Consider the following 55,663-nt stretch of genomic DNA (forward strand, 5'->3'; position numbering starts at 1 on the left):
TGCGGCGGGGTGCCGGGGCGGTCGTCGAGCAGAGCCTCGACCACGGCGGCGCCGTCGGTGACCGTCACGGAGACGTCGGACACCCGGCCGTGGTGGTCGAGCACGACGCTGCGGGTACCGGTGAACCGGAACCCGAGGGCGAACTCCCCTGCGGTCAGCTCGGCCGTCACACCGTGGTCGAGCGCGACCCGGTAGCGGTGCGGGCCGTCCTGCTCGTCCTCGTGGTCGAACCCGAGCGCGCGGGCGGCCCGGTCGACGTCGGGGGTGTCGAGCGGCGAGGGCATCACCTGGAACACCCCGCGGTCGCCCATCCACGGCGACGGGATGTGGCTCGTCGCGAAGGCCTGGATCGCCGGACGGAGTCGTCCCTGGTCGTCGAGCCGGTCGTGCTCCTGGTAGGCGTACGGCCAGCGGTTGCTCGAGGCGTCCGTCATCGGCAGCCCGAACACGCCGCCGTGCGGGACGCCGACGAGCGGGGCGTTGTTGCCGCGGGAGAACCGGGACGACGCCTGGGTGCCGCGGGTCGTCCGGACGTGGCCGAGCGCGGTCGTCGGGGTCGGGCGCGCGGGACCGATCCGGACGGCGTCGAGCCAGCCGCGCAGTGCCGGACGCTCGCCGTCGGTGGCCGCAGCCGACGTGTCGGAGCCGAGCCGGGCCTCCAGGCGGTCGACGACCAGCCCCGCGAACGGCGTGAGGTCGACCGCTCGGCGGTTCCACTGGTCCACCCACTGCTTGCGTGCTGTGTCCTGCGCGCCCGGGGTGACCACGTCGCCGTACTGGTCGCGGGCCCCCGCGTGCTCACGCAGCCGCGAGCCGTCGGTGAAGACGACGTCGACGGCGAAGGCCGTGGCGTCCCAGAAGTGCGGCAGGTCTGCTTCCGTCGGCTCCGTCGCCCCGTCGGGAAGGGTCCGCTCGGGGAACCAGACCCAGGACAGCTCGTCGCCGGGGGCGATGGTGCGTCCGGTGAGGCCGGGGACGATCGCCTCGGCCACCGACGCGCCCGCTGGTCGTTCGACGAGCCAGCCCGCGGCAGAACCGAAGCCGACACCGTTCCGAGCGGCCACGGCCGTCGTCGGACCACCGCTCCGTTGCAGTTCTCGCACCGTGCGAGCCTATTTGCTCCAGGAACTGGACGAAAACCCCGGCGTGTCAGTCCCTGTTCTGCCCGGGGGCGCTGCCGGACTTGCCGGGGCCGGCACCGGGGCCCTTGTCCGACGAGGTGTCGACCGCGCCGGTGCCGTCCTGGGGCGCCTGCACCGGGTTCGAGGCGGGGGTGCTCGGCTCCGGGCCGACGGGCGGGTCCTGCGTGGGCTGCTCCGGCTCGGTCGGTTCGCTCGGCTGCTCGCTGGGCTCCTCGGCCGGCTGCGACGGCTGCTGCTCCTGGGACGGCTGCTGCTCCGCCGGCTCGCTCGGCTGCTGTTCCTGCCCCGGGTCCTCGGTCGGTTGCTGCTCCGTCGGAGCCGTCGAGGTGGTGTCCGTCGGAGCCGGCGTGCTGTCACCGTCACCGTTCAGGGCGAACACGGCCACACCGATGCCGATGAGCACCAGGACGATCACGATGATCGCGGCGATGAGGGGCCCGCGCTTCTTCTTCGCCGGCTGGTCCTCCGGCTGGTCGCCCCGGACCGGGCGGGGCGCGACCGGCGGCGGGGTCGGCCCGCTCGGGCCCGATGCACCGCGGCCGTTCGCCTGGGCGCCGAGGACGGTCGTCGAGACGTCGTCAGCGGCGTTCGGACGGTGGGTGTCGAGGACGCGCGTGGCGTCGTCGCCCGGCTGCGCGCCGCCGTTCGGTAGTTCGCTCGCCGGCATCGCCCGCGTCCGGTCGTCGGCGTTCGCCGCTGCGGCGGCGCCGACTGCGGCACCAGCCGCGCCGGCGGCCGCGGCCGTCACCGCACCGGGCGCACCGGGCAGGAGCTGCGTGGCGTTGGTGGGCTCGTCGCGGCCCAGGGCACGCAGGCGCTCGGCTGCCTCGGCAGCGGTCGGGCGCTCAGCCGGGTCCTGCGCCGTCATCACGTGCAGGAGGGTCCGCCAGGCCGTCGGCAGCTGTCGGTCGATCTCGGGTGAGCGGGTGAGCCGGGCGGTGGCGGACTCGACGGCGCTGCCCGGGAACGGCTGGCGGCCGGTCAGGCACTCGAGCAGCACGAGTCCGAGCGAGTAGACGTCGGCCTTGCCGGTGATCTCCTGCGCCAGGACCTGCTCCGGTGCCAGGTACGCGGCCGTGCCCATCACGGTGCCCGTCCCCGTCACGCGCGAGGCGTCGCGCAGCAGGGCGATCCCGAAGTCGGCGAGCTTGACGTGCCGGCCGTCGCTCTCGAGCAGCACGTTCGCGGGCTTCACGTCACGGTGGACGATCCCCTGCGCGTGCACGGCGGCCAGGCCGTCGGCGACCTGCGCACCCAGGCGGGCGGCGGTCGCGGGGTCGAGCGGCCCCTCGCGCAGACGCGTCGCCAGGTCGCTGCCCGGCACGAGTTCCATGACGAGGTACGAGTCGCCGTCGACGTCGTCGAGGGCGGCGTCGTAGAGCGTGACGAGCTCGGGGGCACGGAGTGTCGCGAGGGTCTGGATCTCCGCCTCGGCGCGGGCGCGCTCACCGCGGTCGACGGGGCCGATGCGGAACACCTTGACCGCGACCTCGCGACCGAGTTGCTCGTCGACCGCCCGGTACACGGACGCCATGCCACCGTGTCCGAGCGTGCCCGTGACGCGGTACCTGCCGCCGAAGACCCGTTCTTCCATGCCCGGCAACCTACCGGTCGCGGCTGACGGCGCTCTGCCGGAGCGCGCCGGGGCGGGCCCGGGCGGCCGTCGAGTGAGCAGAAGATGTCGGGTCGCTCGCGGCCACCCGACTTCTTCTGCTCAGTGGATGACGCGGTCGACGTCCGGCGCGGGCTCGGCACCGTGGTGGATCGCCGTCAGGTACAACCGGTGCGCCGTGATCACGAGCGCGAGCCACGCCAGCCCGAGCGCCCACGCCGCCAGCACGTCGGTGAGCCAGTGGTGCCCGAGGAACACGCGCGACGCACCGACCGACAGCACGAAGAAGGTGCCCACGACGATCGTCAGCACCCGGGTGACGACGCGCGACTGCCGCAGGAGCAGCAGGTACACGATGGTGCCCACGATCACCGTGGAGTTGAGCGTGTGCCCCGACGGGAACGACGGCGACGTCTCGTACGGCGGCACCGCGTCGGACAGCGGCGGACGCGCCCGACCGATCAGGTCCTTGCCCGCGATCGTCATGAGCAGCGAACCACCGCTCGCGGCGACGAGGAGCACCAATGGCGTCCACGCACGCCGCTGGATCGTGAAGCCGACCAGGAACCCGAGCGCGACGATCGGCATCCCGATCGTGCCCGCGATGTCGGTCCACCAGGTGACGACCGTGTCGGCCGTTGGTGATCGGAGCGTGAGGGCCCAGTCGAGGACGGGCCGGTCGAGCACCGCGACGTCGTCGGCTTCACGGACGGCGTCGTAGACCTCGGAGGCGATCCACGTGGCGAGGACGGCGACACCGAGACCCACGGCGAGGGTCAGCAGCAGCACGGGCATGGCACCGAAGCGCTTGCCGAGTGCGGTCCACGCACCGGCGACACCGCGGCCGACCCGGGAGCGCCAGCGGGTCAGGTCGACTTCGCCGACGGTGCGGTCGGCGGCGTCCCCGCGTTCGGTGTGCATCCGTCCACCCTGCCCGAAGCCGCCGGGAGCCGTCCCGGCAGCGTCAGTCCTTCGCCTCCGAGTACGCCCCCACCACCGCGACCGACAGCGGGAACGTCACCGGGAAGTCCTGGAACAGCAGCCGTCCGGCGTCGACGGCGGCCTCCCGGATCTGCTGTGCCACCCAGTCCGCGTGCTCCGCCGGGGCGTGCACCACGATCTCGTCGTGCACGAAGAACACCAGGTGCGGCCCGTCCGTCACGTCACCGGGGAACCGCGCGAGGAGCCGCGATCGCAGGGACCCCATCCACGCGAGCGCCCACTCCGCCGCGGTCCCCTGCACCACGAAGTTCCGGGTGAACCGCCCCCAGCTCCGGGCGCGGGACTCGACGGCACGCTGCATGGCCGGGGTCCCCTCGACCGTGTAGGCCTGGTTCCGGGCCTCGAACCACGAGTCCTCGGGCACCGGTGACGTCCGCCCGAGCAGCGTCGTCACCGGTTCGCCGCGCTCCCCCGCACGGGCCGCGCGCTCCACCATGTCGAGCGCCTGCGGGAACGCCCGGACCAGGCGCGGCACGAGCCGACCGCCCTCGCCCTGGGTCGCCCCGTACATCGCGCCGAGCATCGCCACCTTGGCCTGCTGCCGGGTCTCGACCGCGCCCGAGGCCACCACGCCGTCGTACAGGTCGCGTCCGTCGCCGGCCGCGGCCATCGCCCGGTCGCCGGACATCGCGGCGAGCACCCGGGGCTCCAGCTGTGCGGCATCGGCCACGACGAGCTTCCACCCGGGGTCGGCGATGACAGCTCCGCGGATGCCCTTCGGCAGCTGCATCGCTCCCCCGCCGTCGGCCGCCCAACGACCGGTGACGACACCGCCGACGACGTACTTCGGGTGGAATCGTCCGTCGCGGATCCAGTCGTCGAGCCACGTCCAGCCGTTGGCGGTGAGCAGTCGCGCCAGGCGCTTGTACTCGAGCAGCGGCTCGATGACGGGGTGCTCGATCTCCTGCAGCTCCCACTTCCGGGTACTGGTGACCATCAGGCCGACGCGGCGGAGCGACTTCAGGACGTCGGCGGGCGAGTCCGGGTTGAGACCGGGATCGTCGAGGCGTTCCCGCACGACGGCGGCGATCTCCTCGAGCCGTCGCGGCCGCACGCCGTAGGGCACGCGCGGCCCGAGGGCGTCCTCGAGCAGGCGCTCGTGCACGTCGGCCCGCCACGGCAGCCCGGCGTGCAGCATCTCGGCCGCCACGAGCGCACCGGCTGACTCCGCGGTGAGCAGCAGGCGCAGGGCGCCGGGCGCGCTCGACCCCGCAACGGCGGCGAGCTGCGCGCGGAACTCTGCCACCGGGTCGACCTCGTCGTCGGGCACGGCGGCGGTGAACAACGCGTCGTCGAAGAGCTGGGCCTGCGTCGGGCGGACCACGCGGGCTTCGGCGACCGGGGCGTCCAGGCCGTCGGCCGGCGCAGCGGCGAGCACGGATCCCCGAGCAGCGAGCGCGGCCCGCAGCACCCGACGACCGAGGCGCAGGTCGACGCAGCGACCGACCCGACCCCCGGCGGCGAGCACGGCCGGGTACCAGCGCGCGGTGTCGTCCCACACCCAGCGCACGCCCGGTGCGTCGTGGACCGCGACGAAGGCCGGGAGGCCCGGCTCGTCCAGGCGGACCGGCTCACCCCCGGCGGTCCCCGCGTCGGTCAGGGGCGTCGCGAGGACGCCGCCGTCGACGCGGCGGAGGACGAGGTGCACGACACGATCATGCCGTGCCCCACCGACCCCGGCGGACCAGGGCCGGAACGGGCGTCACTCGCCGGGTCGGACCGCCGCGGTGTCGGCGACGTCGATGCGGACGTCGCCGTCCTCGGCACGGGAGACCTCGACCCGCGGATCGGCGTCGTGCTCGTCGGATCCGGACATGCGACGGAACGTGTCCTGTCGGCGTTCCTCGAACGTCATGTCGACGCCGTCGTCGAGGTGGTCGTGGTCGGGCTTCGTCATGCCGTGCACGGTACGCGGCCGCGGCTGCGGGCGGTCACGCGACCGGCGCCGTTCCGGTCCGCTCGGTCCAGTGCCCACCGCTCGCCCACCGGTCGAGCACGGCCGCACGCAACCGCCCGGACGGCGCCGCGGAGCGAGCGGTCGCCAACGGCACCCCGAAGACGAACTTCGCGACGCTGGCGTCCCCCTCGGTCGCATCGTCCTCCCCCGGCGGGACGAGCCTGAAGCGCCGGGCGAACCGCACGAGGTTGGCATCGGGACCGAGCGCGGCGGGCAGCCCCGGGTCGAGCATCCAGGAGCGGCACTGCCACCGGTCCGCAGCGAGGTGCCCCGCGAAGCCGCGCAGGACCTCGGGTGCGTCGGCGAACGAGCGGTCGCAGGCCACCGGGTCGAGCGGCCCCGTCTCCGGCACGTGCACACCCCAGGCCGACGTGCCGTCCGCCAGGTGGTCGCCGAGTTCGAACTGGAGGCGCCCCACGGCCACCACGCGCCCGGTCACCACGGCGACGAGCCACTCCACCCCGGTGCCGTGCAGCCCGTAGCGCGCGAGCTTGCGGTCGACGTCGGCGACGGATGCCTCGGCGAGCGCGCGCGGGAGCCCACGCCCCGCGAGGGCATCGACGGTGTCCGGCACCGCGGCGCGGAGCGCTGCCACCAGCAGTGCGTCCCGCTCCGCGGGTCCGGCGTCGGCGACGGTGGCGGCCACTGCGGCCGCCACCGTCGCGGAGTCGTCCGGTGACCCCACGGCGGCGGCGAGGACCGCGACGGACGCGGGACGGGCCTCCAGGCCGGGGGTCGCGGTGGTCACTTCAGACCGGACGAGGCGAGCCCGTCCATCACCCGACGCTGCAGCACGACGAACATGATGAGCACCGGCGCCATCGCCATCAGGCTCGCGGCCATCAGCACCGGGTAGTCGATCGTGCGGTCGCTCGACAGCGTCGCGAGGCCGGCGGCGAGCGGCATGTCCTCGGCGCGGGTGGAGACCACGAGCGGCCAGAGCAGCTCGTTCCACGACCACAGCACGGTCGTGATCGCGAGCACGCTGATCGACGGACGGGCCAGGGGCAGCATGATCCGCCAGAACGTCTGGAACGGGTTCGCGCCGTCCATCCGCGCGGCCTCTTCGAGCTCGGGCGGCATGTTCAGGAACGCGGTCCGCATCAGGAACGTGCCGAAGGCGCTGAACAGCCCGGGTGCGACGATCCCCATCAGGGTGTCGAGCCAGCCGAGGCCCTGCACGATCTGGTACTGCGAGATCAGGTAGACCTGCGAGGGCACGAGCAGGATCGAGAGCACGATCGCGAGCAGCGCCGCCCGGCCGCGGAACCGCATCCGGGCGAAGGCGTACCCGGCGAGCGTGCACAGGACGATCTGCGCGATCGTGCGGATGATCGTGACGGACACCGACGTGCCGAGCTGGCTGAGGAACGGCAGGCGTTCGAAGACCTGCGCGTAGTTCTGCCACTGCAGCTCCCCCGGCCAGAAGACCGGCGTGACGGACTGCACCTGCGCGTTCGTCGACAGCGACATGATGATCTGCCACAGGAACGGGAACGCCATCGCGAAGCCGCCGATGCCCAGCACGACGTGGATCCACCAGTGGCTGCCGCCTCGACGGCCGGGCCGGCGTGCTGCCCGGGGTGGTGTGACGGTGGCGGTCATCCCTGCACCCACTTCCGTTGGACGCGGAACTGCACGAGCGTGACGATGCCGATGAGCAGGAAGATCACCATCGCGATCGCAGCCGCGAAGCCCTTGTCGTTGTCGATGAACCCGGCGTTGTAGAAGTAGAAGACGAGCGACATCGTCTTCGGGATCACCGGGTTGGTGCTGCCGAGGATCGCGTACAGCAGGTCGAACAGCTGGAAGCTCGAGATCGTCGTCACGATCACCACGAAGAAGATGCTCGGACTGAGCAACGGCACGGTCACCGAGCGGAACTGCCGCCACCGGCTCGCGCCGTCGAGTTCGGCGGCCTCGTAGAGCTCCGGCGGGATGTCCTTGAGCCCGGCGCCGAGGATGATCATCGAGAAGCCGAGGGACGACCAGAGGCCGACCAGGCTCACCGCGACCAGCGCGAAGCCGGGCGTCGAGATCCAGTACGGGCCGTCGATGCCGACGTTCCCGAGGAACCAGTTCACGATGCCGTAGTCGCCGTTGTACATGATGCGCCAGACCAGCGCGATCGCCGCGGGCATGGCGACGTACGGCAGGAAGAAGAGCACCCGGTAGAACTGCGCGAACCGCAGCCCCGGGGTGTTCAGCAGACTGGCCAGCCACACCGCGATCGGGATCCCGGCCAGGACGACGGCCGTGTAGATCACCGTGTTGAGCAGCGACTGGTACAGCTGCGGGTCACCGACGAGCCGGACGTAGTTCGCGACGCCGGTGAAGGTCGCACCGCCGAAGACGCCCCAGCTGGTGAACGAGTACCAGAACGTCTGGATGATCGGCCAGATGTAGAAGGTGCCGACGCCGACGAGCATCGGGAGCACGAAGAGCCACGGCCACCAGCCGTCGGTCCGTCGTGGCGCTCGGCCGCCGCCGCCTCGCGGAGCCGGGGCACCCCGCCCGGGCGAACGTGTCGTCCGGGCGGGGGCGGCTGCGGCCGGGGGCCGCTCGGTGTTGATCGTCACGCGCGGGTCCTACTCTTCCTTGGCGAGGGCGGCGTCCATCTTCTGTGCGAGGTCCTCGGCCACCTGGTCGACGGGCTTCGACCCGTCGAACGCGCTCGGCAGCAGGGTGGTCTCGAGGGTGTTCCAGGCCGCGGTGTTCTTCGACACCGGCAGCGGCTTCGCGTAGTCCACCGCGTCGAGGAACACCTGCAGGTCGGCGTCGGGCATCGTCTTCGTGAAGGCGCCCTGCGTGCCCTCGTACGCCGGGATGACCGCGCCCATGTCGCCCTGCTGCTGCTGGGCCGTCTTGCCCGCGAGGTAGACCTGCAGCGCCTGGGCGGCGGCCTTGTCCTTGCTGGCCTCGGACACGACGTTCGAGACGCCGTGGATGACGGTCGCCTGCTCCTTGCCCTTCGGCAGCGGGTAGGCGACGACGTCCTTCTCGAGCTCGGTGCCGGTCAGCGCGGAGCGGAACCAGCTGCCGCCCTGGTACATCGCGAGCTTGCCCGAGGTGAACCACTGGTCGGCCGTGGTGTCGGTGAGCTGCTTGATCGAGGGCGATGCCCCCGAGTCGATCAGGTCGGTCCAGAACCGCAGGCCGTCCTCGGACGCCTTCGTGGCGTACTCGGACTCGGTGCCGTCAGCGTTCAGGACCGATCCCCCGGCCTGCAGGATCGTGTTGTAGTAGGTCGTCTGGCCGTCCATGCCGCCGGCCGCTCCGTAGGCGCCCTTCGACTCGAGCTTCTCGGACAGCTCGGCGCCGGTCTGCTGGAAGTCGTCCCAGGTCCAGTCCTTGGACGGCAGGTCCATGCCGGCCTGCTCGAACAGCGACTTGTTGAGCCAGACCCCGATGGTGTCGAAGTCCTTCGGCACGCCGTACTGGGTGTCGTCGTACGTGTACAGGTCGTTGAGGGCGCTCGAGTACTTCGACGCGTCGATGTCCCCGGACTCGACCTCGCCGGTGATCGGCGCGAGCTTGCCGTTGGCCGCGTACAGCTGGAAGTTCGGGCCGTTCATCCAGAACAGGTCGGGCAGTGTGTTGCTCGACCCCTGGGTCTGCAGCTTCGTCCAGTAGTTGGCGAACGGCGTGACGTCGACGCTCACCTTGATGTCCGGGTACTCCTCGTTGAAGCCCTTCAGGTTGGCCTTGATCGCCTTCACCTGGTTCTCGTCCCAGACGGCGTAGGTCAGGGACGCCTTGGTGTCCTTCGGCGCGGCTTCGTAGGCGCCGCCGGAGCCGGATGCTCCGGACGACGAGGAGCAGCCGGCCAGGAGTGCGGCCGCGCCGAGGGCGGCGACGGCGCCGAGGAGGACGCGGCGCACGCCGGTTCCTCGGGTGGGGATGTGTGCGGTCATCGGGGTGTCCTTTCGCACGGCCGTCAGGAGCCGACGGTCTGGGCGGGATGCGGGGTGGAGGGGGTGGAGTGCAGGGCGTTCGACGTGAAGTGCGCGATGGTCTCGGCCGGCAGGGGCGGGACGTCGATGGGGACGGACCCGTTGCGGAGCGAGCGCGTGGCCAGCGCGCCCGCGGCGACGGCGGCGCGGGCCGCGATCGGGGACAGCTCCGACGGTTCGCCGAGGGCGACGGACCGCAGGAACTCGGTCATGGTGAGCAGGTCGGCATCGGCGTGGCCGTCCTCGACGCCGTCGATCGGGTACTCGCGGTCCCCCGCGGTGTCCCAGCCCCGGCGGTGCGTCCAGACCTTCACGACGCCACCACCGGTGTCACCGATGTTCTCGAGGCGCCCCTCGGTGCCGATGACGGTGTAGTTCCGCCAGTAGTCCGGCGTGAAGTGGCACTGCTCGTAGCTGGCCTGCACGCCGTTGTCGAGCGTCATCATCACCATCGAGACGTCCTCGACGTCGACGACGGGGTTCAGCCCGGTCTGGGCGAGCGGCGGCCAGTTGTCGTGGGAGAACCAGTCCCCCATCAGTTCACCGCTGCGGTCGCGGCGGTCGGTGACGTCGCCGTAGACCGACAGCGAGCCCATCCCGACGACCCGGGCGGTGTCGCCCCCGCCGAGCGCGTGGATGACGTCGAGGTCGTGGCTCGCCTTCTGCAGCAGGAGCGAGTTCACCTTGCTGCGGTCGGCGTGCCAGTCCTTGAAGTAGTAGTCACCGCCGTTGCCGACGAAGTGCCGGCACCAGACGGCCTTGACCTGGCCGATCTCGCCACGGCCGATGATCTCGCGCATCAGGCGGACGACGGCGGCGTGCCGGAAGTTGTGTCCGACGTACAGCGGGGTGCCGGTCCGGGCCGCGGTGTTCAGCACCGCGTCGGCGTCCTCGACCGTGATGGCGAGCGGCTTCTCGAGGTAGACGGCGATGCCCGCGCGGAGCAGGTCGATCGCGATCTCGGCGTGGGTCCAGTCCGGCGTGGTGACGATGGCGGCGTCGACGTGACCGGTGAGGTCCAGGTGGTGTTCGACCACCAGGGCATCCGGGTACTCGTCGAGTCCGCGCTGGCGGCCCGCCGCCGTGACGTCCGCGACGGCCATGACCCGGGCCTGCAGCGACGCGTCGGCGGCGGTGGCCTCGGCCACGTGGCGCGCGATGGCGGACCGCTGGCCCATCCCGATCACCGCGACGCGGAGTCCTGCGTTGTCGACGCCCATGCTCATCGCTCCCTTGCGTGAATGTGACGTCCATGATGCCGAATCGCTCATGAATGCACAATAGGCGCTCACGGATCGCTCACGCATCCGCGCAGGGAAGGGTTTTACACGATCGAAACGTCCGGCCCACCCGGGGCCGGACGCACGGAGGGCTCAGTCGGCGACGACGAGCTCCACGCCGGCGCTGGCCAGGTCGGCGGCGAACGAGGCCGGCACGGGCTGGTCGGTGACCAGGACGTCGATGCGGTCGAGTGGGCAGATCCGGGCGAATGTGGAGCGTTCGATCTTGGTGGAGTCGGCGACCACGACGACCCGTCGACCGACCGAGGCGAAGTGCCTGCTGACCTCGGCCTCGCCCTCGTGCATGGTCGTCGCGCCGTACTGCCCGGTGAGTCCGTCGACGCCGAGCACCACCAGGTCGAGGGCGAACTCGTCGAGGGTGTCCCGGACGAGCGGCCCGACCAGCTCGTAGGACTGGCGTCGGGCCACGCCGCCGGTGACCACGATCTTCACGTTGGCACGGACGGACAGCTCGTACCCGACGTTCAGGGCGTTCGTCACGATCGTGATGCCGAACTCGCCGTCAGCGCGGATGAACCGTTCGCTCTTGCCGAGTTCGCGCGCGACCTCGGTCGTGGTCGTCCCGCCGTTGAGCCCGACGGTCTCGCCGGGCTGCACGAGCCGGGCGGCGGCACGGGCGATCGCGGTCTTGGCCTCGGCCTGCCGGGCGATCTTGTACTGCAGCGGCAGCTCGTAGCCGGCACCGAGTGCGGCTGCTCCCCCGTGCGTGCGGGTGACGAGTCGCTGGTCGGCCAGCATCGCGAGGTCGCGGCGGGCAGTCGCGGCGGAGATCCCCAGCAGCTCCCCGATCTCGGCGATCGACACGTTGCCGCGTTCGCTCACCAGTTCGAGCAGGGCGTTCAGCCGCTGTTGGGGGGTCATGACGGTCATCCTACGGCGTCGCCGCCGTCCCTCGGTGATCGGAAATGACGTTTTGCCCTTCCCTTGCGCACGATCGCTCGCTACGCTTCCTGATCATCGATCACCCGGATCGATCCGGACCCGGAAGGCTCCCATGACCGACACCTTCGTGAGCGCTGAACTGGCCTCGCAGCCGGAGACCTGGCGTGCAGCCGCCGCGCTCCTGCCGACCTTCGCCGACGCGCTCCCCCAGCCGGGCGAACGCGTGGCCGTGATCGGCTGCGGGACGAGCTGGTTCATCGCCATGAGCTACGCCGTCGCCCGTGAGCAGGCGGGCCTCGGCGTGACCGACGCCTTCGCCGGGTCCGAGTACCCCGCGTCACGCGAGTACGACCGCGTGCTCATGATCAGCCGCTCGGGCACGACGACCGAGATCGTCGACCTGCTGCAGGCCTTGCCGTCCCAGCGGACCGTGCTGGTCACCGCCGTCGCCGACAGCCCGGCCGCGGCCGTCGCCGACCAGGTGGTCGCACTGCCCTTCGCCGACGAGCGTTCGGTCGTCCAGACCCGCTTCGCCACCACGACGCTCGCACTGCTGCGAGCGTCCATCGGCGACGACGTCGACGCGCTCGCAGCCCAGGCCGAGACCGCACTGACGGTGCCGATCGACGACCTGCTCGACGCCGAGCAGGTCTCGTTCGTCGGTCGTGGGCCCGCCGTGGGTCTGACGTTCGAAGCCGCGCTCAAGACGCGCGAGGCCGCGCAGTTCTGGGCCGAGTCCTATCCGGCGATGGACTACCGGCACGGCCCGATCGCGATCGCGCAGCCCGGCCGACTCGTCTGGTCGCTCGGCGCGGCACCCGAGGGCCTGGCCGCCGAGGTCGCCGCCACCGGTGCCCGGTTCGTCCAGCACGACCTCGACCCGCTCGCCGGACTCGTCGTCGTGCACCGGTTCGCCGTCGCCCTGGCCGAGGGACGCGGGCTCGACCCGGACAACCCCCGGTCGCTCACCCGGTCGGTCATCCTCACCTGATGGGTGGCGCAGGCGCGGTGCTCGGGGTCGACGTCGGCGGCACGGGCATCAAGACCCGTCTGACGACCGCCGACGGACTCGTCCTCGACGAGACCCGGGTACCGACGCCGCGTGACGACCCGGACGCCGAGCGCCTCGCCCTGGCCGTCGCCGGACTGGCTGCCCAGGCCATGCGACGGGCGCCGCTCGGAGCGATCGGGCTGGTGACCCCCGGCGTCGTCGACGAGACCCGCGGCACCGTCGACCTGTCCGTCAACCTGGGATGGCGTGACGTCCCGGTGCGTGACCTCGTCCGCGCCGAGCTCCTGCGACAGGCGATCGACGTCCCGCTCGCCTTCGGCCACGACGTCCGCGCCGGTGCCCTGGCCGAGGTCCGGGCCGGCGACCCGGCACTGTCTCGGGGGTCGGTCTCGTTCGTGCCGGTCGGCACCGGGCTCGCGAGCGCCCTGGTGGTCGACGGTGTCGTCGTGTCCGGTGGTGGCTGGGCGGGGGAGATCGGGCAGGTCCGGATCCAGACCGGCCCGCACGCGGGTCACCGCGTCGAGGAGATCGCGTCCGCCGGGGGAGTCGCACGTCGTGCCGCTGCTCCGTCCGCACACGCCGCCATGCTCCTGGTCCGCCAGGGCGACGCAGCCGCCCGTGCGGTCTGGGACGACTGCGTCGCGGTCCTGGCCGATACGCTCGCCTGGACCACCGCGGTCGCCGGGAACCACACGATCATCGTCGGCGGGGGACTCGCCGAGTCCGGACCGCTGCTGCTCGACCCGCTGCGCGCTGCCGTCGCGGAGCGTCTGCGGGGCGTCCGTGTCCCCGTCATCGTCCCCGCCCGGCACGGCGACGCAGCCGGCGCCATCGGTGCGGGGATCCTCGCACGCGAGCTGCTCGAGACCGAGACCGGGGTCCTGCTGTGACCACCCTCGTCCGGGCCCGTCGCATCGTCACGGCCCAGTCGGACCTGCACGACGGCTGGCTCGTCATCGGCGATGACGACACCGTGCTGGCGACCGGCACCGGGTCCCCGATGCGCGCGGACACCGCCGTCACCGTCGACGGTGCGATCGTGCCCGGGTTCGTCGACCTGCACGCCCACGGCGCACTCGGGCACGACTTCGCCGGGTGCTCCGCCGAGGACGCCCGTGCCGCCGCTGGGCACCACCGGTCACGGGGCACGACCACCCTGGTCGGGTCCGTCGCCACGGGTGAGCGCGCGGACACCGTGGCAGCCCTCACCCGGCTCCGACCGCTCGTCGCGGACGGCACGCTCGCCGGACTCCACCTGGAGGGGCCGTGGCTCGCGCCCGCCCGTCGCGGGGCGCACCGCGTCGACCTGCTGCACGCCCCGGACCCCGCCGAGGTCGACGCCTACTGCGACGCCGCGGGTGGCGCACTGCGGATCGTCACGCTCGCGCCGGAGCTGCCCGGTGCCCTCGACGCCGTTGCCCGCTTCGTCGGAGCCGGGGTCGTCGTCGCCCTCGGCCACACCGACGCCACCGCCGAGCAGACCCGCCGCGCGGTCGACGCCGGCGCCTCGCTCGTCACCCACCTGTTCAACGGGATGGCACCGCTGCACCACCGCGCACCCGGGCCGGTCGGGGTCGCGCTCACCGACGACCGGGTGCTGCTCGAGTGCATCGTCGACGGCCACCACCTCGACCCGGTCACCGTCGACGTCGTCCAGCGCAGCGCACCGGGCCGGATGGTCCTGGTCTCCGACGCCATGGCCGCGACCGGTTGCCCCGACGGGGCGTACACGGTGGCCGGATCGGCCGTGACCGTCCGCGACGGGCTCGCCGTGCTCGCTGACGGTTCGTCGCTGGCGGGCAGCACGATCACGGTCGCCGACGCCGTCCGTCGCCTGCTCGACGCGGGGACCGACCTGCCCGAGGTCGTCGCTGCTTCTGCGGCGCGTGCGGCATGCCTGCTCGGGGCACCGGCACCCCTGAGCGTGGGCGCCCCCGCCGATCTGCTCGTGCTCGACCCGGAGCACGGCAGCGTCCGAGCCCTGCCGACGGCGGTGGTCGCGTGATCCTCGTCGTCACCCCGAACCCCGCCGTCGACGTGACCTACCGGGTCGCCGAACAGCGCATCGGCGAGACCCAGCGCGTGCTCGGGGTCGAGCGACGCCCCGGCGGCAAGGGCCTGAACGTCGGCCGGGTCCTCGCCGCCACCGGTGTCCCGACCCATGCCGTGCTGCCCCTCGGCGGCGACGGCGGGCACTGGATCGCCGACGCCCTCGACGGCCTCGGGCTCGTCCACACCGACGTCGCTGTCCGTGGCGAGACCCGCACGACCGTGACGGTCGTGGACGAAATCGCGCACCCGACGATGTTCGGGGAGCCCGGGCCCGTGCTCAGCCCCGGCGAGTGGGACACCGTCACCACCGCGGTCGAGACACTGCTCGTCGGCGGTGCCGCCGGTGTCGGCGGTGTCGGCGGCGCCGCCGATGCCCCGACCGCAGCGGCCCTGGTGGTGTCGGGCTCCCTGCCCCGCGACACCGACCCCGCGGTCGTCGCCCGCTGGGTCACCGCCGCCCGCCGCCGCGGGGTGCTCTCCGTGGTCGACTGCTCGGGCACCGCGCTGCTGGCTGCCGCTTCGGCCGGGGCGACGGTCTGCAAGCCCAACCGCGAGGAACTGCTCGAGGCCACCGGCGCCGACGACGAACGGTCGGGGGCGCTCCGGCTCCTCGGGCTCGGCGCCGCGGTCGTCGTGGTCTCCCGGGGTTCCGAGGGCATCGCCGCCCACACCGCCGACCACGTGCTCGAGGTGCCTGCGGTCCCCGGGGTCTCGGGCAACCCCACCGGCGCGGGCGACGCAGCCACCGCCGGACTCGTCGGTGCGCTCGTCGCTGCCGGCCTCCCCACGCCCGAGGGCAGTGTCAGCGCCCCCGACGACGCCACCCTGCTCCGCGCGCTGCGGTCCGCCGCCGCACACGGGGCTGCCGCCGTCCTGCAGCCGGTGGCCGGCACGGTCGACCCGGCTGACGTCGACCGCTTCCTGTCCACCCCGCCCGCTCCTGCTCCCGCACACGACCGAACGAGGACCTCCGCATGATCACCGACCTCGCCCTCACCGGCCTGCTCGACACCGCCCGCACGGCACGCCGCGGGGTCGGCGCGTTCAACGTGGTGCTGCTCGAGCACGCCGAGGCGATCGTCTCCGGTGCCGAGCTGGCGGGGCTGCCGGTGATCCTGCAGATCAGCGAGAACTGCGTCCGGTACCACGGCGGCCTCGCACCGATCACGACCGCGACCCAGGCCGTCGCACGTGCGGCCGACGTCGAGGTCCTCGTGCACCTCGACCACATCGAGGACCCCGAGCTGGTGGCGGCCGGCGTCGACCTGGGCGTCGACTCGGTCATGTACGACGGCTCGCACCTGGACTTCGCCGCGAACGTGGCTGCAACGCGGGAACTCGCTGCTCGGTGTCACGCCGCGGGGGTCGCGATCGAGGCCGAGCTCGGCGAGGTCGGTGGCAAGGACGGCGTGCACGCACCCGGCGTCCGCACCGATCCGAACGACGCCGCCGCGTTCGTGGCCGACACCGGCGTCGATGCCCTGGCGGTCGCGGTGGGGACGTCGCACGCGATGCAGACCCGCGAGGCCTCGGTGGACCGCGACCTGGTCGAGCGCCTGCGTGCTGCGGTGCCGGTGCCGCTCGTGCTGCACGGCTCCTCGGGCCTGTCCGACGACGAACTCCGCGGCGCCGTGCACGCGGGGATGACGAAGATCAACATCTCGACGCACCTGAACGGCCTGTTCACCCGTGCGCTCCGCACCGTGCTCGACGAGCGGCCGGACGTCGTCGACCCGCGCAAGTACGTCGCAGCGGGCCGGGACGCCATCGCCACCGAGACGGCGCGGCTGCTGACGCTCCTGCACGCCTGACGAGCGAGCGGAGCAGACGAGCACGCGCGACCGCGACGCTCAGCAGAGCGGGACGTTCACCGCGAGCCCGCCCATCGCGGTCTCCTTGTACTTCGAGGACATGTCCGCCCCCGTCTGCCGCATCGTCTCGACGACCTGGTCGAGCGACACGTGGTGCACCCCGTCGCCACGCAGGGCCATCCGGGCGGCGTTGATCGCCTTGTTCGCCGCGATCGCGTTCCGCTCGATGCACGGGATCTGCACCAGCCCGCCGATCGGGTCGCAGGTCAGCCCGAGGTTGTGCTCCATCGCGATCTCGGCGGCGTTCTCGACCTGCTCCGGCGTGCCCCCGAGGACCTCGGCGAGCCCCGCCGCCGCCATCGACGCTGCCGAACCGACCTCGCCCTGGCAGCCGACCTCGGCGCCGGAGATCGACGCCCGTTCCTTGTAGATCGACCCGATCGCCCCGGCGGTCAGCAGGAACCGCACGACGGCGTCGTCCCGTTCGTCCGCGGAGGCGTCGGCGACCGTGGGGACGTAGGTGCGCGCGTAGTACAGCACCGCGGGGATGATGCCGGCGGCACCGTTCGTCGGGGCGGTGACGACGCGGCCACCGGTGGCGTTCTCCTCGTTGACCGCCATGGCGACGAGGTTCACCCACTCCATCGCGAAGAGCGGGTCGTGGTCGGGGTCCTCGCGGGTGAGCTGCTCGTGCCAGGTGGCCGCGCGACGACGGACGTCGAGCCCGCCGGGCAGGCACCCGCCCCGGCGGACGGATCGGTCGACGCACGACTCCATCACGCCGTGGATCTCGAGCAGCCCCGAGCGGACCTCGGTGTCCGTCCGGGTGACGGCTTCGTTCGCCAGGGCGACGCCGCTGATCGGCAGGCCCGAATCCGCGCAGGCGGCGAGCAGCTCGGCACCGCTCGAGAACGGGTACGGCACGGCGTCGTCGACCGGGATCGCGGCACCGGCGACGGCAGCCGGTGCGTCCACGGCGGGTTCGGCCTCGTCGTCCCGCGCGATGAACCCGCCGCCGATCGAGTAGTAGGTCTCGTCGGCCAGGTCGACACCCGCGGCGTCACGGGCTCGCAGCCGCATGGCGTTCGGGTGGCGGGGCAGCATCGTCAGGGGGTGCAGGACGATGTCGGCGAGGCGGAACGGCACGGTCGCACCGCCGTCGAGCCGCAGGACGCCGTCGCGTTCCAGCGCCTCGAGTGCGCGGGCCATGGCATCCGGGTCGACGGTCTCGGGGTGCGAACCCATGAGCCCCGCGACGACGGCGCCGAGCGTCCCGTGGCCCTGCCCGGTCGATGCGAGGGACCCGTACAGGTCGACCACCACGGAGGCGACGGGCAGGCCACGCACCAGGCTCGCGAACTCGGCACCGGCCCGCATCGGGCCGACGGTGTGCGAGCTCGAGGGGCCGACACCGACGCTGAACAGATCGAAGACGGAGACCGGCACGCCGCCACACTAACCCGTCCGGACGGACCGGTGCTCAGCGCCGCCGACCACCCTCGGGCGGCATCACGAACCACAGCACGACGTAGGCGATCCACAGCGGCCCGGGGAACAGGCTCAGGATGACCCAGATCACCCGGACCAGGGTGCGGGACAGGGTGAAGCGGTCGGCGAGACCGGCGCAGACACCGGCCAGCAGACGACCGTTGCGGGGACGCGAGAGTGTGCTCATACCGACGACGCTACGCAACGCCGCCGGTCCGGCGCATCCGGGACGCACCCCGAGCGTGGTGGGGGAAACCCCCGGACCCGCGTGGTCGAGGGGTCAGGGGATGAGGACGATCTTGCCGCGCGTGTGGCCGTGCTCGAGCTCCTCGAAGGCGTCCTGCACGCGGTCGAGCGGGTAGGTCGCGGCGACGGGCACCTCGATCGCGCCGTTCGCGACCTCGAGTGCGAGCGCGCCGAGGATCTCCGGATCGGCCGTGTCCGCACTGCCCGAGGTCTTCGCCCCGACCTCGGCTGCCTCGTCGAACGCGATGATCGTCTCGATGCGGTCGACCGGCACCCCGAGCGCGATGCCGAGGCGGACGTACTCGGCGCCGTGGGTGTCGATCACGGCGTCGACGCCGTTCGTCGCGAGTTCGGTGATGCGCTCCTGCAGGCCGTCGCCGTACGCGACGGGTCGTGCGCGCTTGGAGCGGAGCCACTCGTGGTTCGCCTCGGACGCGACGGCGATGACGTCGATGCCCTCGTTCGCGAGCAGCTGGGTGACGAAGCCGCCGACCCCGCCCGCGGCACCGGACACCACGACGGTCTCACCGGCACGCGGGTCGACCGCGCGGACGGCCGCCGCCGCGGTGGTCGCGATGACGTCGAGGCCACCCGCCACCGTCCAGTCGAGCAGGCGTGGCTTCTGGACGACCTGCACGGCCGGCACCGAGACGTACTCGGCCTGGCTCGCGCGGTCCCACGACCAGCCGATGACCTCTTCGCCCTCGTCGACGCCGTCGACCTCGGCTCCGACGGCGACGACGATGCCGGCGAAGTCGGTGCCCTGCCCGGACGGCAGGTCGCCGCCGAACGCGCCCTGGCGGATCGCAGACTCACCGGGGTTGATCCCGGCGGCGCGCACGCGGACGAGCACCCGCCCGGCGGTCACATCGGGCACGGGCACCTCGGCGACGTGCAGGACCGATCGGTCACCCCACTCGTCGAAGCGGACAGCGCGCATGGTCTCCGGGATCTCAGTCATCGGGACCGACGCTACCCCGGAGCGCCGCACCCGGGCTGCGTGGACCGCTCCATCCCTGCAAGAGCAGGAAAGTGCGAGCCTGCGACAGTGCGAGACTGAGAGCATGCCCATCCTGAACAAGGACATGCAGGTCTGCATGTCGCTGGCCGCGCGACCGAGCAACATCGGCACCCGCTTCCACAACTTCCTGTACGACGAGCTCGGTCTCGAGTTCCTGTACAAGGCGTTCACCACGACGGACCTGCCCGGCGCCGTCGCCGGCATCCGTGCGCTCGGGATCCGCGGGTGCTCGGTGTCGATGCCCTTCAAGGAGGCGATCATCCCGCTCGTCGACCACATCGAGGACTCCGCCGCCGCGATCCAGTCGGTCAACACGGTCGTGAACGACGACGGCGTGCTCACCGCGTCGAACACCGACTACGAGGCGATCGCCGCACTGCTCGGGTCGCACCGGGTCGACCCGGCTTCGCGGGTGCTGCTCCGCGGCTCCGGCGGCATGGCCAAGGCCGTCACGGCGGCGTTCCGAGGCGCCGGCTTCGACCGGTTGACGGTCGTCGCCCGCAACGAGCAGACCGGCCCGGCCCTGGCGACGCAGTACGGCTACGAGTGGGTCGCCGACGAGCGTGAGGCGGGGGAGACCGACCTGGTCGTCAACGTCACCCCGCTCGGCATGCGCGGCGACCAGCAGGACGCACTCGCCTTCGCGCCGGAGCGGATCGAGGCTGCCCACACCGTCTTCGACGTGGTCGCGTTCCCGTCGGAGACCCCGCTCGTGCGGGCGGGCCGCGACGCCGGCAAGCACGTCATCACCGGCGCCGAGGTCATCGCCCTGCAGGCAGCCCGTCAGTTCGAGCGGTACACGGGCGTCGCCCTGACCGACGACCAGGTGGCGCGGGCCAGCGAGTTCTCGCGCGCCGAGTAGTCGACGCACCCACAGGGCGGACGGGAGGTGGGCCCCACCCGCCGGTTCCGGCGTGACGCGCCAGCGGCACGACGGCCGTGACGGGAGGCCCGTGGCGGCGCCGCCACGGGCCTCCCGTCCGTTCGTGGGGACGTCTCAGGCGGTCGCCGAGCGCCCGACGGCCACCCACTCGAGGCGGCGGAGCGTCTCGCGGTTGCGCATCCAGATGAGCGGCTGCATGAGGAAGTCCGGCACGTGCGAACCCGGCCCGGCCACCGCGTTCTCGGTGATCGTGACCTTGCTGCCGTGCCGGTGCGGTTCGACCGTCAGCTCGACGCGGGCCTCGCCGATGGGCCAGCCCTTGGGCTGGATGACCATGCGGTGTGGCGGCTCCCAGACCAGCGACGTCGTGACGTCGTCGATGACGATCGGCCAGGCGCCGAACGAGTGGTGCAGCCGCGTGCCGACATGCGGCCACCCGGACTCCTCCTTGCGCATACGCGACGCCCCGACCACCCAGGTCGTGTAGAGCCACCCGTCGCCGAGCACGTCGAAGACGGCTTCGGGACGGCAGTGCAGGATGCGGACGTTCTTCGCCATGGTGTTCAGCCTTCCGGGGTGAGGTCGACGTCCTCCGGCAGTCCGAAGGTGTGCCGGAGCGCGCTCTTCGCCGCGTGCCAGCCGGCCATGCCGTGCACGCCGGGGCCGGGTGCCGCGGACTCGGAGCACAGGTACATGCCGCCGCCCATCCGCCACGGGTCGCTGGACAGGACGGGGCGCTTGACGAGCTGCCAGAAGCTCGCGGCACCGGCGGCGATGTCGCCACCGACGTAGTTCGGGTTGTACTCGCCCATCTGCACGGCGGTGCGGGAGCTCGACGACAGGATCGTGTCGCGGAACCCCGGCGCGAAGCGCTCGATCTGACGGGTGACGGCCTCGGTCGGGTCGACGTCCGAGCCCGCGGGGACGTGCGCGTAGGCCCAGAAGACGTGCTTGCCCTTCGGGGCGCGGGTCGGGTCCACCACCGTGGGCTCCGCGCCGAGCACGTACGGACGCTCGGCGTGCTGCCCGTTCGCGACGGCACGTTCGGCGGCCGCGATCTCCTGCCGGGTCCCGCCGATGTGCACGGTCCCGGCCTTCCGCAGCGACTCGTTGGTCCACGGCACCGGGTCGGACAGCGCGAAGTCGACCTTCGCCGCCGCGTTGCCGAACCGGAAGCGTCGCAGTGCGCCGCGCTTCGGGGTCGGGATCTGCTTGCCCGCGATCCGGAGCATGCCGGGCACGCTCGTGTCGAACAGCACCGCCTTCGCCGGGGTGAGGTCACCGAGCGACCGGACCTCGTGTCCGGTGACGATGCGGCCGCCGTGCGCGACGAGGTCGGCGGCGAGCGCGTCGACGATCGCCTGGCTGCCACCGATCGGCACCGGCCAGCCGCGGGCGTGCGCGTACGAGCCGAGCGACAGTGCCGCCGCCGCGGTGGACAGGGACGGCAGGTGCTGGATCGAGTGCGCCGCGACGCCGGACACCATCGCCGGGGCGGCCTCGCCGCGGAAGCGCAGGTTCCACGCGGCGGTGCCCTGCTCGAGCGCCCGCAGCCCGAACCGCAGGACGGTCAGGGGGTGCCGCGGCACGTGCAGCAGCGCGTCGGTCGCGAAGTCCGCGACCTGGTCGGCGTTCTCCGCCAGCGGCGCCATCAGCTGCCGGAAGGCCGGTCCGTCCACCCCGAGTTCAGCGGCGGTGCGGTCGAGGTCCTGGTACGCGATGCCGGCGCGACCGTGGTCGAGCGGGTGGCCGTACTGCACCTCGGGCAGGCGGAGCTCGATGCGGTCCTCCATGCGGAAGCGCCGGAAGAACTCGGACTGCAGGGCCATCGGGTGCACTGCGGAGCAGACGTCGTGCAGGAACCCGGGCAGGGTGAGCTCGGCCGTGCGGGCACCGCCGCCGATCGTGTCGTTCCGTTCGACGACCTCGACCGACAGGCCCGCGCGGGCCAGGGTCACCGCCGCCGCGAGTCCGTTCGGTCCCGCTCCGACGACCACCGCATCCACCATGCCCCGAGCCTAGGGACTCGTGACTGCGTGTGGTGTCGGTCAGGTGCGCGAGGTGTCGGGGTCGGCCGGGTCGGACTCGTCCTGGTCACCGTCGGCGTCGTCCGGTTCGTCGGCGTCGACCGGAGTCGATCCGACGGGGTGCTCGGCGAGCAACTCGGCGAAGTCCTCGTCGAGCATCTGCTGCAACCGGTCGTCGCGGCCGATCTCGTAGTCGTCCGCCGGGCGCTGTGCCCAGCCGAGGCGTCCGACGACGGTGGTGCCGATGTCGTCCCAGGCGCGGGCCCGCGCGGCGAGGACGATCCCGTCGACGAAGTGCTGGTCGTCGCGTCGCTTGTCGAGCATGGCGGCGAGTTGCTCGTACGTGGCCTCGCGCATCCGGAGCTTCAGGTCGTCGCCGCGCCGGTAGTCGTGCTGGTGGCGGGAACGGCCCTTCTGCTTGCTCGAGGTGGAACGGATGTCGCGCATCCGTGCGGCGTCACCCCGTTGTTCCTCGGCCATGCGGTGGAGTTCCTCGCGCGTGGCCTCGGCGATGAGTGCGTGGTCGAAGTACCCCTGGTCACGCAGGGCGTTCGTGATGATGCGGTTGGCCACCGCGATGGTGACGGCGGCCTTCGCGATGAGGAAGCCCTCGTCGACCGCACGCTTCAGTTCGACCTGGCTGATGGGTCGATCGCGCACGTCGTGGTTGCGTCGTCCGAACAAGGCCATGCTCCGACGATACCGGCGACCGGTGTCGGTCCGTCTGCACGGGGGCGGCGGACCTCAGAGGAGCAGGCCGTAGACCGCGACGTCGACCCGCTCGGGGCCGAGCGGCAAGGCGCCACGCAGGGTGCCCTCGTGGGTGAAGCCGAGCCGCTCGGCGAGCCGCCGGCTCCGCACGTTGTCGACCGCCGTCCGGATCTCCACCCGGGCCACGCCGCGGGCCCGGGCAACGCCGATCAGCACGGTGGCGGCCCGCCGGGCGACACCACGGCCCTCCTGTCCGGCGTCCACCCAGTAGCCGAGCGATGCCTGCCCCAGGTACGGGTCGAACGTCAGCGAGGCCACCCCGACCACGCGGTCGTCGTGGCGGATGACGCAGGGCAGCGAGCGGTCCATCGCGTACTGCCCGAGCAGCCGCTCCGTGTGCAGGGCGATGGCCTCGCGTGTCTGCGGGTCCCACGCCCAGGGCTCGGCGGCCCGCAGACGATCGGTGTTGGCGTGCACGAGTGCGAGCACCTGGTCGACCGTCGTCAGGTCGCGCAGCGTCAGCGTGGAGCCGTCACCGAGGTCGCGTCCGAACGTCGTCACCGCTCCGACACTAGGCAGCCCTGCCTGTCACTCGTACCGGAGCGCCTCGATCGGGTTCTGCCGTGCGGCTCGTCGTGCCGGCAGGGTGCCCGCCAGGAACGCGATGAACATCACGACGAGGATGATCGTGGCGACGGACCCTGGAGCGAACTGCATGATCTGCAGCCCCGGCAGGTCCTTGAGGAGCGTGCCGGCCAGGACGTTCGAGATCCCGGTGCCGAGTGCGATCGCGACCCCGGCGCCGATGGCGCTGCCGAGGAACCCGATGAAGACCGCCTCGAGCGAGAACAGCGTGTAGACCTTGCCGCCGCCCATGCCCATCGCCTTCATCAGGCCGATCTCGCGGGTGCGCTCCTGCACGCTCATGAGCAGGGTGTTGATGATGCCGAAGCCGGCGGCGATGAGCGCGATCACGGCGAAGGCGTTCAGGACCCCGACGATGCCGCTGATGACGGTCTGGAACTGACCGAGCTGGTCCTGGATGGTCTGGCCGAGGAACCCGTCGTCGGCCAGGGACTTCTTGACCGTGGTGACGGAGGCGCCCGGATCGAGCGTCGCGGTGGCGCTGGCGTAGGAGGTCGCGATCGAGTCGGGCTTGCCGATCTCCTGCGCGGCCTGCATGGCGTCGGTCAGCGCGGCGTTCGCCCCGGCCCCACTGCCGAACAGCGACTCGTTCTGCACGCCCACGACCGTGGCGGTGAGCGTGTGCGCCTTGCCCTGGTAGTCGTCGACGGCGATCGTGAGTTCCTTGCCGACGGCGGCGGAGGCGCTGCCGAGGCCCATGTTCTTCAGGTAGTCGGTCGGCAGCATCACCTGGTCGGCGTCGGTCTGGTCGTCGAGCTGCTTGCCGCTCGCCAGGTCGGCGTCGAGCTCGCCGGCGTTGGCCGTGAGCGAGACGACGTACTTGCCGTGGTCGCCGTACTCGGCGTACTTCGGCGCGAGAGCGACCGCGGGGCGGAGGCTCTTGATGCCGTCGGTCTTCTCGATCGCGTCGACGTCGGACTGCGACAGGTAGGAGAACGACGCCGGGCCACGGTCGACACTCTGACCAGAGGCCTCGGGGTCGTACTTCGCCGGGCCGCTGTCGGTCGAGCTGGTGTCGACCGCCTTCGTGATGGTCAGGGAACCGGTGTCGCCGATCGACGAGACCTGGGTGTCGATGTAGTTGCTGACGCCCGTGCCGATGGCCGAGGTGAGCGTGATCGTGAAGGCGCCGATGAAGATCGCGATGACGGTCAGGGTCGTGCGCAGCTTCGAGCGGAAGGTGTTCGAGACCGCGGTGCGCAGGAGGTCGAGGAAGTTCATGCGGAGTGCCTTCCGTGCGTGGCGGACGCGTCGACCGCGTCGTCGGGTCCGCCGACGATCAGGCCGTCGCGGACGTTGACGCTGCGGTCGCAGCGCGCGGCGAGCTCTTCGTCGTGCGTGACCACGACGAGCGTGATCCCCCGCTCGCGCTGCAGCCCGAACAGCATGTCCTCGACCACCTGTCCGGTGTTCGTGTCGAGGTTGCCGGTGGGCTCGTCGGCGAAGATCACGCTGGGCTCACCGACCAGCGCGCGGGCGATGACCACGCGTTGCTTCTGGCCGCCGGACAGGTCGTTGGCGTCGTTCTTCGCCTTGTCGGCCAGCCCGAGGGCGTCGAGCGCCGCCATGCCCCGTCGCTTCCGCTCGGCCCCGGAGACGCCGGCGATCTTGAGCGGGAGCACGACGTTGTCGAGCACCGAGGTCTTCGGCGTCAGGAAGAACTGCTGGAACACGAAGCCGAACGTGCTGTTCCGGGTGCGGTTGACCTGGCGGGCACCGAGCGTCGCGGCGTCGGTGCCGTCGAGCAGCACCTGTCCGGCCGACGGCTTGTCGAGCAGCGCGAGCAGGTGCATGAGCGTCGACTTGCCGGAGCCGGACTTGCCGACGATTGCCAGGCTCTCGCCCTGGTGCACCGCCAGCGACACCCCCTTGAGCGCGTCGAACCGCGTCGCGCCGCGGCCGTAGGTCCTGGCGAGGTCACGGGCCTCGAGCACGGGAGTGGTCATGCGTTCACCGTAGTGTCCGGTGCACGACTGCAAGTTTGCGTTTGCTGTAGATCATGTGACGTTCCGGTTACAGTCGGGCCATGCCCGACTCCGCGACGCCGTCAGAACTCGGTCTCCGTGACCGCAAGCGCATCGAGACCCGCAACCGCATCGCCGAGGCCGCTCGGTCCCTGGTGCTCGAGCAGGGCGTCGACGGCACCACGATCGAGCAGATCGCCGCCCGCGCCGACGTGTCCCCGCGGACGTTCTTCAACTACTTCGAGAGCAAGGAGGACGCGGTCCTCGGGCACACCGAACTCGACCTCGAACCCGCCGCCCTCCAGGCACACCTGGAATCCGTCTCGGGGGAGCCGGCAGCGCAGGCGGTCGTCGACCTGGCGTTCCTGGTGTTCGGGTCGTCGTTCGGCGACGAGCACGAGCGGCTCGAGCGCAAGGCCGTCATCGTGCGGTTCCCGCAGCTGATGCGTCGGCAGGTCGCGCGGATGACCACGGTCGCCGAGGCGATGACCGGCGCGGTGCGCACGATCCTCGAACGCGACCCGGCCTGGGGGCCGGACGCCGCGACCCCGCAGGCGGCCGAGATGCTCCTCGGCATGTGCATGACGGGCTTGCGCAGTGCCGCTCGGCACGAGGGCTCCGACCCCGAACAGGTGCGGGCGGCAGTGGTCGCGGCGATCCGCGACACGGCGGCGCGCATCGCCGCGGCCTGAGACGCGACCACGAACGCACGGGAGGCACGGTGCCAGCTGGCACCGTGCCTCCCGTCCGTGACGTGGATGCGTCGAGAACGGTCAGGGCTTCGTGATGAAGCCCTCCTTCACCATCCAGTCGAAGGCGACGTCGGCCGGCTCGCGCCCCTCGACGTCGACCTGACGGTTCAGCTCCTGCAGCACCGCGTCGGTGAGCTTCGGCGAGATCTGGTCGTAGATCCCCTCGAGCTGCGGGTACTCCTTGAGCGTCTTCGAGTCGATGACGGGCGCGACGTTGTACGCCGGGAAGAAGCCCTTGTCGTCCTCGAGCACCGTCAGACCGAGCGACTTGATGCGGCCGTCGGTGGTGAACACCTCACCGAAGTTGCACTTGCCGCGGTCGGTGGCCGTGTAGACCGTGCCGGTGTCGAGGATGCTGACGTTGCTGCTCGGCACGCCGTTCGACCCCGAGCCACCGAGCTCCAAGCCGTACTTCTTGAGCATCGGCTTGAAGCCGTCGGCACGCGAGTTGAACTCCGACTCGACGCAGAACGTGCGCTGGTCGACCGGCAGCTTCGTGATGTCGGAGAGCGTCTTGACGTTCCCGAGCTCCTTGACCGCTTCGTCACGGACGGCGAAGGCGTAGGTGTTGTTCATCGGCGCCGGGTTGAGCCAGGTCAGCCCGTTGCCGGCGTCCTCCTTCTTCACCGCCGTCCACTGCTCGGTCTTGTCCGGGATCCCCTTCGCGTGGCCCATGAAGGTCAGCCAAGCGGTGCCCGTGTACTCGTACGTGAAGTCGGCCGCGTGCGAGGTCATCAGCTCACGGACCGCGACACTGCCGGGCACGTTCGTCTCGTCGGTGACGTCGAACCCGGCGGCCTTGGCGGCGAGCACGGCGATCTTGCCGAGCACGAGCTGCTCGGTGAAGTTCTTCGACGTCACGGTGATGTGGGCGCCGGCCGGCAGGTCGTCGATGCGCTGGATGGAACCGGCACCGGCCTCGGGCACGAACGAGGTGGCGGGCTGCAGGCCGCAGCCGGTCAGGACGAGGGCGGTGGCACCGGCGACGAACGCGGCGGCTCCGACCCGGGTGCGGGTGCGGCGGGTGCTGCGGGTGCTGCGGGTCATCGGAGTCCCTTCGGTCGTGCGACCGTCTCGACCACGCGGCCGAGCCAGTCGATGGAGAGGGCGAGCAGGGCGACCAGCAGGGCACCCGAGACGAGCACCTTCGGCAGGAACAGGGTCACGCCCGTGGTGATGAGCAGACCGAGTCCGCCCGCACCCACGAAGGTGGCCAGGCTCGCCGTGCCGACGAGCAGCACGAGCGCGGTCCGGATGCCGGAGAGCATGACCGGCACCGCGAGCGGGAGCTCGACGCGCATCAGCACGCTGAAGGCGCTCATGCCCATGCCACGACCGGCCTCGACCAGTCGGGCGTCGACGCTCTGCACGCCGATCATGGTGTTCCGGAGCACCGGCAGGATCGCGTAGAGGACGAGCGCGATGACGGCCGACCGCGTGTTCAGGCCGAGCCAGGCGGCGAGCAGCACGATGAGGCCGACGGCCGGGGCAGCCTGCCCGAAGTTCGCGACGGCGAGCACGTACGGGCTCGCCCGGCGCAGCGGGCCGCGGGTGAGCAGGACGCCCAGCGGGATGCCGATCACGAGCACGAGCACCGTCGACTGCAGGGTCAGGACGAGGTGCTGGCCGGTCAGGGAGAGGATGTCCGCCGGGTTGAGCGTCGTGCGCTCGGTCGGGGTCAGGTCCGCCGTCGCGAGCCACACCGCGAAGCCGGCCAGGACGACCAGGATCGCGATCGGCTGGAACAGCAGGCCCTTCCACGAGGTGCTCGCACCGGTGGCGGGACCGGCGACGGCGACTGCGCTCACAGGTCTTCTCCGGTGGGCATCGCCGACACCGGCGACGACGGCATGGTCTCGATCGGGTTCGTGTTCGTGCCGACCGGCGTGTAGGCCTGGTCGCCGGCGGCGGTCGCGCGGGAGCGGGTGATCGCCTCCATCACGGTCTCGACGGTGATGACCCCGCGGAACGCGTCACGACGACCGGTGACCAGTGCGGCACCCGCGCTCGAGACGAGCATGGTGTCGAGCGCGTCGTTGAGGGTCGCGGCCTCGCCCACGACGGGCAGGCCGGGCTCGACGCCGTCGGGGATGCGGTCGAGGCGCTCGAGCTGGCGGCGCGACGGCCACCCGATCGGTCGCTGGCGGTGGTCGACGACGACGGCGTGCTGGTGCCCGCCGGCCTCGTTCATCCGCTGCAGCACGGCCTTGACCTCTTCGCCGGGCGAGCACGTCACGGCCGACTCGACCTCGACGTCGCGCACGCGGTTCAGCGTGAGCTGCTTGAGGCCCGCGCCGGAGCCGATGAAGTTCTCGACGAACTCGTTCGCCGGCTCGGCCAGGATCCGCTCCGGGGTGTCGTACTGCACGATGTGCGCGCCCTCGGTGAAGATGACGATCCAGTCGCCGAGCTTCACGGCCTCGTCGAAGTCGTGCGTGACGATGACGATCGTCTTGTGCAGTTCCTCCTGGATGCGCAGGAGCTCGTCCTGCAGGCGCTGACGGGTGATCGGGTCGACCGCGCCGAACGGCTCGTCCATGAGCAGGACGGGCGGGTCCGCGGCGAGCGCACGGGCCACGCCGACGCGCTGCTGCTGGCCGCCGGAGAGTTCGCGGGGGAACCGGTCCCGGTAGGTGTCGGGGTCGAGCGAGACCAGGTCGAGCAGCTCGTCGACGCGCGCCGCGATCTTCTCCTTCGACCAGCCGAGCATCTTCGGCACGATCGCGATGTTCGCCGCGACGGTCATGTGCGGGAAGAGGCCGCCGGCCTGGATCACGTAGCCCATGCGGCGGCGGAGCTCGTCGCCGTCGATGCCCGTGACGTCGTCGTCGCCGACGACGATCCGGCCCTGGGTGGGCTCGATCAGGCGGTTGATCATCTTCAGCGTCGTCGTCTTGCCGCAGCCGGACGGGCCGACGAGCATGACGATCTTGCCAGCCGGGATCTCGAGCGTGATGCCGTCGACGGCGGGCTTCGACTGCCCGGGGTACCGCTTGGTGACCTCGTCGAGCAGGATGCTGCGCCCGGTGACGTCCCCGTCGGGCGCGGTGGTGGTGGCGGAGTCAGTGCTGGACACGGATACCTCTCGAGATGGTCAGGCGGCCGAGGCCGATGAGGAGCAGGTCGAGGACGAGGGCGAGCAGGACGACGCCGACCACCCCGACCACGACGGAGGACAGGGCGTTGGCGCCGCCGAGGCGGGACAGCCCGGAGAAGATGAAGCCGCCGAGTCCGGGGCCGAGCGCGTAGGCGGCGATGGCGGCGATGCCCATCACCATCTGTGCGGAGACGCGGACGCCGCTCAGGATGATCGGCCACGCCATCGGCAGTTCGATCTGCAGCAGGGTGCGGAACCGGCTCATGCCGACGCCGCGCGCCGACTCGACGACGGTGGGCGGGATCTCGGCGAGACCGACGACCGCGTTGCGCAGGATCGGCAGTGCGGCGAAGAAGACGACCGTGACGACCGACGGCAGGACGCCGAAGCCGAGCGGGACGATGAGCAGGCCGATGACGGCGAACGACGGCAAGGTGAGGCCGATGGCCGACACCCCGTTCGCGAACGCTGTCAAGCGCGGGCTGCGGTAGACGAGTGTGGCGAGCACCACGGCGATGACCGTGGCGAGGACGACGCACTGGACGACCAGTGAGAAGTGCTGCCACGATGCGAACCAGATCTGGTTCCATCGCTCCACGACGTACTGGAACACGGGTGGGCGCTCCCCTTCCGGTCGGCTGAACTGCCCACAGATCGGGGCACGAGCTCGGCCAAAGCTACGCAGCACCTGGACCGGTTGTACAACGCAACCCTGCCGAGGCGGCAGTTTCCCTCGCAGTTGCGATGAGGACAACCCCTGGTCAGAGGGGGAACACCAGGGCAAGCCTGGGAGAACGGTAACGATCGGGCCGGGTGCCCGGCTATGCGCTCAGGTCACGCAACCCGGCACGCTCCGCGATGTCGACGAGCTGCTCGCGCCACCGGACCCATTCGTCCGGCGTCTTGTCGGCCAGGTTGCCGTCGCCGTCGCCGGCCAGGCCGTCGAGCATCTCGCGCACGATGTCGGCGTGCCCGGCGTGCCGCGCGGTCTCGTAGGCCATGTGCACCAGGATCCGGTGCAGCGTGACGTGCCGGTGCTCCTCAGGCCACCACGACACGGTGCCCGTCGCGGTGAGGTCGAGCGCCTCGATGGTCGCGTCGGCGTGGGCGGCACTCCGGTGGTGGAAGGCCACGACGTCCGCCATCGTCTCGTCGAGCGGGGCGAACATGTCGTCGCCGTCCTCCGACTCGAGCCACGCGGGCGGGTCCGGCAGCGGGCGCCCGAACACCTCGCCGAAGTAGCCGGCCTGCACGCCCGCGACGTGCTTCACCAGCCCGAGGACGTTCGTGCCCGTCGGTGTCACCGGCCAGCGTGCCTGTCGCTCCGCCAGCCCGTCGAGCTTGGCCAGCAGTGCTGCTCGGTGCTTCTGCAGGTACCGGTGCAGCGTCTGCTTCACCGCGGCGTCGGCAGCCGCCTGGTCGGGGGTCGGCGCAGACCCCTCGTCCGACAGCAGCGCGTTGCCGCTGGCCGCCAGCGTGCTGGTGCTCGCGGGGTGCACCTCGGGGACCGCTTCGACGTCGCTCATGCCCCCGATCGTGCCACCCGGAGCTCCTGCAGGCGTGTCGATTCCTGCACCGCGACCCGTTCGGCCGTCAGCAGCAGCCCCGCGACCTCGGCACCGGAGCGTGCCGGGGCGTCGTTCCAGCTCGTCAGGTCGCGCACGCGCCCCATCCGGATGTCCGGCGCGGGGCACCACAGCACGGGCTCGCCCTCGTCGCGGGCCAGGGCGTGCCAGACGACGTCGAGCGCGTGCTGGACCCGCGGTGCGTGCACCGCGAGCGGCCCACCAGCTGCGGACACGACCGCACCGACCAGGCACGCGCCGACGAGCGGTCGGCCCTGCACGTCCATCGCGGCGGCACTGGAGGCCTTCCGCTCGTGGCCGTGCTCGTCGAGGTAGGCGAACCAGGCGTGCTGCACCCAGCCGCGCTCGACGACGGCGCGGGCGTCGGAGAGCAGGTGGACGAGTTCGCCGAGTTCGCGCACCCGGTCGTCGACCCGTCGCGCGCGTGCGGTGGCGCGGCGGTCCGCGAGTCGGTCGACCAAGCCGCGGAGACCGCGTCGGACGGGGGCGGGGGAGGCGTCGGTGGCGACGTCGTGCTGGACGCGGAGCTCGAGGGTCATGGCGGCCCCTCCGATCGACTGTGCACGGATGGTGCGGTCACGATAGCCCCGGGGAGACTCAGTCGTCCAGCACCGCGTCGATGCTCCGTCGGGCGACGCTCCGGAAGGCGCGTTCGTCGGCGGTCGCCAGGGCGGACGCGAGCGCCACCACCCACCCGCGGGCGCGCTGCCAGGTGGCGTCCGAGGCTGCGACGCGGGCACGGAACGCGCGTCGCCCAGGCTGGTCGAACGTCAGCCAGGCGGTCGCGAGGTCGACGGCGGGATCGCCCGCGGTGACGTCCCCGAAGTCGATCACGGCTGACAGGTGGTCGACGCCAGCGGATGACGAGTCGACGAGCAGGTTGAAGGGGTGCAGGTCGCCGTGCACCCAGACAGGAGGCCCGGCGTGCGTCGGCGCCGCGGCTGCGGCCCGCCAGAGCGCGGCCAGCTCGCCGGCCCGGTGCACGTCGTGGCCATCGAGTCGCGCCAGCACCGCGTCGCTCCGCGACGCGAGCGGCACCGCACGGAACGGGTTCGCCGGGGCACCGGCCGGGGCCGCCACGTGCAGGAGCCCGACGAACGCGGCGAGCGCCTCGGCCACGGGGACCCCGGCCGCGCGTGCGCCGATCGGGGTGCCGGGGAGCCACGGCACGATGCTCCACGACCACGGGTACCCGAGGGCGGGTCGGCCGGTCCGCACCGGAGCCGGCACCGGGACGACCGACCCGACCCGGGCGGCGATGTCCGGCAGCCAGCGCTGTTCGTGCTCGACGAGGCGTGCGGCCAGCTGCCGGCGGGGGACCCGCACGGCCAGGTCGTCACCGAGACGCAGGACGACGTTGTCCCACCCGTTCGCGACGACCTCGAGCGACAGCCCGGACAGGTCGGGGTGCTGGTCACGCAGCAGGGAGCGGACGAGCGGGACGTCGACGTCGACCTCGGCAGCGGGTGTGGGCACCGCGTCAGGCTAGTGGGCCGCCGGACACATGCCCGCGAACTGGGGCCGGTGGCGCGACCGGCTTCTCGGTAGTCTCAGAGGCGAGGTGACGTGGGTGTTTCCCTGGGGGGACCCGCGTCACTCCGGAGCGATGAGCGCGACGAGTCGCGGGATCTCCGGACGCAGCCGTTCGGTGACGAACGCGTCCAGCAGGACCGTCCAGAGTTCCCGCAGGCCCGCGAACAGGTCGGCCCGCCGCGTCATCACGTCCGAGACGGTCTGCACGCCCGTGTAGGCACGGACGACGACCCGGCCGACGAGCTCCGGGTCCCACCGCGGATCGAGCTCTCCCGCGCCGACGGCCTGCCGCGCGAACCCGGCGACCACCGCGGCCCAGTCGGTGTACGGGTCCCGCCGGTCCACGTCGCTCGCCGCCACGTCGGTCGACAGGCGCACCCCGGCGCTCACGACGACCTCGGTGGTCATCTGCACGGCGAGTCCCTGGCACAGCCACATGATCGACTCGAGCGGAGTGGTGCCCCGCGCCACCGCGGCCTCGCCGTACCGGCGCGAGATCGCGTGCTGCTCGGCGACGACGGCCCCCGCCATGTCGGCCTTCGACGTGAAGTGGAAGTACAGCGCACCCTTGGTCATCCCGATGCGTTCGGCGATGCCGTCCATCGAGGCTCCGACGTACCCGCGTTCGTCGAACTCCGCGGCCGCGCCCTCGATGATCGCGGTGCGGGTCGCGAGCGACCGCTGCTGCCGGGTCGGTCGGTCCTGCGCCATGGGGTCCGATCGTAGTCAGCGCACGCGATCGCCGGGGAGCCCTGGCCGCATTCGGCAGGCGTTCGGCCGCGTGCCCTACGGTCGGTCGCCATGGACGGATGGCGGAACCCTGCGCGCTGGGCACGGACGGGCCGGTGGCTGCTGCTGCCGATCGCGGTGCTCGACTGGGTCGCGCTCGCGCCGCAGACCATCGTGGTGCTCGCGTTCCTGATCGCCGTCGTCGGGCTCGCCGGCATGGCAGCGGCCCTGGTGGTGCACATGCTCGGTCGGTCCCGTGGGGCCATGGCCGCCCTCGGGGTCGTGCTGCTGCTCGGCGGCCTGGTGGTGTTCGGCCTCGACCCGTTCCCGGGCTCGTTCCCGCTCATCGCGTCGTGGTGGCCGGAGTCGATCACGCAGCCGCAGACCGTCGGCAGTGCTTACTGGCAGCTCGCCGGCCTGGGCATCGAGCTCGCCGGGTTCGGCCTGCTCGCCACCCTGCTCGTGGTCTCGCTGACCGGCACGCCACGCCCCCGGCAGGACCGCTTCCGCTCCTGACCGCCCCCGTGGCAACGCTCGGCGCCCGGACGTGCTCCGCGCTCAGAGTCGGGTGAGCACCACCAGCGTGACGTCGACCTCGGCGTCCACGGTGACCGCCGTGCGCACCCGCTCGATCACGCCCGCCCCGTCCGGAGCGGACCGCACCAGCGCGGCGAGGTCGTCCAGGCGGCGGGTCCCGTCCAGCGTCAGGACACCCTGCGTGCAGATCGCCAACCGGTCGCCGGGTGCCAGGTCGAGCGAGCCGGACGACCGGGGGATCGACACCGGCTGCAACCCGAGCGGCAGGTCGACCGGGCGCAGCACCCGAGCGGGCCCGTCCGCGGGGACGAGCACCGCGAGCCCGTGGCCGGCGTCGCCGAAGTCGACGTGCCCCGACGTCGGGTCGAGCCGCAGGTGGAAGAGCGAGCCGACGGCGTCCGCGGCCGACAGGTCGGCGGTGACCTGGGCCTCCAGGCCGACGATCGTGTCCTGCACCTCGGCACCGGTCCGCGCCACCACGGCGCCGCGGACCACCGCGGCGAGCAGGCCGGACGCCGGTCCGGCGGCGCTCACCCGGCCGACGGTGACGTGCAGGGCGTCGTCCGGGGCGAGGCGCCAGTCGGCGACGTCACCCCCGCCACCGTCGTGCTGGGCGACCAGGACGTCGAGGGCGTACCCCGGCACCGCGACCGGGTCCGGCACCAGCCCGTCGAGCACCCGACGGACCCGTCCCAGGTCGATGGCGACGCCGAGTTCCCGCTCGGTCCACCGGGCGAGGTCACGCAGCAGGGCGACGTCCTCGGGGGAGAACGTGCGCGGCACCGCGTCCATCAGGCACAGCGTGCCCACCCGGGTACCGTCGATCATGGTCAGCGGTGCGCCGGCGTAGAACCGGATGCCGTGCTCCGCCACCGCGGCCGTGTCGGCGAAGCGGGCGTCGAGCGACGCATCCGGGATCACCATCGGTTCGCGGGAGAGGACGGTCGTCGCGCAGAACTGCTCACTCGCGGGGACGCTCGAGCCCTGGTGCCAGCCGAAGGTCGACTGGGTGGTGACGAGGTCGTGGTGGACGAGGTTGAGGAAGGTCAACGGGACGTCGAACGCCTCGTGGGCCATGCGGGTGATGCGGTCGAAGCGCTCCTCGGGTCCTGATCCCAAGATGGCGAGCGCCTCGATCACCGCGGTGCGGCGGTCCGCATCGGCGAGGTGGTTGGTCACCCGGCCTGTCTACCCGCATCGTCCGCCAGGAACCAGTCCCTCGGGTGGGGGTCGGCGGTCAGCGCGCGGCGCTCGGAAACCGGTGCAGCCCAGACGGCGGCGTTCGACAGCACGCGCTGGATGTCCGGGTGGTGGTACACGGGGTACTCCTGGTCGCCCGGCGAGAAGTAGAAGACCCGGCCGAGACCACGGCGGTACGCGACGCCGGAACGGAAGACCTCGCCGCCCGCGAAGGTCGACAGGAAGACCTCTTCGTCGGGGCGCGGGATGTCGAAGTACTCGCCGTACATCTCCTGCCGGTCGATGACGATCGGGTGCGGGACCCCGGCGGCGATCGGGTGCTCGGGCGCGACGGTCCAGACGAGTTCACGCTCGCCGTCGTTCCGCCACTTCAGCGAGCAGGTCGTGCCCATCAGGCGCTTGAACGGCTTGGAGTAGTGGCCGGAGTGCAGCACCACCAGCCCCATGCCGGCGTGCACGGCGTCGACGACCAGGTCGACGACGGCGTCGCGCACCTCGTCGTGGGCGACGTGCCCCCACCAGAACAGCACGTCCGTGGTGGCCAGTCGTTCGGCGGTGATGCCGTGGTCGGGTTCCTGCAGGGTGGCGGTGGAGACGTCGGCCCCGGGCTGCGACCGCCGGAGCGCCTCGGCGATCACGGTGTGCATGCCGTCGGGGTAGTGCCCGGTGACCGTCGCGTCACCGCGGGTCTCGTGCACGTTCTCGTTCCAGACGACGATGTTCAGGGGACGGTTCTCGGTCGACGGCGACATGGGACCAACGCTACCCGTGATCGGATCGCGCAGACACTGGCGTTTTCTGATCGTTTCGCCTAGCTTCGGATCACAAACGCGCAGACGGCGGTACCAGGGGGTACCGATCACCGTCCGCGCCGAGGACAGGGGCTCGTCCGATGCAGCACCGAACCATCACCACCGTCGCGCTCGCGGCGGTGCTCGCACTCGCCGTACCGACCGCCGCGTGGGCATCACCCACCGGTCACCACCAGCGGAACGCGACCACCTCGACCGTGACCTACACGGCGAGCGACGCGGTCATCCCGAACCCCTCGCGCGGGTTCGACCACACCACCGAGACGCACTACCGCGCCGACGGCACCGGGTACACGCCGCTCGACGCCGCGACGCTCCGGGGCTACCGGGCCGAGGGCGTCACCCAGGTCGTCCGGGTCTTCTACATGGAGGCGTTCGTCCAGCAGCGGCAGCTCAGCCCGGCCTGGCTCGCGCTCGTGCAGCACGACTACGACACCGCACGTGCAGCCGGCGTGGGTGTGATCACCCGGTTCGCGTACGTCCAGGGCGGCTCGTACCCGTACTCGGCGCCCTACGGGGACGCCGACCTGCCGACCGTGCTCGCGCACATCGAGCAGCTCACCCCGACGCTCCGCCGGAACGCCGACGTCATCCCGACCCTGCAGGGGGGCTTCATCGGGCTCTGGGGCGAGGGCTACTACACCGACCACTTCGCCAGCGACCCGGCGAACCCGGGGGTGCTGACCGAGGCCGACAAGGACGCCAGGCGACAGGTCCTGCAGGCCGAGCTCGCCGCACTGCCGTCCAGCCGATCGGTCCAGGTCCGCACCATGCAGATGAAGCAGGACGCGCTCCGCACCCCGTCCGGCACAGCCGGGGCGCTCACCCCGGAGCAGGCGCACGACGGTTCCCCGGCGTCGCGGATCGGGCACCACAACGACTGCTTCCTCGCCTCGGCGGACGACTTCGGCACGTTCCTGAGCAACCCGCTGTCCCTCGACCAGGACTACCTGGCGGCGGAGTCGCGGTACGTCCCCGTCGGCGGTGAGACCTGCGCCGTGAACACGCCGCGGACCGACTACCCGTCCGCCTCGGCCGAGATGGCGAAGTACCACTACAGCTACCTCAACCTGGACTACAACAAGGACGTCCTGGCGACCTGGGGCACGGACGGCATCACCGACGCCGCGAAGAAGCTCGGCTACCGCTTCACCATGACCTCGAGCACCGCCACCTCGGGCGCGAAGGCGTCGGTGGCGGTGTCGATCCGGAACGACGGCTGGGCGGCGCCGTACAACAGCCGCCCGGTGCAGCTCGTCCTGACCGACGGCGACCGCCGGGTGACCGTGCCCGTGGCCGCCGACGCGTCGTCCTGGCAGCCGGGACGGACCGTGACCGTCCGGGCGTCCCTCGCCGACGTGCCGAACGGGCGCTGGAGCGTCGCACTGGCCCTGCCCGCACCGGAGGCCTCGGTGGCGACGGACCCCGCGTTCGCGATCCAGACGGCGAACACCGGCACGTGGGACGCGAGCACGGGCGTGAACCGCCTCGGTCAGACGGTGGTCGTACAGCACTGAGCAGACCTGCAGCGCGCCCCGGGTCGGACGATCCGGGGCGTTCTGCTGTCTGTCAACCGGGTCCGCCACGATTGACGGCATGACTCCGCGCTCCCTGTTCCGCGCCGCCGCGGTGGCCGAACTCGTGACCTGGACCCTGCTCATCGCCGGGATGGTGCTCAAGTACGGGCTGGACGCCGGCGACTGGGGCGTCCGCATCGGCGGCGGCGTGCACGGCTTCGTGTTCCTGGCGTACCTGGTGGTCACGACGGTCGTCGCCGTGAACCAGCGGTGGTCGTTCGGGGCGCTCGTGCTCGGCTGGGTCAGTGCCGTCGTGCCGTACGCCACCGTGCCGTTCGAGGTCGCGGTCGCCCGCCGCGGCATGCTCGAGGGGTCGTGGCGCCGCTCGCCGGACGCCCACTCGGGCTTCTGGGACCGCCTGCTGTTCTTCGTCGTGCGTCGTCCCGCGGTGGCCGCCGGCATCGGGGTCGTGGCCGTCGCCCTGGTCTTCACCGGGCTGCTGGCCGTCGGCCCGCCCGTGCCGTCGCGCGGCTGAGGCGACGAGCGCCCCCCGGCTGATCAACGAGTGAGCAGAAGACGTCCGGTTCGCAAGCGGGACCCGACGTCTTCTGCTCACTCGACGCGGCCGTGGTCGCGACCACGGGCGGACGGGAGGTGGGCCCCACCAGCCGGTACCGGCGCACCGCGCCAGCGGGGTGACGGCCGTGCCTGGAGGTGGGCCCCACCAGCCGGTACCGGCGCACCGCGCCAGCGGGGTGACGGCCGTGCCTGGAGGTGGGCCCCACCAGCCGGTACCGGCGCACCGCGCCAGCGGGGTGACGGCCGAGCCTGGAGGGACGGTGCCAGCTGGCACCGGGCCTCCTGTCCGTGGGCTGGGCGCTGCTAGAGCGCTGCCAGCGCCGCGTTCAGCGTGGCGGACGGGCGCATGACCGCGCTCGTCTTGGCGTCGTCGGGGCGGTAGTAGCCACCGATGTCTGCCGGGTGGCCCTGCACCGAGACGAGCTCGTCGACGATGGTGCGCTCCTGCTCACCGAGCTTCGCCGCGAGGTCCGCGAACGACGCCGCGAGCTCGGTGTCCTGGGTCTGCGCGGCGAGCTCTTCGGCCCAGTACTTCGCCAGGTAGAAGTGGCTGCCGCGGTTGTCGATCGAGCCGAGCTTGCGGCCAGGGGATTTGTCCTGCTCCAGGAAGGTCCCGGTGGCACGGTCCAGGGTCTCGCCCAGGATCTTCGCCCGCTCATTGCCCGTCACACCGGCCAGGTGCTCGAGGCTGACCGCCAGGGCCAGGAACTCGCCCAGGCTGTCCCAGCGCAGGTAGTTCTGCTGCACGAGCTGCTGCACGTGCTTCGGCGCGGAACCACCGGCACCGGTCTCGAACAGGCCGCCGCCGCCGAGCAGCGGGACGACGGAGAGCATCTTCGCCGAGGTGCCGAGCTCCATGATCGGGAACAGGTCGGTCAGGTAGTCGCGCAGGACGTTGCCGGTGACCGAGATGGTGTCCTCGCCGCGGCGGATCCGCTCGAGCGAGAAGCGCATGGCGTCCTCGGGCGCGAGGATCTCGATCTGCAGGCCGTCGGTGTCGTGCTCGCCGAGGTACTTCCGGACGAGCCCGATCAGGTTGGCGTCGTGCGCGCGGGTCTCGTCGAGCCAGAACACGGCGGGCGTCGAGGAAGCACGGGCGCGGGTGACGGCGAGCTTCACCCAGTCGCGGATGGCGACGTCCTTGGTCTGGCAGGCGCGCCAGATGTCACCGGGCTCGACGTCGTGCTCGATGACGACGTCGCCCGAGGCGGTCGTGACGCGGACGACACCGGCGCCGGGGAGCTCGAAGGTCTTGTCGTGCGAGCCGTACTCCTCGGCCTTCTGCGCCATCAGGCCGACGTTGGGCACGGAGCCCATCGTCGACGGGTCGAAGGCGCCGTGGGCGCGGCAGTCGTCGAGCACGGCCTGGTAGATGCCGGCGTAGCTCGAGTCGGGGATGACGGCGAGGGTGTCGTGCTCGTCGCCGTCCGGACCCCACATGTGCCCCGAGGTGCGGATCATCGCGGGCATCGAGGCGTCGACGATGACGTCGCTCGGTACGTGCAGGTTCGTGATGCCCTTGTCCGAGTCGACCATGGCGAGCTCGGGGCCGTCGGCGATGCCCTGCTTGAAGGCGCGCTCGATCTCGGCGCCGTTCGGCAGCGCACCGAGGCCGGCGAGGATCGAGCCGAGGCCGTCGTTCGGGGTGAGGCCGGCGGCGGCGAGGTCGGCGCCGTAGCGCTCGAACACCGACGGGAAGAACGCCTTGATGACGTGCCCGAAGATGATCGGGTCGGAGATCTTCATCATCGTGGCCTTGAGGTGCACGGAGAACAGGACGTCCTCGGCCGCGGCACGCTCGATCTGCTTCCGCAGGAACGACTCGAGGGCGGCGACGTGCAGCACGGTGCCGTCGACGACCTCGCCCTGCAGCACGGGGATCGACTGCTTGAGGACCTGCTCGGTGCCGTCCTCGGCCACGAAGGTGATCGTCAGGACGTCGTCGGCGGGGGCGATCCAGGACTTCTCGTTGGACCGGAAGTCGTCGACGCCCATGGTGGTGACGTTCGTCTTCGAGTCACGCGACCAGGCGCCCATGCGGTGCGGGTGCTTGCGGGCGTAGTTCTTGACCGACAGGGGTGCGCGGCGGTCGGAGTTGCCCTCGCGCAGCACCGGGTTGACGGCGCTGCCCTGGACGCGGCCGTAGCGGGCGCGGATCTCGCGCTGCTCGTCGGTGGTGGCCTCGTCCGGGTAGTCGGGCAGGTCGTAGCCCTGCGACTGCAGTTCCTTGATCGCGACCTTGAGCTGGGGGATCGACGCCGAGATGTTCGGCAGCTTGATGATGTTCGCCTCGGGGGTCTTCGCCAGGTCGCCGAGCTCGGCGAGGGCGTCGTCCAGGCGCTGCTCGTCGGTGAGCCGCTCCGGGAACTGGGCGATGATCCGGCCGGCGAGCGAGATGTCGCGGGTCTCGACGTCGACACCCGCGGTGCCGGCGAAGGCCTGGATGACCGGGAGGAAGGAGTGGGTGGCGAGGAACGGCGCCTCGTCCGTGAGGGTGTAGATGATCTTGGCCATGCTGGCGGGTACTCCCTTGTTCGACCGTCGGTACGTCCACGGTACTCGTGGCGCAGGATGTCTCGACATCAAGATACATCGCCCCCCAGAGTGGGGCGTGAGCGCGTCAGTCGCCGAGCGAGACGCGGAACACCCGGACGCCCGCGGCACGGAGCCCGGCGAGGCCGAGCCGCATGCGCAGGGGCCGGAAGGGGCGTCGGAACCCGGACGACGCCGACGCCGCGTCGATCTGGTGCAGGACCTCGGACGTCAGGGTGCGCTCGAGCTTCGGTGCGAGGCGGGTCACCCCGGACACCGTGACGACGATGCGCACGGCGTGCGGCGCGAGCAGCGGCGCGATGAGCTCGGCCGCCGCCTGGGCCCGGTGGAACGCGGGGTCGTCACCGGGGCGACGGATCGCGATGACGGCGAGCGCGGCATCCCAGGTCTCCTCGGGGTCCGGCAGGTCGTCGACCCCGATGACCCGCATCCGTGCGGCGTCGATGCCGGCGCGCACGGCCGCGGCCCGGAGCACGGGCAGGAGTTCCTGGGTACCGGCCAGCACGACGTCGGCCGACGACAGGTCGACCGTTCCGTACCGCTCGCGCGGCGTTCGGGCCATGGTGCGGGTCCTTCCGTCGCTTTCCCTCGACCGTACTGATCGGGGCTGCCCGGGGGACGCGGCAGCACAGGGTGATCAGGCCCCTCCCAGCCGACTCGGTAACGAAAAGATCACGGAAGGGCCTGTACAAAGCGACAGAGTCGTGCAGAATGGTTGGCGGCCATGACGACTGCACCCGAACCCGAACAGCACCCGGCGACCCCGGTGGTGCACCTGTCCCGTCGCGCCGCCCTCGAAGCCGAGCGCGCAGCCGCCCGCGGACCGCAGCGTCGCAGCAAGGCGGCTCCGGCGGCGAAGGTCGCGAACCCAGCCAAGGTCGCCAAGCCGGCCAAGGTCGCGAAACCCGCCAAGCCAGCGAAGCCCCTCGTCCTCGCCACCACCGAGCCGACCGGCCGCCGCGCCGCAGCCGCGCGCGCCACCACCGAGCACGTCGACGACCGCATCCAGCGCGTGGTCCGCCGCCCCGCACCCCGGGCAACCCGCACGGCGACCGCACCCAGGGCCTCCCGGTCGGCCCGCGCCGGACGCATCACGCTCACCAGCGCCGCCGCCGCCATCGCGATGTTCGCCGCGTCGGCGATGCCCGCACACGCCAGCGCCGGCACCTCGATGGCCACCTCGACCATCGCGCCGATCGTGCGCACCCAGGACTACGCCGTGACCCAGGCGGTCACGGCCGCCGGCTCCGACCGCGACGGGTTCACCGTCGGCGGCGGGTCGACCGTCACGACGAAGACGGCAGGGTCCTCCGGCACCGCCGGTGGCGCCGTGTCGTTCGGCGGCGCGGTCCGCTCGCCGTTCCCCGGCCCCGTGCAGATGAGCTCCGGCTTCGGCTACCGCTCGGCACCGTGCGGCGCGTGCTCGTCGCTGCACCAGGGCCTCGACTTCACCCCGGGCATGGGGACGCCGATCGGTGCCGTCGCCGCGGGCAAGGTCCGGGTCTCCGGCACGTACTTCTCGTACGGCAACGCGGTCATCATCGACCATGTGGTCGACGGCCGTCAGGTGTCCACGCTGTACGGCCACATGATCCCCGGGTCGTCGCCGCTCAAGGTCGGCGACACCGTCGCGGCCGGACAGTTCATCGGACTCGTCGGGTCCTCCGGCGTCTCGACCGGCGCGCACCTGCACCTCGAGGTCCTGATGGACGGCGTCACGCCGATCGACCCGAAGGCGTGGCTCGAGGCCCGCATCGGTCGCTCGCTCACCCTGTAGCGACCACGCCCCGTCGCCGCGCGACGATCCACAGCCGTTGTCGAGCACCAGCACGGTGATGTCCCAGTCGTCCTGTGCAGACTCACAGGCATGGACGATCCCCACAGACCGCCCGCCCGTCGTCGATCCGAGGAAGCTGCCCGCTGATGGGCGCCGACACCTGGATCGCCTTCGGGCTCGTCATCCTCTTCGTGCTCGTCGGCGGGGTCTTCGCGGCCGCCGAGATCGCACTCGTCTCCCTGCGTGAATCGCAGCTGCAGCAGCTCGAACGCCGCGGCCCCCGGGGCGTGCGGGTCGCCGAGCTCGGCCGCGACCCGAACCGGTTCCTGTCCGCCGTGCAGATCGGTGTGACCGTCGCCGGGTTCTTCTCCGCCGCGTACGGAGCGTCGTCGATCGCGCCCGACGTCGCGCCGCTCTTCCAGGGACTCGGGCTCGAGCGGGGCACGTCCGAGGCAGTTGCCCTCGTGCTCATGACCCTGGTCATCGCGTACCTGTCGCTCGTGTTCGGCGAACTCGTGCCGAAACGCCTCGCCCTGCAGCGTGCCGAGGGCTTCTCGATGGCCGTCGCCCCGACCCTGGAGCGCTTCGCGGTGCTGATGCGGCCGGTGATCTGGCTGCTCTCGAAGTCCACCGACACCGTCGTGCGACTGCTCGGTGGCGACCCGAACGCCCGCAGCGAGTCGATGAGCACCGAGGAGCTCCGCGGCCTGGTCGACGAGCACACCGGCGTCGACGAGCAGGGACGCCGGATCGCCCGCAGCGCCCTGGACGCCGGTGACCGCATCCTGCGCGAGTCCATGCGCCCCTGGTACGACGTCTCGACGCTGGACGCCGGCGTCTCCGTCGCCGAGGCCACCGACCAGGCCATCGCGGCCGGGCACACGCGGTACCTCGTGACCTCCGGCGGGCGTGACGAGGTGCAGGGCTTCGTGCACCTCCGTGACCTGCTGCGTCCGGTCGACCCCGCGGCCCCCGTCGCCACGCTCGTCCGGCCGGTGCTCGCCCTGCCCGAGACGAAGTCGCTGTCGAGTGCGATCGCGGACATGCGCACCGACGGCCACCAGATCGCCCTGGTCGTCGACGAGTACGGCGGCAGCGCGGGCATGGTCACGCTCGAGGCGCTGCTCGAAGACCTCGTCGGTCGGATCAGGGACGAGTGGGACACCGCCGAGCACGACGAGTCCGTGCTGGCGCACGACGGCGTCGACGGCGCCACGGTGCTCGAGGACCTGGCAGCGGACGGCGGACCGGTGCTGCCGGACGGCGACTACGAGACGGTCGGCGGGCTCGTGCAGGTGCAGCTGGACCGCGTGCCCGAGGTCGGCGACGTCGTCGTGGCCGGCGGCCATCGCCTCGAGGTGACCGCCATGGACGGTCACCGGGTCGCGCGCGTGCGCATCGGGGCCGACGCCGCGCCCTGATCGCGGGACCACGGCGGACGGGAGGCCCGTGGCGGCGGGCGGTCGTAACACCCCGCGGGGCGCCGGCGAGCGGTCACAGGTCGTCGCCTGCGGCGCCACCAGCCGACAGGTCGCGACCACCCGGCGGGCAGCACGCGACGTGTCGTGACCGGTCGGGCACGGCCGGTCACGCCACGGAACGCGACCAGACGGCGGACGGGAGGCGCGTGGCGGGGCCGTCCCGCGCCTCCCGTCCGCTCCGGGTGGTCACAACACCCCGCCAGACGCCGACGAGCGGTCACAGGCCGTCGCCTGCGGCGCCACCAGCCGACAGGTCGCGACCACCCGGCGGGCAGCACGCGACGCGTCGTGACCAGTCGGCGACGGCCGGCGGCCCCGCCACGGCCCTCCCGCCCGCGTGCCGCACGGCCCGGGCACGTACGCTCGTCGCATGGGTATCGACGTGCGCAACGAGATCCGCGACTTCCTGTCCTCCAGGCGGGCGCGGCTCACCCCCGAGCAGGTCGGCATGCCGTCGTTCGGCGGCGGGGTGCGGCGGGTCCCCGGGCTGCGTCGGCACGAGGTCGCCATGCTCGCCGGCGTCAGCGTCGACTACTACACGCGGCTCGAGCGCGGCTCGCTCAAGGGCGTCTCGGACAGTGTGCTCGAGGGTCTGGCGAGCGCCCTGCAGCTCGACGAGGACGAGCGTGCGCACCTGTGGGACCTGACGCGCCTGGCGAACTCCGGCGCGAAGGTCATGCACCGGAACGTGCCGACCCGCGTCCGCCCCGGCGTCCAGCGCCTGCTCGACGCGATCACCGGCGCCCCGGCCTGGGTGCGGAACGAGCGCGGGGACGTCGTCGCGACGAACGAACTCGGCCGTGCCCTGTACGCACCGCTCTTCGCCGGCCCCGGGCGCCCGGTCAACACCGCACGCTTCACGTTCCTCGACCCGGCGGCCCGCGACTTCTTCCCGGACTGGGCACAGACCGCGAAGGACGCCGTGGCCGTGCTCCGGACCGCCGCGGTGTCGAACCCCTGCGAGCCGGGGCTCATCACGCTCGTCGGTGAGCTCTCCACCCGGAGCGAGGAGTTCCGCGGCTGGTGGGCCGCACACGACGTCCGGATGCAGCGGACCGGCAAGAAGCGCATCGACCACCCGATCGTGGGGGAGCTCCGACTGTCCTACGAGGCGCTCGACCTGGTCGCCGACCCCGGCCTGACGCTGTTCTCGTACTCGGCCGAACCGGGCAGCGACTCCGAGCGGTCGCTCGCGCTGCTCGGCAGCTGGGCCGCGACGGAACGGGCCGAGCAGTACGCGGCCGTCCGCGAGTCGGAGTCCGAGTCCGAGTCCGTCGACTGACCCGGCCCGCCGACGGGCAGGTGCGTCAGCGCCGCGATCGGACCGTCAGGCCTGGGGCGGGACGTCGCCGTCGAACAGCTCCGGTGAGCGCATCCGCTCGATGCGCAGCTGACGCTCCGTCGCCGACAACCGCAGCACGCGGATCGCGGCGAACACGAGCACGATGAGGGCGACGGCCAGCACGGCGAGCGCCAGCACGAACAGGGCGTACAGGACGACGACGAATCCGAGACCACTGTCTGCGAGCATCTGCCGAAGATAGCAGCGCGGGTTCGTAGGGTGGGGACGTGACCAGGACGACGGACGGCTCAGCAGGGGATGCGGACCGTCGGCAGCACCGCCGGCCCGAGCCCGCATTCGCCCGTGCGGTCGCGAAGGCCCTCGGCGACGCCCGGACCGTGCTCGACGTCGGTGCCGGTGCCGGTGCCGGTGCCGGTGCCGGTGCCGCCGGGTCCTACGCGCCGACCGACCGCGACGTGACCGCGGTGCAGGCCGCCGAGGACCTTCCCTTCGCCGACGACGCCTTCGACGCCACGGTGACGACCTTCTCGCTGCATGGGTGGGCCGACCTCGAGCGCGGGCTCGCCGAGGTGCGTCGGTTGACCCGAGGGCCGATCGTGATCGTGACGTTCGACCCCGACCGCATCGAGCGCTCCTGGCTCGCCGAGTACGCCCCCGAGGTGCTGTCGGCCGAGGCCCGTCGCCACCCGGCACTGCCTCGGATCACCGACGCGCTCGGCGACGACACCGTGACGAGCACCCCGTTGCCGATCCCGTTCACGTGCGTCGACGGGTTCACCGAGGCGTACTACGCCCGCCCGGAACGCCTGCTCGACCCAGCCGTGCGCCGCGCGGACCCGGCATGGGACCTGGTCGACGAGTTCACCGTCCGGCGGTCGGTGGCCGCGCTCCGAACCGCGCTGGAGTCGGGGGAGTGGGACCGACGGCACGGGTCGCTCCGGATCCGCCCGACGTACGAGGGCTCCGTCGTCCTGGTCACGGCGACGCCGAACTGACCGCGGACGATCAACGCGGCGGCACCGGCCCGGCCCGGGCTTGACACCCGGTCGTAGGCTGGTCGGGTGAGCTTCCAGGAGGTGGTCGGCGCCCGTATCGCCGGCATCAGGGCGTGAGGCCCCCGGTCGTGCCCTCGGGCGTGGCCGTCCTCGTCGAACCCTGACCTCCTCCGCCCGGTGCGGTGTGCTCCCGCACACCCCGGGCCTGCTCGAAAGCGATCACCCATGCTCCCCATCGTGGAGAAGACCCTCCGCACGTCCTTCGTCAACGCCTCCCGCAAGGAGACGACCGACATCACACTGCCCGCCGGCTTCGAGACGCTCGACTGGGACGCGCTCGACTACCTCGGCTGGCGCGACCCGAAGATCGGTCGGCGGGCGTACGCCGTCGTGCCGACCCTGGACGGCGAACTGATCGGCATCCTGTTCCGGCAGGCCGAGGCCTCGCCGCGCTCCCGCGCCCAGTGCTCGTGGTGCCAGGACGTCAAGCTGCCGAACGACGTCACGTTCTACAGCGCCAAGCGGTCCGGGCCGGCCGGTCGCAACGGCAACACCGTCGGCACCCTGGTGTGCCAGGACTTCCAGTGCTCGCGGAACGTCCGGAAGCTGCCGCCGCCCGCCTACGAGGGCTACGACGTCGAGGCAGCGCGGCTCCGGCGCATCGAGGACCTGCAGGTCCGGGCCGCGTCCTTCGCCGCCGAGGTCTGAGACGCCGGCGTGCTCGCAAGACGCCGCCGAGTCAGCGAGACGCCGCCGGATTCGGGGGCGTCACGCGCTGACGCCGGCGTCTCGCGTCCGCAAACGCGACTGACGACGGACGGGAGGCCCGGTGCCAGCTGGCACCGGGCCTCCCGTCCGTCAACCGGTCGCGTCTAGCGACCGATGGTCGACATGTCGGGGTAGCGGTCACCGGTCGGGACGGGCAGCGCCGACAGGCGCGACAGCTGGTCCGTCGTGAGGGTCAGGTCGGCTGCGCCGACGTTCTCCTCGAGGCGTGAGACCCGCTTCGTGCCGGGGATCGGGACGATGTCGTCGCCCTGGGCCAGCAGCCATGCGAGCGACACCTGCGCCGGAGTGGCGTCGGCCTCGGTCGCGATGTCCTTGACGGCGTCGACGATGCGCATGTTCTGCGCGAACGCCTCCTGCTGGAAGCGCGGGTTCGCCAGGCGGAAGTCGTCGGAGTCCAGGTCGGACGGCTTCGTGATGGCACCCGTCAGGAACCCGCGGCCGAGCGGCGAGTACGGCACCAGGCCGATGCCGAGCTCGCGCAGGGTGTCGAGCACGTCGCCCTCGGGGTCCCGCGTCCACAGCGAGTACTCGCTCTGCAGTGCGGTGATCGGGTGGACGGCGTGGGCCTTGCGGATGGTCTCGGCTCCGGCTTCGGACAGCCCGATGTGCCGGATCTTGCCCTCCTGCACGAAGCCGGCGAGCTGGCCGATGACGTCCTCGATCGGGACGGCGGGGTCGACGCGGTGCTGGTAGTAGAGGTCGATGTGGTCGGTGCCGAGGCGACGGAGGGAGCCTTCGAGCGCCTCGCGCACGGACTCCGGCTGGCTGGAGAGACCGCGCTGCTGCGTCGGGGTCTCCTCACCGGCCTCGTGGCGGTACAGGCCGAACTTGGTCGCGATGACGACGTCGTCGCGACGGCCCTCGAGCGCGCGGCGCAGGAGTTCCTCGTTCGTGTAGGGGCCGTACGCCTCGGCGGTGTCGAACATGGTGACGCCGAGGTCGATCGCGCGGTGGATGGTGCGGATCGACTCGTCGTCGTCGGTGCCGGCGCCCGTGTAGAAGGCGCTCATGCCCATGGTTCCGAGGCCGATGGGTCCGACCTCGAGGTCTGCGAGCTTGCGTGTGTGCATGCTGCAGGTCTACTCCCGGTCCCCGGGACGGCGGGAGGCACTGGCTGTACCCGCCTCGTCATCGCTACGCTGCCAGGGACGGGGCAGGGGCCCGGGTTCGGGGGAGTGTCGTGGTCGTCATGTGGATCGTCATCGCCGTGGTCGTCGTCATCGGCGCCCTGCTGACCGTGCTCGAGGTGCAGAACCGTCGTCGTCGGCGGGCGCTCGAATCGATCGAAGACCTGTCGGATCCGCGTGACAGCGCACGCGCCGCGGCCGAAGCCGATGCGGCGCACTCCAGGACCGAGGGGCTCGCCAAGTCAGCGCACCCCGGCATCACCGGCGCCGGCGGCGGCATCCCCGGCTGAACCGGCCGAGTTGGGCTGCGCGCCGCCGTTCGCGCCGCTTGTCGGGACCAGGCGTTCCGGGTCACCGGTCGCCCGCGCGCTTGGTGAGGTTCCTCCAAGGTGCTGGCACGAGCACGCGGTCCACTGGTGTGATCGTCCCGTGAACCTGTACTTCCGACTGCTCCTGCTGCAGCTGCGCACCCGGTTGCGCGCTCGGGTCGGTGGACGCCGCCGGGCCTCGCTCTGGGACGAGGTGCGGACGCCGTTCCGGGTCGCTCCCACCGACCTCGACCCGCTGCGGCACGTCAACAACGGCAAGTACCTGTCGATGCTCGACCTGGGTCGGCTCGACCTGATGCTCCGCTCCGGGTACTGGGCGGTGCTGTCCGAACGTGGCTGGTACCCCGTCGTGTCGGCGCAGACGATCACGTACAAGCGGTCGCTGACGCTCGGGCAGCGGTTCGAGCTCCGCACCCACGTGCTCGGGGTCGACGACCGTGCCGTGTACCTGGAGCAGACGTTCGTGCGCGGCGGCGCCGTGATGGCTCGAGCCGTGGTGCAGGCCCGGTTCCTGCGGCGTGCCGGCGGGACCGTGCCGACCGCGGACCTGCTCGAGGCTGCGGGTGGCGCGGACCGCGACCTCACCGTGCCCGACTGGGTGCACGACTGGGCGAGCGCGACCCGGATCAGCAGCAGCGCGGCCTGAACGGCAGCACCACCGCTCCGAACGCCACGGTGCGCACGAACCCGTCCGTGGACTCTGCGAACACGGCAAGCGGTCGGGGGACACCGACTCAGGGACCGGCAACGCACCGGGCGTAGACCGGGGACATGACCACAGGCACTGACACCACGAACCGTCCGGCCGCGTCCTCCGGCACCTTCCGCATCGGCGGCGACCTCGAGGTCAACCGGCTCGGCTACGGCACCATGCAGCTCACCGGCCCCGGCGTCTGGGGACCGCCGAAGGACCACGACGAGGCGATCCGCGTCCTCAAGCGCGCCGTCGAGCTCGGCGTGAACTTCTTCGACACCGCCGACTCGTACGGCCCCTACGTCGCCGAGGAGCTCCTGAAGGAGGCCCTGCACCCCTACGGCGACGACGTCGTCATCGCGACGAAGGCCGGCCTGACCCGCACCGGCCCGAACGTCTGGCCGCCCGTCGGCCGCCCCGAGTACCTGCGGCAAGAGGCGGAGATGAGCCTCCGCCGCCTGGGCCTGGAGCGCATCGACCTGTTCCAGCTGCACCGCATCGACCCGAAGGTCCCGCTCGAGGACCAGGTCGGCGAGCTGAAGAAGCTGCAGGACGAGGGCAAGATCCGCCACATCGGCCTGTCCGAGGTCTCCGTCGACGAGGTCAAGGCCGCGCAGCAGATCGCCACGATCGTCTCCGTGCAGAACCTCTACAACCTGCAGAAGCGTGACGCCGAGGAGCTGCTCGACTGGTCCGAGCAGCAGGGCATCGGCTTCATCCCGTGGTTCCCCCTGGCCACGGGTGGCCTGACCGGCGAGGACTCGCCGCTCACCGAGATCGCCGAGCGCAAGGGCGCCACCCCGGCGCAGCTCGCGCTCGCGTGGCTGCTCAAGCGCTCCCCGGTGATGCTGCCGATCCCCGGCACGTCGAGCGTCGCGCACCTCGAGGACAACCTGGCGGGTGCCACGGTCGAGCTGACCGACGACGAGTTCGAGGAGCTGGCGAAGCTGGGTCACTGACCCTTCGGACGCGACCGCGGGTCGCGAACGCGACCAGCCGACCGACGGGAGGCGCGGTGCCAGCTGGCACCGCGCCTCCCGTCCGTTCATCGGCCCTGTCCAGATCCGTGCTTGCGTACGCATACCGGGTATGTGCATACTCGGTATGGCCATGGTGGCCCGGGACAGGGGAAGTGTCATGAGCGTTCGGATGGGCGTACTCGCGCTGCTGGTGGGGGGACCCGGTTACGGGTACCAGCTCCGGGGGAGTTCGAGCACCGCACCGGCGGGAGCTGGCCGCTGAACATCGGCCAGGTCTACACGACCCTGGACCGACTGGAACGCGACGGCCTGGTCGCCCGCGGCGACGCCGACGACGACGGCCACGTCGTCTACACGGCGACCGATGCGGGGCGGGCGGAGGTGGCCCGCTGGTTCAGCGAGCCCGTGCCGGCGAAGCGTGGCCGCGACGAACTGGCGATCAAGTTCGCCCTCGCCGTGACCGTGCCCGGGGTCGACGTCGCCCGGCTGGTACAGGTGCAGCGTGGTGCCGCGATCCGGAACCTGCAGGACCTGACGCGGCTGAAGCGGACGACCGACCCGTCGTCGGACCTGGCGTGGTCGCTCGTGCTCGAGTCGATGGTGTTCCAGGCCGAGGCAGAGGTGCGCTGGCTCGACCACGTGGAGTCGAGTGTCGCGCGGTACCGGCCGGACGAGCACCCGGCGGCACCGGCCAGTGCCGACGCCTCCGCTTCCGCTGCCGCTCCCCGGAGCGCACGGTGACCGCCGCACCGCTCCTGCAGCTCGACGCCGTGAGCGTGCACTACGGCTCCGGCGCCAAGGCCGTCACCGCCCTGGCCGGCATCGACCTGCGGGTCGAGCGCGGCGAGATGGTGGCCGTGATGGGCACCTCGGGGTCGGGCAAGTCGACGCTGCTCGCCTGCGCCGGAACCCTGCTGCCGCCGACGAGCGGCGAGGTCCTGATCGACGGCGCGTTCGTCTCCGACCGTCCCGCCAGGGAACTCGCAGCGCTGCGGCGCCGGCTGATCGGGTTCGTGTTCCAGGACTTCAACCTGATCCCCTCGTTGACCGCGGTCGAGAACGTGGCGCTGCCGCTCGAACTGGACGGGTGGAAGGCCTCGCAGGCCCGTCGCGCCGCGGAACTCGCGCTGGACAACGTCGAGCTGTCGCACCGTGCCGACGCCTACCCGGACGACCTGTCCGGCGGGCAGCAGCAGCGCGTCGCGATCGCCCGCGGGGTGGTCGGTGAACGTCGACTCGTGCTCGCCGACGAACCGACCGGCGCCCTCGACTCGCAGACCGGCGAGGTCGTGCTCCGCATGCTCCGTCGGCACGTCGACGCGGGGGCGGGCGCCCTCCTGGTGACGCACGACGCCCGGCACGCCGCCTGGGCGGACCGGATCGTGTTCCTGCGCGACGGACGTGTCGTCGACGAGACCGTGTACTCGGGCGTCGAGACCGCGCTGACGGACCGGACCGCGTCGTGAGCCGGGGCCGGCGTTCCGGGACCGCCCGGACGCCGTTCGCCCTCCGACCGGCGCTCCGTCTGGGGCGTCGGCTGGCGTTCGCGAAGGCAGGCCGCGCGGCACTGATCATCGCGCTCATCGGGATCCCCACCGCGGGGTTCGCGGCCGTCGCCGTCGTGGTGCAGTCGACGCAGGCCACCGCCACCGAGCGGCTCGACCACGACCTCGGGCACGCATCGGCGCAGATGCGGGTGTCCGGCCCGGACCTGCCCGGCATGGTGCAGGACCCGGTGCAGTGGGAGTTCACCGACTCGAAGCGGAACAGCCCGGTCACGAAGTCGGACCAGGACTCCCCGTTCGCGAACGTCCTGGCACACGTGCCCGACGGTGCGCTGTCGATCCCGGTCGGCAGCACGCCCGTCGTGCTCCAGGGGCCGAAGGGTCCGGTCGGGCTGACCGCCGTCGAGGGCAGCGTCTGGGACCCGTCGCTCGACGGTCACTGGCACGTGCTCGAGGGTTCCCGGCCGACCACACGCAGTGAGCTCATGGTCACGCCGGCCACGCTCGACCGCCTCGGGGCGCGGATCGGTGACACGGTGGACCTGACCGACCCCGTCACCAAGCGCTTCACGATCACCGGCACCATGACCGACCTGGGCACCGACCCGGGATCGCAGGGCATCTTCCTGCCCTGGGGCACGACGCTCTCGACGACCGACACCACCGACGACGTCGGGCTGACCGACGTCACCGTGTACCTGCCGTCGGACGCCCCGACCTGGTCGGAGATCCGGCAGCTCAACGCGCACGGCATCGTCGTGCAGTCGCGTCCGGTCGTGCTCGACCCGCCGGACGCCCGGCTCCCCGGCGGTCAGATGAGCTCGACGATCGGCTGGTACCTCGGCGCGATGGCACTGCTCGGCGTCTTCGCGATGTTCGAGGTCGCCCTGCTCGCCGGTGCGGCGTTCCTGGTCGGCACCCGGGCGGACACCCGCTCGTACGCCATCGTCACGAGCGTCGGCGGTGACAGACGGTTCGTCCGCACGATCGTCGCCGGGTCCGGCCTGGTGCTCGGGCTCGTCGGCGCGGTCCTCGGCGTGGCCGTGGGCACCGGGATCGGCGTGCTCGCCTACCGACTCATCGACAACGGCAACGTGGTGTCGTTCCCCGGGTTGCACGTGCCGCCGCTCCTGCTGCTGTCCATCGCCGCCGCGGGAGTGCTCGCCGGACTCGTCTCCGCGCTCGTCGCCGCACGGTCGGCCACCCGGATCAACGTGCTCGCGGCCCTGCGGGGTTCGCTCCGTCCGGTGCCCGTCAGCCGTCCGGCCCGCCGACGGCGGCGCATCTGGGGGCCGCTGCTCGTGGTCCTCGGGGCCCTGACGACGATGGCCTGCGGCGTCGGGGTGCTCATGCTCAACGACCGTCCCGTGCAGGACGACCACTGGGCATGGGTGGTCGGTGCCGGTGTCGCGCTCGGACCGTGCCTGATGCAGCTCGGCATCGCCATCTGCTCACCGTGGCTGCTCGCCCTGGTCACCCGGCTCACCTCGCGGGCCGGTCTGTCTGCGCGACTGGCCGCCCGCGACGCCCGCCGCAACCCGGTCCGCACGGTGCCGGTGCTCGCCAGCGTGATGAGCGTGGTGTTCGTGGCCTCGGTCGTCATCACGTGGAGTGCGTCGAGCCACGCCCAGTACGTCCGCGGGTACGAGTACACGACGGCGGTCGGGGTGGCGACGTCCGAGGTGCTGACCGAGACGAAGGACGGCGGCAGTACCGGTCGCCACGACGCGGAGCTGACCGCCCACGCCGCGAAGGTGGTGTCCGGGGTCTTCGACCAGGACCGCATCCGGGTGCTCGGTGTCACGCAGGAGCAGCCGGGCGACACCCCCTCGACCGTCACGATCCCGCACCGCTGGAGCGCGTACGACTGCCCGGCGAACGACACGACGAGCTGCTCGTACTACCTGGACACGGCGAGCGCGTCGATGCCGCACATCTGGACGGGCACCGTCGACGACTACGCCGTGCTCACCGGACACCAGCCGTCCGCAGCCGTCCGGAGCGCACTCGAGGGCGGTCGGGCCGTGTCGCTCTGGCCCGAGTACGCCCACGACGGCGCGGTCCGCATCGACACGTTCCACGACCGGACGTGGGACAGCGAGCCCATCACCGAGCGCACCCGACCGGCGGCCAGCGTCTCGATCCCCGCGGTGCTCGACGTGCAGACCCCGCGGATCCAGGTCGGCGTCTTCATGACGAAGGCCACTGCCGAGCAGTACGGCGTCCCCGTGGTCGACGGCATGCTCGTCACGACGTTGCCGCACGACCTCGACCCTGCCCAGGCGGACGAGCTGAGCTCGGCGTGGCAGAGCTTCGGCGGCGACGACCGTGCACGGTGGAGCGGCCCGACGTTCACGTACGAAGCCGGTCCCACCGACAACGAGGCGCTCATCCGGGCGATCGTCCTCGCACTCGCCGCGGCCGTGACCATCGGTGCGACGGCGGTGGCGATCGGACTCGCACGGTCCGACGGGCGTCGGGACGACGAGGTGCTCGACGCCATCGGTGCCGCTCCGCGTCTGCGCCGTGGGGTGTCGACCTGGCAGGCGGCGATCCTGGCCACGGTCGGCTCGGTGATCGGCACGCTGCTCGGCCTCCTGCCGATCCGCGCCCTGACCCTGCGGTTCACCGAGAGTCCGGTCGGGGTGAACCACATGCCGTTCGTGCCGGACTGGCCGGTGCTGGCGCTGCTCGCGATCGGCCTGCCCCTCGTGGTGACGGCCGGAGCGTGGCTGACCTCGCGGGGTCGGCGGCGGGTGGCGGTGCGACGGGCGCACTGACGCGCGTGCTGCGTGAGGCTTCGCTTGGTGAGCAGAAGATGTCGAGTCGGCTGCTCGGACTCGACGTCTTCTGCTCACGAAGTGGCCGACGCCTTCGGGATCGGCACCGTGCTGCTCGGTGAGCTCCACCGCCAGCGGCTGCTCGGACTGGAGGCCCGTGGCGGCGTCGCCACGGGCCTCCAGTCCGTCAGGGAGTGAGCAGAAGACGACGGGTCGCGTCTCCGGACCCGTCGCGTTCTGCTCACTCGATGCCGCTCACGGGAGCTCGGGCAGCGCCTCCGCGTAGGCGCGGAAGTCGCCGCGCTCCGTGTGGATCGCCCACAGGCGGTCGGCGATGGACTCCCCGGAGTGCTCGGGCTGCGCGTCGTCGATGCCGAACGGGATGATGAGCTGCCCGACGTGGACGTCCTCGTCGCGGACGGCGTCGTGCAGGAGCTGCGCGTAGGCGCTCTCGGCCGCGAAGGCGACGGACGTGCCGGTGACGCGGGCGCCCGGTCGGACCGCGCTGCCGCCGTTGACGAACAGGATCGTGCCGTGGCCGATCGCGCGCATGCCGGGCAGCACCTGGCGGACGGCGTTGACCGAGCCGTAGACCGAGAACTCGATCGGGCCGACCAGGTCGTCCGCCGTGGTCTCGAGCACGGGGCGCATGTACTCCTTGGCGGGGAGCGGGCTGTACTGCAGCACCTCGATGGGGCCGAGCTGCTCGGTGGCGCGCTCGAGTGCGGTGCGCAGGGAGTCCCCGTCACGGACGTTCGCGGCGAACCCGGCTGCGGTGTGGCCGCGCTCACGCAGCTCCGCGGCGAGGCCGTCCAGGCGGTCCTGGTTGCGGGAGATCAGGGCGACGGCGAAGCCCTCGCGGGCGAAGCGCTCGGCGACGGCGAGGCCGAGGCCCTTGCCGGCCCCGACGATGGCGATGGTGGTCATGCGGTGTACTCCTCGTCGCTCACGTGCTCGAGCCAGGTGGTGGTCGTCGCCGGGTCGTCGGCGGCATCGAGCATCGCGAGGTGTTCCATGTAGTCGGTGGGGGTCGCGCCGTGCCAGTGTTCCTCGCCGGCCGGCGTGGTGACGGTCTGTCCAGCCTGCACCTCGATGACGTGTCCGTCCCGGGTGCCCATCCGCGCGACGCCCTCGGTGACGTGCAGGGTCTGCCCCTTGGCGTGCGAGTGCCAGGCGGTGCGGGCGCCGGGCAGGAACCGGACCTTGGCGACGGTCATCGTCTGACCGGGCTCCTTCGGCGAGGCGATGGCGTCGAGGTACACGTCGCCGGTGAACTGCTCGGGCGGGTTCTTGACGGTC

Annotated in this window: 58 protein-coding genes (2 of these 58 only partly in view); 21 read left to right on the forward strand and 37 right to left on the reverse strand. The window is 72.0% G+C overall.

The annotated features are described in order from the left end of the window. The 11 genes from MXD64_RS17195 to MXD64_RS17245 form a co-directional block, all read right to left on the reverse strand. A protein-coding gene (locus MXD64_RS17195) for a GH92 family glycosyl hydrolase (RefSeq protein ID WP_263136864.1) crosses the window boundary here: on the reverse strand, nt 1-1,103 show its 5' portion. 2,110 nt of this gene lie to the left of the window's left edge; 1,103 of the gene's 3,213 nt are visible here — the first part of the coding sequence; the start codon lies at nt 1,101-1,103; its stop codon lies off the left edge, out of view. 46 nt (nt 1,104-1,149) lie between these two features. Further along, nucleotides 1,150-2,736 (reverse strand): serine/threonine-protein kinase, encoded by a 1,587-nt coding sequence (locus MXD64_RS17200; RefSeq protein WP_263136865.1) that lies wholly within the window; start codon nt 2,734-2,736, stop codon nt 1,150-1,152. Nucleotides 2,737-2,856: 120 nt separating this feature from the next. Next, the gene (locus MXD64_RS17205; RefSeq protein WP_042537567.1) at nt 2,857-3,675 is read right to left on the reverse strand and encodes a phosphatase PAP2 family protein; all 819 of its coding nucleotides are present in this window, start codon (nt 3,673-3,675) and stop codon (nt 2,857-2,859) included. 43 nt (nt 3,676-3,718) lie between these two features. Next, nucleotides 3,719-5,404, reverse strand: coding sequence for a bifunctional 3'-5' exonuclease/DNA polymerase (locus MXD64_RS17210; RefSeq protein WP_263136866.1), 1,686 nt, complete (start codon nt 5,402-5,404; stop codon nt 3,719-3,721). Between the two features lie 54 nt (nt 5,405-5,458). Next, nucleotides 5,459-5,653 (reverse strand): hypothetical protein, encoded by a 195-nt coding sequence (locus MXD64_RS17215; protein ID WP_017887924.1) that lies wholly within the window; start codon nt 5,651-5,653, stop codon nt 5,459-5,461. A gap of 34 nt (nt 5,654-5,687) precedes the next feature. Further along, nucleotides 5,688-6,461 (reverse strand): hypothetical protein, encoded by a 774-nt coding sequence (locus MXD64_RS17220; RefSeq protein ID WP_263136867.1) that lies wholly within the window; start codon nt 6,459-6,461, stop codon nt 5,688-5,690. After that, nucleotides 6,458-7,318, reverse strand: a complete 861-nt coding sequence (locus MXD64_RS17225; protein ID WP_031260151.1) for a carbohydrate ABC transporter permease — start codon at nt 7,316-7,318, stop codon at nt 6,458-6,460. The genes MXD64_RS17220 and MXD64_RS17225 overlap by 4 nt, the downstream gene beginning before the upstream one ends. After that, nucleotides 7,315-8,292 (reverse strand): carbohydrate ABC transporter permease, encoded by a 978-nt coding sequence (locus MXD64_RS17230; RefSeq protein WP_140448581.1) that lies wholly within the window; start codon nt 8,290-8,292, stop codon nt 7,315-7,317. Before MXD64_RS17230 ends, MXD64_RS17225 begins: the two co-directional genes overlap by 4 nt. Before the next feature lie 9 nt (nt 8,293-8,301). Continuing rightward, nucleotides 8,302-9,627, reverse strand: coding sequence for an ABC transporter substrate-binding protein (locus MXD64_RS17235; RefSeq protein ID WP_262118165.1), 1,326 nt, complete (start codon nt 9,625-9,627; stop codon nt 8,302-8,304). A 23-nt stretch (nt 9,628-9,650) separates the two neighbouring features. Beyond that, entirely contained in the window at nt 9,651-10,892 is a 1,242-nt protein-coding gene (locus tag MXD64_RS17240) for a Gfo/Idh/MocA family protein (RefSeq protein ID WP_159556150.1), read from the reverse strand. A gap of 147 nt (nt 10,893-11,039) precedes the next feature. Further along, nucleotides 11,040-11,828: a DeoR/GlpR family DNA-binding transcription regulator gene (locus MXD64_RS17245; RefSeq protein ID WP_031260150.1), complete on the reverse strand. Its 789-nt coding sequence runs from the start codon at nt 11,826-11,828 to the stop codon at nt 11,040-11,042. 133 nt (nt 11,829-11,961) lie between these two features. Here MXD64_RS17245 and MXD64_RS17250 point away from each other — a divergent pair, with 133 nt between their 5' ends. Genes MXD64_RS17250 through MXD64_RS17270 form a run of 5 tightly spaced genes read left to right on the forward strand, consistent with a single transcriptional unit; the run spans nt 11,962 to nt 16,724 of the window. Further along, on the forward strand, nt 11,962-12,840 hold the full coding sequence (locus tag MXD64_RS17250) for an SIS domain-containing protein (RefSeq protein ID WP_017887917.1): 879 nt from the start codon (nt 11,962-11,964) through the stop codon (nt 12,838-12,840). After that, a complete protein-coding gene (locus tag MXD64_RS17255) occupies nt 12,840-13,751 on the forward strand; it encodes an ROK family protein (RefSeq protein WP_194589957.1) in 912 nt (303 codons plus the stop codon). Before MXD64_RS17250 ends, MXD64_RS17255 begins: the two co-directional genes overlap by 1 nt. After that, the gene (nagA, locus tag MXD64_RS17260) at nt 13,748-14,866 is read left to right on the forward strand and encodes an N-acetylglucosamine-6-phosphate deacetylase (RefSeq protein ID WP_263136869.1); all 1,119 of its coding nucleotides are present in this window, start codon (nt 13,748-13,750) and stop codon (nt 14,864-14,866) included. The genes MXD64_RS17255 and nagA overlap by 4 nt, the downstream gene beginning before the upstream one ends. After that, nucleotides 14,863-15,891, forward strand: a complete 1,029-nt coding sequence (locus MXD64_RS17265; protein WP_194589955.1) for a 1-phosphofructokinase family hexose kinase — start codon at nt 14,863-14,865, stop codon at nt 15,889-15,891. The genes nagA and MXD64_RS17265 overlap by 4 nt, the downstream gene beginning before the upstream one ends. Continuing rightward, nucleotides 15,888-16,724, forward strand: coding sequence for a class II fructose-bisphosphate aldolase (locus tag MXD64_RS17270; RefSeq protein ID WP_194589954.1), 837 nt, complete (start codon nt 15,888-15,890; stop codon nt 16,722-16,724). Before MXD64_RS17265 ends, MXD64_RS17270 begins: the two co-directional genes overlap by 4 nt. Before the next feature lie 39 nt (nt 16,725-16,763). Here MXD64_RS17270 and MXD64_RS17275 read toward each other — a convergent pair whose 3' ends face one another. The 3 genes from MXD64_RS17275 to MXD64_RS17285 form a co-directional block, all read right to left on the reverse strand. Then, entirely contained in the window at nt 16,764-18,170 is a 1,407-nt protein-coding gene (locus MXD64_RS17275) for an L-serine ammonia-lyase (protein WP_259494639.1), read from the reverse strand. A gap of 34 nt (nt 18,171-18,204) precedes the next feature. Further along, complete coding sequence (locus MXD64_RS17280; protein ID WP_017887911.1) at nt 18,205-18,399, reverse strand: PspC domain-containing protein; 195 nt, start codon at nt 18,397-18,399, stop codon at nt 18,205-18,207. Nucleotides 18,400-18,492: 93 nt separating this feature from the next. Next, nucleotides 18,493-19,419 carry an NADP-dependent oxidoreductase gene (locus MXD64_RS17285; RefSeq protein ID WP_042537586.1) on the reverse strand — a complete coding sequence of 309 codons (927 nt, stop codon included), beginning with the start codon at nt 19,417-19,419 and terminating at the stop codon, nt 18,493-18,495. A gap of 103 nt (nt 19,420-19,522) precedes the next feature. Between MXD64_RS17285 and MXD64_RS17290 the strand changes: the two genes are divergently transcribed. Further along, nucleotides 19,523-20,341: a shikimate 5-dehydrogenase gene (locus tag MXD64_RS17290; protein WP_042537588.1), complete on the forward strand. Its 819-nt coding sequence runs from the start codon at nt 19,523-19,525 to the stop codon at nt 20,339-20,341. A 135-nt stretch (nt 20,342-20,476) separates the two neighbouring features. On the opposite strand, the gene MXD64_RS17295 is transcribed toward MXD64_RS17290, so the two are convergent. The 6 genes from MXD64_RS17295 to MXD64_RS17320 are packed head-to-tail and all read right to left on the reverse strand — an operon-like array spanning nt 20,477 to nt 25,691. Then, complete coding sequence (locus MXD64_RS17295; RefSeq protein WP_017887908.1) at nt 20,477-20,920, reverse strand: SRPBCC family protein; 444 nt, start codon at nt 20,918-20,920, stop codon at nt 20,477-20,479. 5 nt (nt 20,921-20,925) lie between these two features. Beyond that, the gene (locus MXD64_RS17300) at nt 20,926-22,371 is read right to left on the reverse strand and encodes a phytoene desaturase family protein (protein ID WP_017887907.1); all 1,446 of its coding nucleotides are present in this window, start codon (nt 22,369-22,371) and stop codon (nt 20,926-20,928) included. Between the two features lie 39 nt (nt 22,372-22,410). Then, on the reverse strand, nt 22,411-23,079 hold the full coding sequence (locus tag MXD64_RS17305; protein WP_017887906.1) for a hypothetical protein: 669 nt from the start codon (nt 23,077-23,079) through the stop codon (nt 22,411-22,413). Between the two features lie 54 nt (nt 23,080-23,133). Further along, the gene (locus MXD64_RS17310; protein ID WP_017887905.1) at nt 23,134-23,661 is read right to left on the reverse strand and encodes a GNAT family N-acetyltransferase; all 528 of its coding nucleotides are present in this window, start codon (nt 23,659-23,661) and stop codon (nt 23,134-23,136) included. Between the two features lie 27 nt (nt 23,662-23,688). Beyond that, nucleotides 23,689-24,966, reverse strand: a complete 1,278-nt coding sequence (locus MXD64_RS17315) for an ABC transporter permease (RefSeq protein ID WP_263136870.1) — start codon at nt 24,964-24,966, stop codon at nt 23,689-23,691. Then, entirely contained in the window at nt 24,963-25,691 is a 729-nt protein-coding gene (locus MXD64_RS17320; RefSeq protein WP_031260145.1) for an ABC transporter ATP-binding protein, read from the reverse strand. The genes MXD64_RS17315 and MXD64_RS17320 overlap by 4 nt, the downstream gene beginning before the upstream one ends. 80 nt (nt 25,692-25,771) lie before the next feature. Between MXD64_RS17320 and MXD64_RS17325 the strand changes: the two genes are divergently transcribed. After that, nucleotides 25,772-26,401: a TetR/AcrR family transcriptional regulator gene (locus MXD64_RS17325; RefSeq protein ID WP_263136873.1), complete on the forward strand. Its 630-nt coding sequence runs from the start codon at nt 25,772-25,774 to the stop codon at nt 26,399-26,401. An 81-nt stretch (nt 26,402-26,482) separates the two neighbouring features. On the opposite strand, the gene MXD64_RS17330 is transcribed toward MXD64_RS17325, so the two are convergent. From MXD64_RS17330 to MXD64_RS17365, 8 genes are all read right to left on the reverse strand, one after another. Continuing rightward, a complete protein-coding gene (locus MXD64_RS17330) occupies nt 26,483-27,508 on the reverse strand; it encodes a glycine betaine ABC transporter substrate-binding protein (RefSeq protein ID WP_263136874.1) in 1,026 nt (341 codons plus the stop codon). After that, nucleotides 27,505-28,269 (reverse strand): ABC transporter permease, encoded by a 765-nt coding sequence (locus MXD64_RS17335; protein ID WP_017887900.1) that lies wholly within the window; start codon nt 28,267-28,269, stop codon nt 27,505-27,507. The genes MXD64_RS17330 and MXD64_RS17335 overlap by 4 nt, the downstream gene beginning before the upstream one ends. Beyond that, nucleotides 28,266-29,537 (reverse strand): ABC transporter ATP-binding protein, encoded by a 1,272-nt coding sequence (locus MXD64_RS17340; protein WP_017887899.1) that lies wholly within the window; start codon nt 29,535-29,537, stop codon nt 28,266-28,268. The genes MXD64_RS17335 and MXD64_RS17340 overlap by 4 nt, the downstream gene beginning before the upstream one ends. After that, nucleotides 29,524-30,171 carry an ABC transporter permease gene (locus MXD64_RS17345; RefSeq protein ID WP_017887898.1) on the reverse strand — a complete coding sequence of 216 codons (648 nt, stop codon included), beginning with the start codon at nt 30,169-30,171 and terminating at the stop codon, nt 29,524-29,526. Before MXD64_RS17345 ends, MXD64_RS17340 begins: the two co-directional genes overlap by 14 nt. Nucleotides 30,172-30,379: 208 nt before the next feature. Then, the gene (locus tag MXD64_RS17350; RefSeq protein WP_017887897.1) at nt 30,380-31,084 is read right to left on the reverse strand and encodes a DinB family protein; all 705 of its coding nucleotides are present in this window, start codon (nt 31,082-31,084) and stop codon (nt 30,380-30,382) included. After that, nucleotides 31,081-31,683, reverse strand: coding sequence for a DUF6197 family protein (locus MXD64_RS17355; protein WP_017887896.1), 603 nt, complete (start codon nt 31,681-31,683; stop codon nt 31,081-31,083). The genes MXD64_RS17350 and MXD64_RS17355 overlap by 4 nt, the downstream gene beginning before the upstream one ends. A gap of 58 nt (nt 31,684-31,741) precedes the next feature. Then, the gene (locus tag MXD64_RS17360) at nt 31,742-32,620 is read right to left on the reverse strand and encodes an aminoglycoside phosphotransferase family protein (protein ID WP_263136877.1); all 879 of its coding nucleotides are present in this window, start codon (nt 32,618-32,620) and stop codon (nt 31,742-31,744) included. Between the two features lie 117 nt (nt 32,621-32,737). Continuing rightward, nucleotides 32,738-33,388 carry a ScbR family autoregulator-binding transcription factor gene (locus tag MXD64_RS17365; protein WP_071250027.1) on the reverse strand — a complete coding sequence of 217 codons (651 nt, stop codon included), beginning with the start codon at nt 33,386-33,388 and terminating at the stop codon, nt 32,738-32,740. Between the two features lie 90 nt (nt 33,389-33,478). Between MXD64_RS17365 and MXD64_RS17370 the strand changes: the two genes are divergently transcribed. Then, a complete protein-coding gene (locus tag MXD64_RS17370) occupies nt 33,479-33,922 on the forward strand; it encodes a hypothetical protein (protein WP_017887893.1) in 444 nt (147 codons plus the stop codon). A 42-nt stretch (nt 33,923-33,964) separates the two neighbouring features. Here MXD64_RS17370 and MXD64_RS17375 read toward each other — a convergent pair whose 3' ends face one another. After that, entirely contained in the window at nt 33,965-35,122 is a 1,158-nt protein-coding gene (locus MXD64_RS17375) for a PP2C family protein-serine/threonine phosphatase (protein ID WP_017887892.1), read from the reverse strand. Then, complete coding sequence (locus MXD64_RS17380; RefSeq protein ID WP_259494659.1) at nt 35,119-35,895, reverse strand: ThuA domain-containing protein; 777 nt, start codon at nt 35,893-35,895, stop codon at nt 35,119-35,121. Before MXD64_RS17380 ends, MXD64_RS17375 begins: the two co-directional genes overlap by 4 nt. A gap of 140 nt (nt 35,896-36,035) precedes the next feature. Between MXD64_RS17380 and MXD64_RS17385 the strand changes: the two genes are divergently transcribed. Next, a complete protein-coding gene (locus MXD64_RS17385; protein ID WP_263136878.1) occupies nt 36,036-37,472 on the forward strand; it encodes a DUF4832 domain-containing protein in 1,437 nt (478 codons plus the stop codon). 79 nt (nt 37,473-37,551) lie between these two features. Beyond that, nucleotides 37,552-38,007, forward strand: a complete 456-nt coding sequence (locus tag MXD64_RS17390; protein WP_017887889.1) for a DUF3817 domain-containing protein — start codon at nt 37,552-37,554, stop codon at nt 38,005-38,007. A 347-nt stretch (nt 38,008-38,354) separates the two neighbouring features. Here the strand turns inward: MXD64_RS17390 and MXD64_RS17395 are convergent, their stop codons facing one another. Next, complete coding sequence (locus tag MXD64_RS17395) at nt 38,355-40,565, reverse strand: NADP-dependent isocitrate dehydrogenase (protein ID WP_263136879.1); 2,211 nt, start codon at nt 40,563-40,565, stop codon at nt 38,355-38,357. Between the two features lie 106 nt (nt 40,566-40,671). Then, complete coding sequence (locus MXD64_RS17400) at nt 40,672-41,166, reverse strand: hypothetical protein (RefSeq protein WP_017887887.1); 495 nt, start codon at nt 41,164-41,166, stop codon at nt 40,672-40,674. A 162-nt stretch (nt 41,167-41,328) separates the two neighbouring features. On the opposite strand from MXD64_RS17400, the gene MXD64_RS17405 reads away from it, so the two are divergent. The 3 genes from MXD64_RS17405 (at nt 41,329) to MXD64_RS17415 (ending at nt 45,144) form a co-directional block, all read left to right on the forward strand. Continuing rightward, nucleotides 41,329-42,381, forward strand: coding sequence for a M23 family metallopeptidase (locus tag MXD64_RS17405; protein WP_017887886.1), 1,053 nt, complete (start codon nt 41,329-41,331; stop codon nt 42,379-42,381). 146 nt (nt 42,382-42,527) lie between these two features. Beyond that, nucleotides 42,528-43,802, forward strand: coding sequence for a hemolysin family protein (locus MXD64_RS17410; protein WP_194589945.1), 1,275 nt, complete (start codon nt 42,528-42,530; stop codon nt 43,800-43,802). Nucleotides 43,803-44,232: 430 nt separating this feature from the next. Then, entirely contained in the window at nt 44,233-45,144 is a 912-nt protein-coding gene (locus MXD64_RS17415; protein ID WP_017887884.1) for a helix-turn-helix transcriptional regulator, read from the forward strand. A gap of 45 nt (nt 45,145-45,189) precedes the next feature. Here MXD64_RS17415 and MXD64_RS17420 read toward each other — a convergent pair whose 3' ends face one another. Next, on the reverse strand, nt 45,190-45,393 hold the full coding sequence (locus MXD64_RS17420) for a hypothetical protein (protein ID WP_017887883.1): 204 nt from the start codon (nt 45,391-45,393) through the stop codon (nt 45,190-45,192). Between the two features lie 38 nt (nt 45,394-45,431). Here MXD64_RS17420 and MXD64_RS17425 point away from each other — a divergent pair, with 38 nt between their 5' ends. Continuing rightward, nucleotides 45,432-46,160 carry a class I SAM-dependent methyltransferase gene (locus tag MXD64_RS17425; protein ID WP_263136880.1) on the forward strand — a complete coding sequence of 243 codons (729 nt, stop codon included), beginning with the start codon at nt 45,432-45,434 and terminating at the stop codon, nt 46,158-46,160. 225 nt (nt 46,161-46,385) lie between these two features. Further along, a complete protein-coding gene (locus MXD64_RS17430) occupies nt 46,386-46,868 on the forward strand; it encodes an FBP domain-containing protein (RefSeq protein WP_017887881.1) in 483 nt (160 codons plus the stop codon). Nucleotides 46,869-47,032: 164 nt separating this feature from the next. Here MXD64_RS17430 and MXD64_RS17435 read toward each other — a convergent pair whose 3' ends face one another. Beyond that, the gene (locus MXD64_RS17435) at nt 47,033-48,019 is read right to left on the reverse strand and encodes an aldo/keto reductase (protein ID WP_017887880.1); all 987 of its coding nucleotides are present in this window, start codon (nt 48,017-48,019) and stop codon (nt 47,033-47,035) included. 119 nt (nt 48,020-48,138) lie between these two features. Here MXD64_RS17435 and MXD64_RS17440 point away from each other — a divergent pair, with 119 nt between their 5' ends. From MXD64_RS17440 to MXD64_RS17450, 3 genes are all read left to right on the forward strand, one after another. Further along, on the forward strand, nt 48,139-48,366 hold the full coding sequence (locus tag MXD64_RS17440) for a hypothetical protein (protein WP_139179590.1): 228 nt from the start codon (nt 48,139-48,141) through the stop codon (nt 48,364-48,366). Nucleotides 48,367-48,505: 139 nt separating this feature from the next. After that, on the forward strand, nt 48,506-49,051 hold the full coding sequence (locus MXD64_RS17445; RefSeq protein ID WP_263136881.1) for an acyl-CoA thioesterase: 546 nt from the start codon (nt 48,506-48,508) through the stop codon (nt 49,049-49,051). Nucleotides 49,052-49,176: 125 nt separating this feature from the next. Continuing rightward, the gene (locus tag MXD64_RS17450; protein WP_017887877.1) at nt 49,177-50,058 is read left to right on the forward strand and encodes an aldo/keto reductase; all 882 of its coding nucleotides are present in this window, start codon (nt 49,177-49,179) and stop codon (nt 50,056-50,058) included. A 225-nt stretch (nt 50,059-50,283) separates the two neighbouring features. On the opposite strand, the gene MXD64_RS17790 is transcribed toward MXD64_RS17450, so the two are convergent. After that, entirely contained in the window at nt 50,284-50,424 is a 141-nt protein-coding gene (locus MXD64_RS17790) for a hypothetical protein (RefSeq protein ID WP_317629869.1), read from the reverse strand. On the opposite strand from MXD64_RS17790, the gene MXD64_RS17455 reads away from it, so the two are divergent. The 3 genes from MXD64_RS17455 to MXD64_RS17465 are packed head-to-tail and all read left to right on the forward strand — an operon-like array spanning nt 50,365 to nt 54,364. Further along, a complete protein-coding gene (locus tag MXD64_RS17455) occupies nt 50,365-50,820 on the forward strand; it encodes a PadR family transcriptional regulator (RefSeq protein WP_317629866.1) in 456 nt (151 codons plus the stop codon). The genes MXD64_RS17790 and MXD64_RS17455 overlap by 60 nt on opposite strands. Then, on the forward strand, nt 50,817-51,545 hold the full coding sequence (locus MXD64_RS17460) for an ABC transporter ATP-binding protein (protein WP_017887875.1): 729 nt from the start codon (nt 50,817-50,819) through the stop codon (nt 51,543-51,545). The genes MXD64_RS17455 and MXD64_RS17460 overlap by 4 nt, the downstream gene beginning before the upstream one ends. Further along, nucleotides 51,542-54,364, forward strand: a complete 2,823-nt coding sequence (locus MXD64_RS17465; protein ID WP_263136882.1) for an ABC transporter permease — start codon at nt 51,542-51,544, stop codon at nt 54,362-54,364. Before MXD64_RS17460 ends, MXD64_RS17465 begins: the two co-directional genes overlap by 4 nt. Before the next feature lie 255 nt (nt 54,365-54,619). Here the strand turns inward: MXD64_RS17465 and MXD64_RS17470 are convergent, their stop codons facing one another. Together MXD64_RS17470 and MXD64_RS17475 are read right to left on the reverse strand one after the other, a co-directional pair. Next, entirely contained in the window at nt 54,620-55,291 is a 672-nt protein-coding gene (locus tag MXD64_RS17470) for an SDR family NAD(P)-dependent oxidoreductase (protein WP_263136883.1), read from the reverse strand. Then, nucleotides 55,288-55,663, reverse strand: the 3' portion of a protein-coding gene (locus MXD64_RS17475; protein WP_159556161.1) for a (R)-mandelonitrile lyase. It continues 23 nt past the right edge of the window; the window shows 376 of its 399 coding nt (coding positions 24-399); its start codon lies off the right edge, out of view; it ends in the stop codon at nt 55,288-55,290. The genes MXD64_RS17470 and MXD64_RS17475 overlap by 4 nt, the downstream gene beginning before the upstream one ends.

The sequence above is a fragment of the Curtobacterium sp. Arg-1 genome, assembly GCF_025643395.1.
Taxonomy (GTDB): domain Bacteria; phylum Actinomycetota; class Actinomycetes; order Actinomycetales; family Microbacteriaceae; genus Curtobacterium; species Curtobacterium poinsettiae.

Bases quoted from the DNA above. Each gene is read 5' to 3' on its own strand.
- MXD64_RS17290 (WP_042537588.1), top strand. From the start codon at position 19,523: ATGCCCATCCTGAACAAGGACATGCAGGTCTGCATGTCGCTGGCCGCG.
- MXD64_RS17470 (WP_263136883.1), bottom strand. From the start codon at position 55,291: ATGACCACCATCGCCATCGTCGGGGCCGGCAAGGGCCTCGGCCTCGCC.
- MXD64_RS17330 (WP_263136874.1), bottom strand. From the start codon at position 27,508: ATGACCCGCAGCACCCGCAGCACCCGCCGCACCCGCACCCGGGTCGGA.
- MXD64_RS17315 (WP_263136870.1), bottom strand. From the start codon at position 24,966: ATGAACTTCCTCGACCTCCTGCGCACCGCGGTCTCGAACACCTTCCGC.
- MXD64_RS17450 (WP_017887877.1), top strand. From the start codon at position 49,177: ATGACCACAGGCACTGACACCACGAACCGTCCGGCCGCGTCCTCCGGC.
- MXD64_RS17410 (WP_194589945.1), top strand. From the start codon at position 42,528: ATGGGCGCCGACACCTGGATCGCCTTCGGGCTCGTCATCCTCTTCGTG.
- MXD64_RS17405 (WP_017887886.1), top strand. From the start codon at position 41,329: ATGACGACTGCACCCGAACCCGAACAGCACCCGGCGACCCCGGTGGTG.
- MXD64_RS17365 (WP_071250027.1), bottom strand. From the start codon at position 33,388: ATGGCGCAGGACCGACCGACCCGGCAGCAGCGGTCGCTCGCGACCCGC.
- MXD64_RS17435 (WP_017887880.1), bottom strand. From the start codon at position 48,019: ATGCACACACGCAAGCTCGCAGACCTCGAGGTCGGACCCATCGGCCTC.
- MXD64_RS17395 (WP_263136879.1), bottom strand. From the start codon at position 40,565: ATGGCCAAGATCATCTACACCCTCACGGACGAGGCGCCGTTCCTCGCC.
- MXD64_RS17270 (WP_194589954.1), top strand. From the start codon at position 15,888: ATGATCACCGACCTCGCCCTCACCGGCCTGCTCGACACCGCCCGCACG.
- MXD64_RS17250 (WP_017887917.1), top strand. From the start codon at position 11,962: ATGACCGACACCTTCGTGAGCGCTGAACTGGCCTCGCAGCCGGAGACC.
- MXD64_RS17430 (WP_017887881.1), top strand. From the start codon at position 46,386: ATGCTCCCCATCGTGGAGAAGACCCTCCGCACGTCCTTCGTCAACGCC.
- MXD64_RS17225 (WP_031260151.1), bottom strand. From the start codon at position 7,318: ATGACCGCCACCGTCACACCACCCCGGGCAGCACGCCGGCCCGGCCGT.
- MXD64_RS17245 (WP_031260150.1), bottom strand. From the start codon at position 11,828: ATGACCCCCCAACAGCGGCTGAACGCCCTGCTCGAACTGGTGAGCGAA.
- MXD64_RS17350 (WP_017887897.1), bottom strand. From the start codon at position 31,084: ATGAGCGACGTCGAAGCGGTCCCCGAGGTGCACCCCGCGAGCACCAGC.
- MXD64_RS17380 (WP_259494659.1), bottom strand. From the start codon at position 35,895: ATGTCGCCGTCGACCGAGAACCGTCCCCTGAACATCGTCGTCTGGAAC.
- MXD64_RS17255 (WP_194589957.1), top strand. From the start codon at position 12,840: ATGGGTGGCGCAGGCGCGGTGCTCGGGGTCGACGTCGGCGGCACGGGC.
- MXD64_RS17285 (WP_042537586.1), bottom strand. From the start codon at position 19,419: ATGACTGAGATCCCGGAGACCATGCGCGCTGTCCGCTTCGACGAGTGG.
- MXD64_RS17295 (WP_017887908.1), bottom strand. From the start codon at position 20,920: ATGGCGAAGAACGTCCGCATCCTGCACTGCCGTCCCGAAGCCGTCTTC.
- MXD64_RS17240 (WP_159556150.1), bottom strand. From the start codon at position 10,892: ATGAGCATGGGCGTCGACAACGCAGGACTCCGCGTCGCGGTGATCGGG.
- MXD64_RS17305 (WP_017887906.1), bottom strand. From the start codon at position 23,079: ATGGCCTTGTTCGGACGACGCAACCACGACGTGCGCGATCGACCCATC.
- MXD64_RS17390 (WP_017887889.1), top strand. From the start codon at position 37,552: ATGACTCCGCGCTCCCTGTTCCGCGCCGCCGCGGTGGCCGAACTCGTG.
- MXD64_RS17385 (WP_263136878.1), top strand. From the start codon at position 36,036: ATGCAGCACCGAACCATCACCACCGTCGCGCTCGCGGCGGTGCTCGCA.
- MXD64_RS17325 (WP_263136873.1), top strand. From the start codon at position 25,772: ATGCCCGACTCCGCGACGCCGTCAGAACTCGGTCTCCGTGACCGCAAG.
- MXD64_RS17300 (WP_017887907.1), bottom strand. From the start codon at position 22,371: ATGGTGGATGCGGTGGTCGTCGGAGCGGGACCGAACGGACTCGCGGCG.
- MXD64_RS17370 (WP_017887893.1), top strand. From the start codon at position 33,479: ATGGACGGATGGCGGAACCCTGCGCGCTGGGCACGGACGGGCCGGTGG.
- MXD64_RS17320 (WP_031260145.1), bottom strand. From the start codon at position 25,691: ATGACCACTCCCGTGCTCGAGGCCCGTGACCTCGCCAGGACCTACGGC.
- MXD64_RS17355 (WP_017887896.1), bottom strand. From the start codon at position 31,683: ATGACCCTCGAGCTCCGCGTCCAGCACGACGTCGCCACCGACGCCTCC.
- MXD64_RS17280 (WP_017887911.1), bottom strand. From the start codon at position 18,399: ATGAGCACACTCTCGCGTCCCCGCAACGGTCGTCTGCTGGCCGGTGTC.
- MXD64_RS17420 (WP_017887883.1), bottom strand. From the start codon at position 45,393: ATGCTCGCAGACAGTGGTCTCGGATTCGTCGTCGTCCTGTACGCCCTG.
- MXD64_RS17235 (WP_262118165.1), bottom strand. From the start codon at position 9,627: ATGACCGCACACATCCCCACCCGAGGAACCGGCGTGCGCCGCGTCCTC.
- MXD64_RS17205 (WP_042537567.1), bottom strand. From the start codon at position 3,675: ATGCACACCGAACGCGGGGACGCCGCCGACCGCACCGTCGGCGAAGTC.
- MXD64_RS17415 (WP_017887884.1), top strand. From the start codon at position 44,233: ATGGGTATCGACGTGCGCAACGAGATCCGCGACTTCCTGTCCTCCAGG.
- MXD64_RS17200 (WP_263136865.1), bottom strand. From the start codon at position 2,736: ATGGAAGAACGGGTCTTCGGCGGCAGGTACCGCGTCACGGGCACGCTC.
- MXD64_RS17215 (WP_017887924.1), bottom strand. From the start codon at position 5,653: ATGACGAAGCCCGACCACGACCACCTCGACGACGGCGTCGACATGACG.
- MXD64_RS17400 (WP_017887887.1), bottom strand. From the start codon at position 41,166: ATGGCCCGAACGCCGCGCGAGCGGTACGGAACGGTCGACCTGTCGTCG.
- MXD64_RS17440 (WP_139179590.1), top strand. From the start codon at position 48,139: ATGTGGATCGTCATCGCCGTGGTCGTCGTCATCGGCGCCCTGCTGACC.